Genomic DNA, 55,936 nt, shown 5'->3' with positions numbered 1-55,936 from the left:
TCATGCCCATCATGCCCGACACATGGATCCGCCAGATGGCCCGGGAAAAAGGCATGATCGAACCGTTCGTGGAGGCCCAGAAGCGCGAAGGCGTCATTTCCTACGGCCTGTCGTCCTATGGCTATGATGCGCGCGTGGCAGAGGAATTCAAGATCTTCACCGATGTGGACAGTGCCATCGTCGATCCAAAGAACTTCGCCTCCAACAGCTTCGTGACCCGCACGGGTGACATCACCATTCCGCCCAACAGCTTCGCGCTGGCGCATACGGTCGAATATTTCCGCATCCCGCGTGACACGCTGGTGGTATGCCTCGGCAAGTCCACCTATGCCCGCTGCGGCATCATCGTGAATGTCACGCCGCTGGAGCCGGAATGGGAAGGGCAGGTAACGATCGAGATCAGCAATACCACGCCGCTGCCCGCGCGAATCTATGCGAACGAGGGCATCTGCCAGTTCCTGTTTTTCCAGGGTGCCAGCCCCTGTGAGGTCAGCTATGCCGACCGTGCTGGAAAATACATGCGCCAATCCGGCGTCACCACGCCCCGCCTCTAAAGCCCAGCTCTCAAGGCCTGTTTCTCAAGGATCGCACCATGGACCGTTTCATCATTCGCGGTGGCCGCCGCCTGACAGGCGAAATCGAGATCGGGGGGGCCAAGAACTCCGGCCTCAAGCTCATGGTCGCGGGTCTGCTGACATCCGAGCGGCTGGTGCTGTCCAACGTGCCGGCCATCGCTGATATCAAGACGATGCGTGACCTGCTGGTAGGGCTGGGCATCACGGTTGAGGACGTCGGGCCGCGCACGCTGTCCATCGGCGGCGAGATCGGTTCCGTCGAGGCGCCGTATGACATCGTCTCCAAGATGCGCGCCTCCATTCTGGTGCTCGGGCCGCTTCTGGCCCGCGCGCGTGAGGCGAAGGTCTCGCTGCCCGGTGGCTGCGCCATTGGCACGCGCCCGGTCGACATGCATCTCAAGGGGCTTGAGACGCTGGGTGCCGTAATCCGTCTGGAAAACGGTTATATCAACGCAACCGCGCCGGACGGGCTGAAGGGCGACCGGATCATCCTGCCCTTCGCCAGCGTGGGCGCCACCGAAAACCTGCTGATGGCCGCGACGCTGGCGAAGGGGCGCACCCATATCGTCAACGCCGCGCGTGAGCCAGAAATCAGCGATCTGGTGCATTGCCTCAACGCGATGGGTGCGCAGATCACGGGCGAAGGCTCGGGCACGCTGGTCATTGACGGTGTGGAGAAGCTGCACGGCGCGCATTACGCCGTCATGCCGGACCGCATCGAGTGCGGCACCTATGCCTGCGCCGCTGGCATTACGGGCGGCGATCTGTTGCTCGTTGGGGGACAGGCCGATGATCTGGGGGCGGTGATCCGCACGCTTGAGGAAACGGGCGTCGAGGTTGTGGAAGAGGCGCGCGGCCTGCGGGTCCGTCGCAGCGGGACGCTTCAGGGCGTGGACATTATGACCGAACCGTATCCCGGCTTCCCGACGGACATGCAGGCGCAGTTCATGGCGATGCTGTCCGTGGCCGAGGGCGCATCCATGATCACCGAGACGATCTTCGAGAACCGCTTCATGCATGTTCCGGAACTCAACCGGATGGGCGCGCGCGTGAACGTGCATGGCCGCTCGGCCATTATCCGTGGCGTGTCGAAGCTGTCGGGTGCGCCGGTCATGGCGACCGATCTGCGGGCGTCCTTCTCGCTGATCCTCGCGGGTCTGGCAGCAGAAGGCGAGACGCAGCTCAGCCGCATCTATCATCTGGACCGGGGCTATGAAGGCGTGGACCGCAAGCTTGCCGCCTGCGGTGCCGATATCGCCCGCGTCTCGGACTGACAGATCTGAAAGTTTTTGGGTTCCGCCTTTTTTCAAAAAGGCGGAGGTCTTTGAAGCTTTTTGAAAAAAGCTTCACCAAAAACTTTTATCCGTTTGCGACCAGATCCTTCAGGACGGCTGCGGTGCCGTGTGTTTTCAGGTCTTCGCGTGTCTGGATGAAGCGCGTGAGGAACTCGGCGGACTCTCCAAGGCCCCATCCGGCGAATACGGTCATGTCCAGCGCTCTGGCCGGGTTCGGATCCAGCGCAAGTGCGCGGTCTTCGGCGCTCAGGCGGGGTTCGGTGACGGCGAAACTGGCCTGCACGTCGTCGCGGCCCACCAGATAGGCACAATAGCAGGCGAGAACGAAGGCGATCCGGCGCGGGTCCTGCCCTTTTTTCAGAACATCTTCCGCCGTGGCGCGCAAAAAGACCGGCAGCTTGGATGTGCTGTCGGACGTGATACGCAGGAGCTGGTCGCTGACGGCATGGTTGCGGAACCGCTCCAGAAGGAGCGCGGCATAATCCGGAAGGCTGATCCCCGGAGGGGCCGTCAGTTGCGGTGAGACGTCGTGGCGCAGGAACTGCTCCAGCAGGGCAGCGAGATGTTCGTCGCCCATGGCTTCATCGACCAGTCGGTATCCCATCATCACGCCCGGCAGCGCCAGCATGGAATGAGACGCGTTCAGCATCCGCAGCTTGACCTGTTCGTAAGGTTCGACATCGTCCGTGAACAGAACGCCAGCCTGTTCCCAGGCAGGACGTCCGGCGGGGAAACTGTCTTCCACAACCCACTGGATGAAATCCTCGCAGAACACGGGGACGCGATCCTCAATGCCGCTTTCCGCGTCCAGCCGTGCCACGTCGGCGGGATGGACCGCCGGAGTGATGCGATCGACCATGCAGGACGGGAAGGCCACTTCGGCCTCAATCCACGCCGCCAGTTCCGCATCCCGCAGGCGCGCGAAGGACAGCACGGCATTGCGGGCGACGTCGCCATTCGCAGGGACGTTGTCACAGGACAGAATGGTGAAGGGGGAGACTCCCGCATCCCGGCGTTGACGCAGGGCCTCGGTCATCATGCCGAACGCCGTGTGGGGGATCGCGCGGTGCAGGTCCTCGGCGATGGTGGGATGTTCTGTCATGAAGCGACCTGCTTCGTCCATGTAGTAACCGCCTTCGGTGACGGTCATGCTGACGATGCGGATCGCGGGGTCCGTCAGGCGCTTCAGCGCGACTTCGCGGTCGGCGGGGGCATGGATGTATTCGACCAGCGATTTGATGACCCGGACCGTATCGGGCCGGTTCGGCGGACATTCACGCAGGGTGTAGAGGCTGTCCTGCGCCTGCAGGGCTTCAGCTTTCGCGATTTCCGCCGGATGGTCCATCAGACCCATGCCGACAATGCCCCATCCGGACTGTCCCGGCAGTGCGAGAGCGCGATCCGTGTAGACCGCCTGATGGGCGCGATGGAAATTGCCGACACTGAGATGGACGATACCGGCCGTCACACTCTCCCGATCATAGGGAGAGGTCAGGACGGACTCTGGGATCTGAGGCAGGGTCTGGGAAGTCAGGATCATGGAAAGGATCTTTCAGACGAAAGGACCGGCTTCTTTTAGAACCCTCCCTCCTTGAGGAAACTGTTTTTGTATTTTGTGAATTATTTCTAATAATTCTCGCAGGGGCGAGAGCATTACGGGAAACGAATAGTTTTCATACACGTCACGGTCTTTCCCGTCTTTTGCGGTCTGTCCTAGGATGGGGATCTGTTTTCCCGTTTCCTGTCAGGACTGATTTTCATGAGCGCCCCCCTTCACCGTCTGAACGTGGACGAGCTTGTCCCGATGGTCCGCTCCGTCGTGTCGAACGAGACGGACATGATTGCCAATATGGCCAATATCGCGGCCCTGCTGTTCGAGGCTCTGCCGCAGATCAACTGGGCCGGGTTCTATTTGTGGAAAGAAGCGGACGGGCAGCTCGTGCTGGGACCGTTTCAGGGGCGTCTGGCCTGCACGCGGATTCCGCTGGGGCGTGGCGTCTGTGGCACGGTCGCGCAGAACCGGGAGGCACTGGTGGTCCCGGACGTACATGCGTTTCCGGGACATATCGCCTGCGATGCGGCTTCGCAATCGGAGATCGTGCTGCCGGTCGTGGTCAGAGGCGCGCTCATGGGCGTGCTGGACATCGACAGCCCGGTGAAGGACCGGTTTTCGGATGCTGATCGCGTGCGTCTGGAAGAGGTCGTCGCTCTGCTGGTGGCGACGCTGGAGGGCTGAGCGGGGATACGCCCCGCTCCAGGGATCAGGCCGGGACGTTGATGGAGAGGTGTTCCATCAGTTCCGGTACGTCCTGCACAACCGTGAACAGACGGCGCGCGGATGGGTCCGCAAACCCTTGCTCGACCGCATCGTTCAGCGTGCTGACGAGTGATGTGGCCCAGCCGCCGATATTGACGATATAGATCGGTTCCCGATGCAGCCCGAGCTGCTTCCAGGTCATGATTTCCATCAGTTCGTCGAACGTGCCGAGTCCGCCGGGGATGATGGCGTAGGCGTCGGAGAGTTCGAACATGCGGGCCTTGCGGGTGTGCATGTCGGGTGTGACTTCAAGCTGCGTGACGCCCTTGTGCATGACTTCCCGGGCATGAAGGAACTCGGGGATGACGCCGATGACCTTGCCGCCTGCCTGAAGCGCTGCGTCCGCCACGGTGCCCATCAGCCCGACATGCCCTCCGCCATAGACCAGTGTGATTCCGTGTTGCGCCAGAGCCGTTCCTATCTCTTTTGCCCCTTCGGCGTAGATGGGAGCATTGCCGAAGCGGGAGCCACAGAAGACGGCGCAGGAACGAATGGTCATGTCGGGTCCGTGTTAGTTGAAGCGAGGATCTGTCACGCGGTCCGGCGGCCCAGCGAACGGCTGATCAGCACCCCCACCAGACAGCAGATGGCGGTGGTGGCGAACATCGTCCTGTAACCGGCGAACTCAATGACCTGTCCAAGAAACAGCCCCGAGCACGCAATGGCAAGGTCAATGAAGATGGAATAGGCCCCAAGAGCCGCGCCGCGGTTCTCCGGCCCCGCACTGTTGACGGCCAGAACGCCCAGTGCAGGGAACAGAAGCGAGAATCCAGCCCCCGTCAGTGCAGCGCCCACAAGGGCCGCCGATGGTGTCTGGAATACGCTGAGCGTGGCGAGCCCGAGCGCTTCCACCAGCAGTGAGATGATCGCCACGAATACGCCGCCGCGCTTTGCGATCTGCGAGGCAAAGAGAAACCGGATGACCACGAAGGTGAACCCGAAAACCGCCAGCGCCGTCGCCGCGCCTTCCCAGTGCAGGACCGCATAATACAGCGCCAGGAATGACGAGATGGCCCCGAATCCGATGGATCCCGCCGCCAGCGCCGAGCCGTGAGGAAGCACGAGTCTGAGCGCCTGTGCGAAGGGAATGGGCTGGCTGGTCGAAGGAAGGGGTTTGACGGCAGGGTAGAAGCCGATCAGCGCCAGGCCGAACAGCGGCAGTGCCACGGAAAGGATCCCAACCGAAACCAGCCCGCCATAGGGTGCGGCCAGCATGGACAGCTTGGCTCCGATCGGCGCGCCAAGGGCGATTCCGCCATAGGAGCAGATGCCGTTCCAGGAAATGGCGATGGCGGTGTTTTCCGCCCCGGCCCGACGGATGTTCCAGACGATCACCCCGGTTGCGGCCCAGCTTTCCGCCCAGCCCAGTAGCAGGCGACTGAGCAGCAGTACGTCCAGCGACAACCGTGGCATGGTCCCCAGAAGCCCTGACCCGGTTAGCAGAAGACCGGACAGCAGACAGGTGACGAGGCCGCCGATGACTACGGGTTTGGGGCCGATCCGGTCCACCAGGCGTCCGGCGGAGGGCCGGGCCGCGAAGGTCGCGAAATACTGGAGCGAGAACGTGATGCCGGCCACGCTCGTGCTGTAACCCAGCCCCTGATGGACGAAAATCGTCAGGACGGCATTGGGCAGGCCGATGACGATATAGACGAGAAGATTGAACAGGACGACAGCAAGAACACGTTTCGTCGGTGAGGCCGCCGGCGTATCTTGCGCGGTCATGGTTCTGCTCTCCTGAGGTTCGGCTGTAACAAAGATCCTCTCTGGCATAGGCCAGATGAGGGAGGTCGTCACGGGGGCGTGTCTTTCCGGACTTCACAATAACGAGTGAAATCGTCCGGAATCAGAGGCTAAGCGGGCTGACGCAGACGGGACGCGACGGACGTGCAGACGATCTGGCGCAGCGGCGTGGGCATGGATGGCAGGGCATACTGCTCGCGTTGTCCTGTCCTCAGGCTGAGAGCCTGAAGAATGCCCTGTTTCCCAGTGACATAGGCCCTGTCGTTTCGAACCAGGACGGCGGCCACAGTGTCGCTTCCCGTCAGTATGCTGCTCTGCCGGCAGTAATGCAGCGTCCCCACCAGATTGGCCGGGGTGGCCGAGGACAGGTCAGGCTCCCCCAGAAACGCCACCGAATTGCGGGCCGTGGAGAAGGGGTGTCCGTGCTGGTTGCGGGCAAGGGCATTCTCTAAATCTGGTGACAGAGCAGCCCTGGAGGTACAGCCTCCCATCATCAGGAGCGGGGTCAGCAGGATGGTAGCCGGGAGTGTGGTGCGGGGCATGTGTTGGTCCATGCGGTGGAAAAGGGCCCGTTCAGAACAGGCTGATCCCCAACGCATCAGACGCTGGAAAGAATGCAATTCTGTCCGGCCAGCGCCGGGTGTCCTTAGAAAAGCAGTTCCATCTGGTCGCGGGGCGCGCTCTCCGCCGCATGAAAGCCCGACAGTGTCAGCCCCAGCAGCCGCACGCCCGGCACGAACGGAAACAGCGGTGCCATAAGGTTTTGGCCCGTTTCCAGCAGGATCTCTTCGGAGGGAACAGGCGCGGAGAGGGTGCGGGCACGGGTGATCTGGCGGAAATCGGCGTATTTGACCTTCAGGGTCACCGTCCGTGCCTGAAGCTGGCGGCGCTGGGCGCTCCCCCACAGCTTGGCCGCGATCTGTGTCAGTGCCTGATGCGCGTCGGCTTCGGATGTCAGGTCCCGAAGATAGGTCTGCTCGGTCCCGAGCGATTTGCGCTCCCGGTTCACGACGACAGGCCGGTGATCGATCCCGCGCGAAATACCGTAATAGAATGTCGCCGCCTTGCCGAAATGCCGGGTCAGCGTCTCGATGTCCCGCTCCCGCAGATTGGCTCCCGTCTCAATGCCGAGAGCACGCATTTTCCGCGCCGTGGCTGGCCCGATACCGTGAAACGCATCGACGGGCAGACTGGACACGAAATCCGGACCCATTGCAGGCGTGATGACGAACAGCCCGTCTGGCTTGCGGTAATCCGAGGCCAGTTTGGCCAGAAACCGGTTGTAGGACACACCGGCCGAGGCGGTCAGTCCTGTCTCGGCGTGGATATCCGCGCGGATGCGGTCCGCGACCAGCGTGGCGGAGCCATAGGCACCCAGATGGTCCGTCAGGTCCAGATAGGCTTCGTCCAGCGACAGAGGCTGGATCAGGGGCGTATAGCGCGAGAAGATGTCGTGGATCTGGGCCGAGATGCTGCGATAGACGTCAAAGCGCGCCGGCACGAACACAAGCTCCGGACACAGACGCTTTGCGGTGACCGACGGCATGGCCGAGCGGACCCCGAAGCGTCGGGCCTCATAGCTTGCGGCGGCCACAACGCCCCGTGCTTCGCCCCGCCCGACTGCGAGCGGTCGGCCGCGCAGGGAAGGGTCGTCTCGCTGTTCGACAGACGCGTAAAATGCGTCCATGTCGATATGCACGATCCGGCGTTGCTCCATGATGCGAGTTTCGCCGATTCGGAAGAACGAAACAAGATCAGGATCCGTCCATGAGCTCCGACACGACCCTTGAAGACGCCCGCAGGGACGCCGGTTTCCAGACGATTTCGACCCGACTGGCCTATAGCAATCCCTGGACTGCCCTGCGCGAGGACATCATCGTCCATCCCAACGGAAAGCAGGGGCTTTATGGTATTGTCGAGCGGAGCGAGTTCGTCGTGATCCTGCCGCTGCATGCCGACGGTAAGGTCACGCTGATCCAGCAGTTCCGCTATCCGGTGGGCGAGCGGCTGTGGGAGCTTCCGATGGGTATGTGGGAGACGAAAGAGAACGTCGATCCGGTCGAGCTTGCGCTGGGTGAATTGCGGGAGGAAACCGGGCTGCGCGCCGGTGAGATGACCCATGTCGGCACGATGTATCAGGGCGCTGGATATTCGAACCAGAAAGGACATGTCTTCCTGGCGCGCAATCTTACACGCGGTGAGACGGCGCTGGAGGCGACGGAAGAGGACATCACCTGTCACGACATGACGCTGGAGGCGTTCGAAGCCCTGATCCGAGACGGCGAACTGAAATGCATGGTTTCGCTGGCCGCCTTCGCCTTGATCCGGACGAAAGGGTTGATCTGAAGGGGTTTTTTCCCACCTTGCGGAACCGGATATGTGTCCGGGGGCAGCTGTTCTCCAGCACATCCTGAAGGTCCCGATGGTCGGAACCGCATCGCTGTCCTGTGTTTATCAGACTTCGTTCTGTCTCTATCTGAAATAAAGATCAGCTCATGGAGTCATGAAAGACAACTCACGATCCATACGGGGTCTTCCTTCAGGAAGGTCTGAATGATTTTCCAAGAGAGCGGATTATTTTTTCGGAAAACTCTGCTGGAGTGAGGTGCGCGCCCTGTGGGAAATCAAAGTCGGCCGGCGAATGATATGTTTTTATAACGAATGGCGTGGATTTACTGTGCCCTGGTGAATTGTAGCCTGGGATGGAGGGGCGATGATCGCCGAAAAATGCCAGTACGGCTTTCTTCCCCAATCCTGAAAGCTTCTGATCAAGCATATCAAGTAGAAGATCGCTGTTTCGGAGGTGGAAATCGTAGATCTCGAGTGGATCTTTATACTCGATTCCATCGACCTGCTTCCAGGGACCATGGTTTTCCATTGTCACGGCATAGATCATCTGGGTTTTTTGAGATGATTTTTCAATAATTTCACTGATTTTCTTTCCGAGCACGAGATCTCCCACGTAAGATCCGCAAAGATCGTCTTCAGAAAATGCTTCCGTAGAAATGAGTTTCGTAAATCCCATCTGGGGCATGAGCTGGGTTCTGTTATAAAAACGTAGATCGTGAGGATGTAAGAAAATTCTTTCTTCGAAAAAAGAAGAGAGGCGATTGGGTAATGCATAAGACATGTTGCGATGGGCTGTCAGGAACGGGTCAAAATATCTGAACCCAAGACTTTTCTCATCCTGTCCGAAGAGCACGGCATATTCTGTGCGCATTGTGTAAGCGCCAAATCCGCTGACGTCGAGTTGTCCACTTCTTGTATTTCCGCCCTCCTCCTGAAGACGGGTGAGGGTAGGTAACGGGGGAAGGGGGTGTTGAGGACTGAGGGAAACCGGATCGGCAAAAGACTCACACTGGATAATAATGAGCAGTTCTATATCCGGCGTGACACTGAAAGAAGAGTTTTCGAGAGGAGCGGGGGCGGCTTCACGGCGCCAGCGCAGGAAGTAAAAGAAAAGTGTCGCGATCAGTCCGTAATTTCTGACATCAGAAAAAAGATCCGGGTGAGTCATGAATGTTGCGGACCAACTTTTCTTCCATAAAAAGGCTAATATCGAACCAGATACAGTCATTATGGCTATCCCGACCCAGCGAGAGTGGGGCGGGAAATCAGATTTTATTACAAAATATACAATTACAGGCACGAAAATTAGTGCAGATATTATAATTATTCTAAGAAATTTAGGGACGGCATCCATATAAAAGCGTGGATAACGCAGAAAGGACGCTGCGACAGCGAGGTCGCTGAAAATCAGGGGTTCTCCCAGAACCTGGTATTTCAAAGTGGATGCCATGGTGAGAAGGGATGTGAGCAAAGTGGTGATCGTGAAGGCAAGCCAAGGGCTGCCCGTCAAGAAAAGAAAAAATCCGAATTCGGAAAATATGATAATATTTCTTGGGAATGACTGTGGAAAATTCAAAAATATCCGTGAATTAACAGTATCAATAATTGAATTAAATAAAAACAAACTTATTATTATGATGAAATATTCTGACACGTATTATTTTTTTCATTTAGGGTGACAAAATTGGGATGCGGTCATCTTAGTGATGACAATCCTTGTTCCACAAGGCGGATTGAGGATTTTTCTTTTTTTGAAGATATATTATTGAATGGTTTCTCTATCATTCCTTGCCCTGATCTTTGGAAGTCGGCCGCTTTTTAATGACCTTTCTGAGAATTCCCCCGCCCTTGACATTGGATGTTCCGGTATCTGGGCGTCCGATCCGGGACTGGCGCTCGTTTTCTGGAAAAACAACGACTGAAGCCATCCTTCTCCAGAGGTTGCGGGCAGAAAGGCTGGGTGGCGCTTTCTGGTTGCCGGCCCGTTCTGAAAAAGGACACTTCGATCATCTTGTTTCGGGCGGTGGTGACTGGGAGCAGACGCGGAAAATCATTCAGACCATTCTGACGCAACATTCAGGACAGACCATCTGTGTTACTATGCCGGCGGGTGAAGGTTTGCCAGCATTTCCGCGAACATTCAGGCATGAAAATGTGGTTTTTTTTCAGCCTTCCGAACCCCATGCGCTTTTGCAACGCTGTACAGCGGTCTGGGGGAGTAAGCCAGACGATCTGACGCTGCTGGGGGCGGTATATGGTCGGCCTGTAAAGCTCCTGAACCCGCACGACACGTTCGAAAGCTTCTCTACAGGCCAGGCGATGGGCTGGCTGACGGAGGGGGTCGAATGGAGCAGTCCGTTCACGGGGCGGCGGGTTGATTTTGCAGCGATGGTGGAGATTGTCTCTGACGTCAAAAGAGCGTGGCTGCAGAAGCGTAACCTCGGTGTCTGCGTGGGAATGGCCTGGTGGAAGCGCCGTCGGATCAGGCAGTTTTTCGAGGGATCTGGCGTCCCGGTTGTTTTCCGCTCCCGGAGTTTTGCGGCGGTGCGGTCCGCAGAAAGCCGGGGCAGGGGCATCGCTGTCTGGGTCAGTCGCGTGCCTCGGGGGCTGTTCAGGCTTTCCGCTGCGGCAAATATTCCTGTCGCCAGAGTGGAAGACGGTTTCCTTCGCTCCATCGGCCTGGGCAGTGATCTGCTTCCGCCCTCTTCCATTGTTCTGGATCAGCGGGGGATCTATTTTGATCCCTCATGTCGCAGCGATCTCGAATGCCTTTTGAGCAGCACAGAGTTCACGGAGGCCCTGCGTGTCCGCGCGGCAGCCCTGATGAAGGTACTGGTCGAGCGGAACATCTCGAAATACGGTGCATCGCCCCCCACCGGATTTTATCGGGATATCCCGGCAGGAAAGAGAATACTTCTTGTTCCCGGGCAGGTGGGGGATGACCTTTCGATCCGGCTGGGCTGTTCGGAAATTGCGGACAATCTTTCCCTTCTGAAAGTCGTGCGGCAGCGTAATCCCGGGGCGTATATTATTTTTCGTCCTCATCCGGACGTGGATGCGGGTCATCGCAAAGGCCATGTGCCTGACGACGTTGTGCTTCTCTATGCGGACGAAATACAGCGCGGTGGTTCCATGACGGCCCTGATCGCCTGTGTGGACGAGGTACACACCATGACGTCGCTTGCGGGTTTTGAAGCTCTGCTGAGGAAGCGGTCCGTTGTGACCTACGGACAGCCTTTCTATGCGGGATGGGGGCTGACAGAGGACATGGCTCCCCCCATTGCCAGACGTGGGCGCCAGCTTTCGCTCGAAGACCTCGTGGCAGCTACGTTGATATTATATCCGTGCTACCTTGACCCGGTCACGCTTTTGCCATGTGGACCTGAGATTCTGATCGAGCGTCTTTCACAGCCGGAGTTGTGGAAACCCGGTCTTGTAACTCGACTTAGAAGGGTGCAGGGAAGACTGTACAAGCATGTGGCCCATCTGGTGTCCTCGTCTGCAAGAAAGAGTAAATGACTTTAGATTCAAATATTTCGATGGATGCCACTCCGGAACCCAAACTGGAAACACGACGTTTTCTGTTGCTTCAGGGTTTGATGGGCCCTTTCTTTGAAAGGGTAGGCAGGGGACTTCTGAAGGAAGGCTACGGCGTTCACAAAATCCATTTCAATGGCGGCGACCGGCTGTTCTGGAGATTGCCGAACGCTACGGATTACTGCCACTCCCTGGAAGAATGGCCGGCTTATCTGCGGGATTTTATTGCCCGCAACGGGATTACGGATGTCCTTCTTTTTGGTGACTGCCGCCCCCATCATGCCGCGGCACTCGAACTGTGCCGCGAACTGCATGTGCCCGTTCATGTATTTGAAGAAGGTTATCTGCGGCCGGACTGGGTAACTCTGGAACTGGGGGGCGTTAACGGCCATTCCAAACTGCCACAGGATCCGGAATATTACCTGAAGGAAGCCGCACATCTTCCAGAGCCTGAGCCCCACTATCCGGTGCCATCTTCGTTTCGCCGACGGGCCATGGAAGGCATTGCTTATAACACTGCGGATATTCTGTCCCGATGGCATTATCCTCACTGGACCAATCATCGCCCCTGGCATCCGCTGACCGAGGGGATGGGTTGGCTCAGAAGGCTTTCTGACCGTAAGGCTGCAATCCAGCGCAGTGAAGAGGTGCTTCGCCGACTGTCGGCAAGCAAGGCGCCTTATATGCTGTTTCCACTGCAGTTGAATGCGGATGCGCAGGTGCGTCTCCATTCCGGCTTTAGTGGCATTGAGGATGCGATCGAACAGGTTATCGCTTCCTTTGCGGCATCTGCTCCCCTGGACATGCGCCTGATCATCAAGGAGCATCCGCTGGATAACGGTATTTATGACTGGCGCCGTATCGTCGGTCGGATCGCCAGAAAATATGGTGTTATCCAACGGGTGGGTTATATCGAGCGTGGTGATATTGCGGTGATGGTAAAAGCTGCCAGGGGAGTGGTCACTATCAACAGTACCACAGGAACTTTAGCGGTTGCCGAAAATATTCCAGTGATTACGCTTGGACAGGCGGTTTATAATATTCCAGGAATTACTCATCAGGATGGTCTGGATAAGTTCTGGAAGTCCCCCAAAGGTCCCGATCCTGAGATATTCATGGCTTTTCGGCGTGTGTTGATAGAATATTGTCTGGTTCCGGGGGGCTTCTTTTCTGAAGAAGGGTTGGAAACGCTCGTTAATGGAGTGATCAGCCGTCTTCAGAGACACTGTCCCATCAAATTTCGTGAAGCCTGTAGAACCAATGGGCCGGACGTAGCCGCATGGGATTGCATGAGGCGCCCTATCCTGTCTCTGTCAGCCAGGCTGGCGGATATTGTGGAAGGCTTTTGAACTGACGTGACAGCGGTTTCGTATCTTCTGGATATTTCCCGCCTGCTGGCGCGTGCGGAGTATGCTGTTCCTACTGGGATAGACCGGGTTGAACTGTCTTATGCCCAGTATCTTCTGACTCACAAACGGGAACAGAGTTATTTCTGTGCCATGCATCCGATAGGAATTGCGGGCGGTATTCCAACGCCGTTGGCGGAGGAAATGATCGAGGCCCTGGCTGAAAAATGGGGATCATCTACCGCCTCCACAACGGCAGTACGCTTGAAGAGAAAGATCAGGAGAAAAATCCTTTATTCTTCTCTTCCGAAAAAACCTCGCATGGTTCACATCTTGGTATCCCATCATCATTTAACCCGCCCAAGGGTGATCGGAAGCATTCTCAAGCGTACAGGCGCGAAATTTGTGCCTATTCTGCATGATCTTATTCCTTTGGAATATCCTGAATATGCGCGCCCTGGTGAGCCGGCGAGGCACGCCGTCAGGGTACAGACAATTCTCGATTATGCGGCTGGCATCATTTTTCCATCACAGGCCGTGCGTGATGCCTTCATGCCTTACATGGAAAAACATTCCCGCCAGCTTCCCGTCGGTCTGGTTCCTCTGGGTGTTAATGTAAAAAGAGAAGAGGACCTGCTACCGCCGACACTGGCATGTCCTTCACGTCCCTATTTTGTCTGTCTGAGTACGATCGAACCCCGGAAAAATCACCTGCTCCTGTTGCAGATCTGGCGCCGTCTGGCGGAACAGATGGGTGATAGGGCGCCAGTTCTGGTTATCATTGGCAAGCGAGGGTGGGAAAACGAAAATATCGTTGATCTTTTGGACCGGTGTCCCGCTCTGAAAGAACATGTTCTGGAGTATAATGAACTTCCGGATCAGGACGTCATCCATCTTCTGAAAAACTGTCGGGCTTTGCTATTCCCCACGTTTTCTGAAGGATTCGGATTACCGCTTGCCGAAGCTTTTTCCTTTGGTGTGCCGGTATTGTGCTCCGACATCCCCGTGCTGAGGGAGGTGGGAGCAGGCATCGCAGATTATCTGGATCCTTTGGATGGTCCCGCCTGGATAGAAGCCATCATGGACTATACGACTGATAGTCAGCGTAGGCGCGATCAAATCGACCGTATTCAGTCTTGGAAACCATTTGGGTGGGATGACAGTATATTCTGCACTCTTAAAAGTATGCATGATTTTTTATAGATGGGGGACCGAAAGGTTGTGCATTGAAGACGTTTCTGCCTGATTTTCGCGCTGCGCCCGTCGCGGAGCGGAAGGTCTTGTCTCTGGATTGCTACGCGGCGACGTTCATCCTCTTCAGGAAGAGGACGCGACGCATATCATAGACGATATTGGCAGCCCGATCCTCATGATGGCTCGTGCAATGCCCGCGGTTTCGACATAACGGATGTCCGGGGGCATAGGCTTGAGAGGGGGCTTTTTGCTGGAAAAATCTTTCTGTATGGAAGCGTTCTCAGAAAATTTTCACAGTAGAAATTCAATTCTTTATAAAACCTCTGTAAAAATTTCCGATTTTCCGAGCATAAGATGGAAATTGGAAAGCCTCAGCCCGCAAAAGCCCAGCCTGAACTAAAGACTGGTACAGAAGGTTATTTGTGCCAATTGTGTGTATGGCTTCACTGATTTCCTTCACATCCACGGGAGAGACCAGAAGCGCGGCCTGTTGGGCAATTTCTTCTGTGGCATGTCCGACGCTGGTGATGACCGGGGTGCCCAGCATCATGGCCTCGATAATCGGCAACCCGAAACCTTCTGCGAGGGAGGGGTAAACAACTGCACGGGCTTCCTGAATCGCTCTGATAAGGGCGCTTCGGGAGCACCATGGGATCAGATGGACCAGGTCAGGTCTCGGGTGAGTGTGAAGAGCCGCGAGTTCAGCCTTAGCCCCGAAGCCTTGATTACCAATAAGCGTTAAAGGACGACTGGTTCTGGATAGCCCATGAGCAGTAATGATTCGCCCAATGTTTTTGCGTTTCTCGATGGAGCCAAAATATAAGAAACCGTTACTTGGGCACGGAGAGGGGGTATCATTGGCTTCCTGAAGTTCTTCGTCCGAGAAGCTGACCGCTTGAGGTAGAAGAGTGATCTTGTCTTCTGCAATGCCTAATTCAGAGACCAGATCTGTCTGGACGGCTTTGGATACGGTTACGATGCCATCTGCCTGTTCACAGCACTGAAGGAGAAGACGATTCATTTCCGTTTTGGAAAAACTGCCGTATTCAGGGTGAAGAATGGGAATGATGTCGTGGATGGTGACAATATTCTTGGTGTTTTTCCACATTAACGGAAGTGGATAGGTCCAGTGCATGAGAGACGGAGGGGGCTGACTCTCCAGATACGTCATTTTATGCCAGGTTCTGCTTCGTACAGTGGCGGTACGATAGAGATCATGAACCTGATAGTTCATTCCGTCCATTTGAACAGTTCGCTCTGAGGAACCAGCTCGGAGGAAGCGCCGTATCTGACGCGGAAAAGAATGGGGGTTGAAGTCCGGACTGTTCTGCAGCATGTCCAGAAGCCGTGAATGTCCAAGCCCTTCAGTTTCACAGGCTTTTTCCAGCATCCGGGCATAGGTTGCTACGCCCGTTCCGCCTGAACGTCCCGTACTGCGGGTATCAAAGCAGATCCGTATCATTTGGATTGGCGGCGTTTTTCACTTTTGGTGCCACAGATGCGGTCCCAGAAAATGGCTGTTACTGCGAAATTACGATCCGGGTTCGCATAGTGGTGCAGCATGTGGTGCCGGTGCAGAAGGCGGAAAAACGGCCATTTTTTCATAGGAAACTGGTGGCAGGCATAGTGGATGAAGTCATAACCGACATAACCCAGCAGAAATCCCAGAAAGATCGCCTTTCCATTCTGATGAAACAGCGAAACGGCTCCAAACCACAGAACTGCCGCAATTGGAACCGTCACGTTCAGGGGCAGCATGTTACGCAGGGGATCTGATGGCAGGTCGTGATGATTGCCATGGATGACAAAAATCAGATGCTGTCCAAAAGCAGACTTCAGGTCCAGATGGAAAAGAAAGCGATGTCCCAGATATTCTATAATGCTCCAGACCAGAAAACCCAGAAAAACCATTTCCAGAAATTTTCCAGCAGGCATAGGCAAAGTATTGTAAATAACCAGCGTTAATATAAAGGTCCAGAACGGTAGGAATATCTTCATCGGCATGAACGTCATAAGTTCCAGCCAACGGTTTTGAAAAAGTCTTACGGACATCTTGATATCTGATCCCTTCTGCAATATGTCCGCAATCGCCTACTGCGCCTTAGATGAAAATCAATCTTCTTAACTCTAACGACAGATCGTGCGTAAGTAAAATTGGGATAGAGCCCCGATGTCCTGATAAAAATGTTTTATCTCTCACTTCGTTGCAGAAAAAAATCAGGCCAGAAATCAGTCACCAGATCGTGAGTTCCGACTCCGGATTCAAAAATCCCTGAAGATCCTAGGATTTTTCCAGAAGCGCCTTGCAACGCATCCAGGACATGCGGTCGCGGAAGATGAGCAGGACATAGTAATCCAGTTCACGGCTGCGGGTTTTCGTGGTGCGGCTGTAGAAGGGGTAGACGTCGAACGGCCCCTGAAGTCCGGCAGGAGCGGGTTCGGACGGCAGGAGGCACGTTACCCGGAACAGCGGCATGTAGACCGCATCATCGCCGGGGTTGCGCCGCACATGCCACAGGTTGCGCCGGAACTTTCTCAGCCGCTCGGGGAGCAGGAAGACCATCGACTTCTCGATGAAGCCTTCCTCGAAATGTTCGGGACGGTAATACCGCATGTCCTCGGGCATGTTGCAGAAATGGGGATGGTCCTGAACGATCATGGACCATCCCTTACGGCATTGCGGCGGCTGACGGGAGGGGCCCCGTCCTCGGTTCCGCTTTTAGTCCCGGTCCTGTTCGGCTGAAGGCGGTGCGGCGATCTCCGCTGCGGCCCGGCGCAGGATCGCCACGATGCGCCGCAGTTCGTCCGCATCGGCGCCCCGCCGGGATTTCAGGGCGACCTTCAGCGCAAAGCGCGCGTCATGAAACTCCTGTCCCAGGGAAGGGTCGAGGTCGTTGATGCCGGTAAAAGCTTCCCGGACATCTGCCATGCGGGCACCGATTCGACTCAGGATATCGAGGATGCGGGCTGCTTCCTCGCTGTGGGCCTCGAGATGGGCACGCCCGTCGTCCGTCAGGCTGTAGAGCTTGCGGTTGCCCTCCTGTACCACGGCGGCAAGACCGGCTTCCTCAAGATAGGTCAGGGACGGGTAGATCACACCGGGGCTGGGTTTGTAGAAGCCGCCCGAACGCTCTTCGAGGCGCCGGATCAGTTCGTAGCCATGGGCAGGCGCTTCCGCGAGCAGGGCCAGAATGACGAGCTGAAGCTCGTCGGCGGTCAGCTTGCGACCGCGCGAGAAACCTTCGCCTCCCATGTCGCCACCAAAGCCCCTGCCGAAGCGCCCGCCAAAGCGTCCGCCGCCCATGCCATCCCCACGGCCCCCCCCACGGCCGCCATGCCGCGGTCCGAAGCCGCCTTCCATGCCCCGGTGTCGACCGTCCCGTCTTTCACCGCGTCGTTCGCCCCGGTTTTCATTCCGGCTTTCACCATTGCGCCCGTTTTCCCGATCATCGCCTTCCGCGACGGGGCGGCTCCTGCCGAAGAAGCTTTTGCGATGATTGCGGCCATGACGGTCCATGCTGAAAAGATCTGCTTTACGTCTGAACATGATGTTCTCCTATTCGATATATCGAACGATATAATATCTTAAGATATATCTTCAAGATGAAAATTGAGCCTGATGATTTTTCTTCAGACAGGTTTCCGGGAGCGGAAAGGCGAGCATGAACGCGTGTTTACGGTCCGACCCATAGCCGCGGGGGGCAGTGGCTGGTATCGGGCAGGGATGGGTAGTCCGATCTCTCTTCCCCCTGACCCGGATCTGCGTCGCACGCTGCGGCAGATCGTGCCGTGGCGCGCCGCATTGACGATCGGTGCGATGCTGGTGCTGGTGGCCGCCCTCCAGCGGTTGCCATTCATCCATCATCTGCTTGAAAACGCCCCGCACTGGCATGAGACGCCAGGCGCGCCGTTCTGGTTCCTGCTGCTGGCCGTCCCCTACAGCGCATGCGGTCTGCCCCGTCAGGCTCTGTGCGTGGCGGCGGGGCTGGCCTTTGGATTGTGGGGCGGACTTGTCCTGTGTTCGCTTGCCTATATGCTAGGGGCCGTTCTGGCATATGGCTGGGCGAGGCTGCTGGCTCCCGCGGCCTTCCGGGCACAGCTGCATGACAGGCTTCAGGCAGATTATGCCGCTCTGGCGCGCACACTCCATGCAAAGCCTTTCCGGGCGGTCCTGACGCTGCGACTGATGCCGGTGGGGTCCGCCCTGCTGGTTTCAACGGCCGCGGGACTGTTTGAACTGCCTCTTCTGCCGTTCTCGGTCGCGACCTTTCTGGGCGGTCTGCCACAGACGCTGATCTTCGTTCTGGTCGGGTCCGGAACGCGGATCGGACATGTCCTCCAGTTGGGGCTTGCGGGAATCCTGTTCGTCGTGTCGGGTGTGCTGGGCGCTGTTCTGCTGCGCCAGCATGGGCGGACCGAGACCTCCTGAAAACGTCCCCCTAACACCAGGCACCCGACAGACACTTTTTACTCCGTACTCTGAACACAGCAGGCAGACGCGCATGACAGATCAGGACATGACATTCAGACGGGGCGATCCTCTGCCCGCATGGCTGCCGGTTCTGCTGGGAATCTTTACGGCGGTCGGGCCCGTCTCGACGGATGTCTATCTCCCGGCCCTGCCTGAGATGGAGCGCCAGCTCCATACCGCGGCAGGTTCGGGGAGCGCGACCATGGCGGCCTGGGTAATCGGGCTGGCCATCGGGCAGATCAGCATCGGCCCGATCTCGGACCGCTTCGGACGGCGCTGGCCGCTCCTGATCGGCATGCTGGGTTATACGCTCGGCGAAATCGGCTGTGCGATGGCGCCCAGCATGACGTTCCTGTGCCTGTGCCGTGTCTTTTCCGCCATCATGGCCTCAGCCGGCCTCGTGGTGCCCAATGCCTGCATCCGGGATCTGACGGAGGGCGATGAATCGTCGAAAATGATGTCACGCCTGATCGTCATTCAGGGCACCGTGCCGATCCTTGCCCCCATGCTGGGCGGTTTTGCGCTGAAATTCGTGGACTGGCGCATGATTTTCTGGGCCACGGCCGTCTATGGCGGGCTCTGCACCCTCCTGCTGATGACGGTCTTTCCCGAAACACTGGACCCGCAGGACCGCCGGGATCTGCGCCCGATTTCCATCATCGAACGCTACACCTATATCCTTCGGACCCGCAGCTTCATCACGAATGGTCTGGTCTGGAGTTTTCTGGGATTCGTGACCTTTACCTACCTCACGGCGGCGCCCATGCTGTTCGAGGACGTGTTCGGAATGTCGCCGTTCCATTACGGCATGCTGTTCGGGCTGTTCGCGATCTGCATGATCGGGGCGTCCGCCATCAACGGGCAGCTCGTGGGGCGCGTCAGTACGGGCCGGATGCTGTTTTCCGCGCTGGGGGTCAGTCTGGCCGGGTGTGCGGTTCTGCTTCTGCTGGCGCTGGTGTCGAACTATGATCTCGACCCGCAGGGGCATATCAAGGCGATGTTCCTGTGGCCGCTCATCGTGGCCCTCGTCATCACCATGGCGCCCACGGGCGTCATCGGGCCGAACGCCATGGTCGGCGCGCTGTCCGAGCAGTCCGACCGTGCCGGTTCGGCCTCGGCGCTGGCGGGCACGATGCAGTATCTTTTCGGCGCCGTGGCGAGCGCACTGTTCGGGCTGATGCCGTCCGGGACGGCCGTTCCGATGGCGATCTTCATGACGTTTGCCTTCGTTGCCGCCATGGGATTTGCCCTGCTGCGGCCCCGCCTGCCGGTCATTGCGGAACCTCCGCGCCATTCCTGAGGAAACATCCGTCATGAAAGCTCTGCTTGTCGAAGATGACGCCGCCATCGCGCTGGTGGTTGAGACGGTTCTCCAGCGGGAAGGCTGGACGGTCCGGCATGTTCTGGACGGTCTGGCGGCTCTGGAAGGGGACGGGGCGCCCGATCTTCTGGTGACGGACCTCAACCTGCCCGGCGCCAGAAACGGACTGGAAATCGCGCATCTGCTGCGGGAGCGTCGCCCGCAGATGGCCGTCGTGCTCATGTCCGGCGATTATGAAGACCGCGACACGGCCCCGCACGGCATGGCCGTGCTGCCCAAACCGTTCCGCAGGGCCGGGCTCCTCGCGGCCATCGAACAGGCGACAGGCGCGATCCGGACTTGAGCCCAGGACTTGAGTTAGGGGGGAGACTCCCCTACATGCCGCGCTGTTTGCCATGACCAGATGAAAGCCGTGCCACCATGTCGTTCCAGGATCCCCAGCCGCTCGATCTCAAGAGTTACATCCGCGAAATTCCGGATTTTCCGAAGCCGGGCATCCTGTTCTATGACATCTCGACGCTGATCCGCTCGCCCGACGCCTGGCAGGTCGCCACCGCACGTCTGGCCCGTGCGATCGCCGCGTGGCAGCCGGACATGCTGGCCGGAATCGAGAGTCGCGGCTTTCTCACGGCGGCTCCGCTGGCCCTGCGTCTGGGCTGTGGCTTCACGATGCTGCGCAAGCCCGGCAAGCTGCCGGGCAAGACCATTTCCCTGAAATACGGCCTCGAATATGGCGAGGACGAGCTGCACATCCAGGCAGACGCCATCAAGCCGGGCCAGCGCGTCGTGGTGCTGGACGATCTTCTGGCGACGGGTGGCACGCTGGCAGCGTCCGTTGATCTTCTGCGCAAGGTGGGCGCCGAGGTCGTAGGTGCGTCCGTGCTGATCGAGCTTGCGGATCTGAAGGGCCGTGACAAACTGGACGTTCCGCTGAACGCTCTGATGACGTACGACGAGTAAGGCGACGAATAAGGGAACACGATATGTCGGGCACCTCTTCCGAAAGGATTTCCGCACTGTGGCAGACACGGTACCGCAGGCCGGCGCCGGAAACCCTGCCGGATAATGCGGTGCTCGACCTGCTGCTGTCGCATCATTCGGTCCGGGCCTATCTGCCTGACGCCTTGCCCGAAGGCACGCTGGAGGCCGGAATTGCGGCGGCGTCCTCGGCTGCGACCTCCAGCAATCTTCAGGTCTGGTCCGTCGTGGCTGTCGAGACCCCGGAGACGCGGGCCAGACTTGCCGAACTGTGCGGCGGCCAGAAGCATATCGAAGTCGCGCCGCTGTTCCTCGCATGGATCGTGGATCTGTCCCGGCTGGAGCGGATCGCCAATCGGGCAGGGACGGGGCACGAGGCGCTCGACTATGAGGAAATCTTCCTCATGGCGACGCTCGATACCGGCATTGCGGCCCAGAACGCCGTCACGGCCTTCGAGTCCCTCGGGCTGGGCACGGTCTATATCGGCGGCCTGCGCAACCATCCCGAAGAGGTGGCACGCCTCCTGTCCCTGCCGCCGCGTTCGGTGGCGGTGGTGGGGCTCTGTGTGGGTCAGCCCGATCCCGCAGCCCAGAACGGCCACAAACCACGTCTGGGGCAGGACGTGGTTCTGCACCGCGAGCGCTACAGCACGGAGACCGAGGCTGAAGGCATCGCGGCCTATGACCGGGTGGCGGACGACTACCAGAAGGAACAGGGCCTGTCGTCGCGCGCCTGGTCGGAAACGGTGGCCAGTCGTGTGGACAGCTTCAAGGGCCTGAGCGGCCGTCACGTCATGCGCACGGTGCTGCATAAACTCGGTTTTCCGTTGCGGTAAAAACTACAGAGAGAAGTTTTTGGGTTCCGCCTTTTTCGAAAATGCGGAGAGCGTCGAAGCTTTTTGAAAAAAGCTTCACCAAAAACTTTTAAACTGCTGGCTGTTGTTGCCGGTGCGGGGGCTGCGTTCTGACCTTTATTCTTCCTCCCGAACTTCCTGTTACGGCGATTCTGCCGGAGCTTCTGGCGACGTTGCAGACGCAGCCCAACGCCGTTCTCGTCGCCCCTCCGGGTGCGGGCAAGACGACGCTGACGCCGCTCGCGCTTCTGGACGCGCCGTGGCTCGGGACGCAGCGCCTGATTCTCGTGGAGCCGCGTCGCGTGGCGGTTCGTGGGGCGGCCTCGCGCATGGCGTCGTCACTGGGTGAGAAGCCGGGCGGCATTGTGGGGTTCCGCACGCGCACCGATTCCGCAATGTCCGCCAGAACGCGCATCGAAGTCGTGACCGAAGGGCTGCTCCTGCGTCGCCTGCTGACCGATCCGTTGCTGGATGGCGTGGGCGCGGTGCTGTTCGATGAAGTGCATGAACGCTCGCTGGATCTGGACGCGGCGCTGGCGTTCTGTCTGGACATGCAGCGTGAAATGCGGCCTGATCTGCGGATTCTGGCCATGTCCGCCACACCGGATGGCCGTGCGTTCACGACGCTGATGAACGCCCCGCTGATCGAAAGCGAAGGCCGCCAGTTCCCGATCGACATCCGCCATACCCGCGACATTCCCCATCTGCGGGATCTGCCGGAAGCCTGCGCCCGCGCGATCCGTCAGGCGCTGGCGGAAGAAGACGGCGATATCCTCGCTTTCCTGCCCGGCGTCGGCGAAATCCGCCGCACGCAGGCGTTGCTGGATGGCACGGTTCCGGTCTTCCCGCTGCATGGCGAACAGACGACCGAGGATCAGGACCGCGCCATCGCGCCGTCCGACACGCGCCGCGTCGTGCTGGCGACATCCATTGCCGAGACGTCCGTCACGGTTTCGGGCGTGCGGATTGTCGTGGATGGTGGTCTGCGCCGTGCGCCGCGGCTTGACCCGAATACGGGCCTGTCGCGGCTGGAAACGCTGAAGATTTCCCGCGCCACCGCCACCCAGCGCGCGGGTCGTGCGGGGCGGCAGTCTCAGGGCATTGCCATCCGCCTGTGGTCGGAGATGACGCAGCGCAGCCTGCGCCCGCAGGACGCGCCGGAAATTCTCGTGGCCGATCTGACGGATTTCGCGCTCGTCACCGCCGCCTGGCAGGAAGTGATGGGCACGGCTCCGGACAGTCTGCCGCTGCTGGACACGCCGCCTTCCGGCGTTCTGACGGGCGGGCGCGAACTGCTGCGGGAACTTGGCGCACTGGATGACGCCAACCGCATTACGGCGCTTGGCAAACGCATGGCGTCCCTCGGCACGCATCCGCGTCTGGCCGCGATGCTGTGCGCGGCCCGGACCCTGCCGGAGCGCGTGACGGCGGCCTGTCTGGCAGCGCTTCTGGAAGAGCGTGATCCGCTCCGTCCGCGTCCGAACCGCCCTTCCGGCCCCGCGTCAGGAGCCGATATCCGCGTTCGCTTCGCCCTGTTCGAGCGCGACGACCCGCGCGCGGACCGGGCCAGCCTGTTCCATATGCGTCAGTCCGCCAAACGCTTCCTGCGCCGGATGGGAGAGCGGGACGTGCCGCTCATCCCGCTGCCGGATCATGCGGGCGCGCTGCTGGCCGCCGGTTTTCCGGATCGGGTGGCGCAGGCGGCGGGTGAGTTCGGGCGTTTCCGTCTGGCAGGCGGGGGAAGTGCCCGCGTTTCGGCCAATGATCCACTGGCCCGCGAGAAACTGCTGGCGGGGGCGGCGTTTCACACCCGCACCTCAACGGAAATCACGCTCGCAGCCCCGCTGGATGCCGAAAACCTGCCCCGAACCCTTCTGGACCGGACCCGTGAGCAGGTCGAGACGACGCTGGACGGGACATCCGGCCGCATCATCGCCCGTCGCAGGCTCCGTCTGGGCGCGCTGGTCCTGCGTGACCGCAATGGCGAGATCAGTCCCGAGGAGGCTCAGGATCTTCTCTTGCAGCAGATCGCCGCGACTCCGGCACAGGCCCTGACATGGACGGAGGCCGGACGTCAGTTTCAGGCCCGCGTGGCCCATGCCCGCGCGACCTATGCGCCGCATCTGCCGGACCTGTCCGATGACGGGCTGGCCGCGTCTCTGGAATGGCTGGAACCTTATCTTGCGGGATGTGACCGGCTCTCGCAGGTGCGGGCGCTGGACCTGCTGTCCATTCTCCGTGCCCGTCTGGACTATGCCGATCTGGCCGCACTGGACCGTAAACTCCCGCCGCGCCTCACGCTGAAGGCCAGCACGCACGATATCGACTATACCGGCGCGGTTCCTACGGTTTCCGCCCGCGCGCAGGCCTTTTACGGCACGGCCCGGACGCCCGAACTCGCGGATGGACAGTTGGCCCTGCAATGCGCGCTTCTGTCTCCCGCCGGGCGTCCGCAGGCGATCACGGCGGATCTGGAAGGGTTCTGGAAGGGGAGCTGGGCCGATATGCGCCGGGACATGCGGGGCCGCTATCCCCGCCATGACTGGCCCGAGGACCCCGCAACGGCAGAGCCGCCGAAAGCGCGCTCGAAACACGGTCCCAAACCGTGAATCGTCAGGATCTTGGGATGTGGAACAATTCTGTGTTAGCAGTTTTGATATGACGATGTTCCTGTCCTGTTTCCCATGAACCGCACCCTGCAGGCTGCTGCGATCGGTGCCGGAACGGCCACTGTCGTGACGGTGGGGCTGATGCTGGCCCTGCGCGGCCATGGCAACAGTCCGCAGGGCGTTGTACATCCGGTGGAACAGCGGCAGAAACCGGCGGTCGTGCGGGCTCTCGCGCCGAAAATACTCCCGACCATCATCCCCGACCGCACGGTCGCGGGGGAGAACACGGACGCGCATGGCATTCCGACACAGCCTGCTGTGGTGCCGGCACCCGCTCCCGCTCTGCCGCCACTTCTGGTCAAATACGGCCCGCTGAGCTTCGCCCCGCTGGTGCGGCAGGTGATCCCGGCCGTCGTCAACATCGCCATCACCCAGAACAGCCCGGACGGCCACGACCATATCCCGCCCCAGATCCGCGGCACCCCGCTCGAAAAGCGTTACCGGGACCGCATGAAGCGCCAGCAGGAAGAAATGGTCGGCGCCGGATCAGGCTTCATCGTCGATCCCTCCGGGATCATCGTCACGAACCGCCATGTCGTGGGTGGCGCGGACAAGGTCGTGGTCTCGCTCTCCAACGGGCATGAAATGCCGGCGCGGCTTTTGGGGGCCGATCCGCTGACGGATATCGCCGTCATCAAGGTCGATAGTCCCGAGCCACTTCCGCATGTTACGTGGGGCGACAGCCAGCAGACCGATATCGGGGACTGGATTCTCGTCGCGGGCAATCCGTTCGGGTTCGGATCGTCCGTTACGGCTGGCATCGTCTCGGCGGTCGGGCGCGATCTGGGAATTGGTTCGCTCGACGACTTCATCCAGCTCGACGCCCCGATCAATCCGGGAAATTCGGGCGGACCGGCTTTCAACATGCGCGGGCAGGTCGTGGCCGTGAATGCCGCCATCGTGACGCCTGCGGGCGGGTCTGTGGGGATCGGGTTCGGGATTCCGTCCGAAATCGTGGCCCCGATCGTCGCGGAAATCGAGGCGACCGGCCATGCCGAACATGGCTGGCTCGGCATCACACTTGATGACAGCGATACCGATATCGGTATCGCCGGCGTCGATAACGGTGGCCCGGGACAGAAGGGTGGTCTGCGACGCGGAGACATCGTAACGCAGGTGGACAATGTGCCCGTTACCAGTGCGCGGATGCTCCTGCGCAGTATCGCGGCGGCCCGTCCGGGCGTGGTTCTGAGTTTCCGGATCCAGCGCGGCAAAAAAACCCTGATGTTGCCCATCCATATCGGCCCGCGTCCGCAGGATGCGGATGACTGAGCTGCTTCCCGGCGCAATGATCCGCCTTGGCCTGTGTGGTGTTCTTCTGCTGGGCACTTTGGCCGGATGCAGTCCTGCGCGGCCCTCACAGGGCCAGAGCGGCTATCGCGACGGCCTTTCGGAGGCCTCCCCGTTCTCATGGGGCCCGATCAGCGCGTCATCCCTGCGTGATGCGCAGCAGGACGCGTTTGACAACGCAATTCCCCGCTAGGCGGCCCGTTCTGTAACAACGGCGTTTGACGGCGCCCTTCAAGCCGGTATTCTTTCGCACAAGAACGGCGAGACTGCGTTCGGAAGGGAAAGAGACAACGATGCGTATCCTGCTGGTCGAGGACGATCCGACTGTCCGTGCTTTCGTGCTCAAGGGCCTCCGAGAAGCCGGGCACGTCGTCGATGAGGCGGATAACGGCAAGGACGGCCTGTTTCTGGCCGTCAGCGAGAATTATGACGTCGTGATCCTGGACCGGATGCTGCCGGGCGGCATCGACGGGTTGCGGATTCTGGAAACCCTGCGCGGGCAGAAGAATGCAACGCCCGTCCTGCTGCTCTCGGCGCTGGCGGATGTGGACGAGCGCGTCGCGGGCCTCAAGGCCGGCGGTGACGATTACATGACCAAGCCCTTCGCTTTTTCCGAACTTCTTGCGCGTGTGGAGGCACTGGGCCGTCGGGGCCGTCCCGAAAGTGCGCCGCAGACGCGGCTTGTGGTTGGCGATCTGGAGATGGATCTCTTGTCTCGCACCGTCAAACGCGGCGGCGAAAAGATCGACCTTCAGCCGCGCGAGTTCCGTCTGCTGGAGTTCCTGATCCGCCATGCCGGACAGGTCGTGACCCGCACCATGCTGCTCGAGCGGGTGTGGGACTATCATTTCGACCCGCAGACCAACGTGATCGATGTGCATGTCTCGCGCCTGCGCCAGAAGGTGGACAAGCCGTTCGACAAGCCCATGATCCACACGATCCGCAATGCCGGTTATATCCTGCGGGCGGACTGAAACCTGATGTTCCGGCGTAAGGTCCGCCGTCTCGGACTGTTCCTGAAACGGCGCCTGCGCTGGCCCATCCGCTCGGCCGGGCTGAACTTCGCCCTGGCTTACGGCCTCGTCTTCGTGATTTCGGCCGGGGCGTTCCTGTCCTTCATCTGGTGGAACACAACCGGCCAGCTCGACAGTCAGGTCGAGATCGCGGTGCAGGTCGATGCCGCCGACCTCTCCCATCGCTGGGCGCAGGGCGGCCCTTCCGCGCTCAGTCTCGCCATTCAGGACCGGCTGGATCAGAACGTCGATGACGACGAACTGTATCTTCTGGTTGGTCCGGACGGTCGCAAATTCGCCGGAAACCTGCCGGGCTGGCCCGTCGTCATCACCCGGCTGGACACGTTTTACGAACTGGCCATCAAGCGCGACGGTTTCCGCACCAACGCCAAGATGCACGCTTATCCCCTGACGCAGGGTTTCCGGATGATCGTCGGGCGTGACGTCCGCGGGCGACAGCTCGTCCGGCACGTCCTGACCGATACGCTGATCTGGGCATGGATCATGGTGTCGATGCTGGCGGCAGGCGGCGCGCTGGCGATCCGCAGGATTTTCCGGCAGGTCGTCCGTTCCATCGCCCGTACCACGGCGGCGGTGGCGCAGGGCGATCTGAGCCAGCGCATCCCGCTGACTGGCAACGAGACGGATCTGGTAGGCCAGACCGTCAACACCATGCTCGAGCGAATCAACCGCCTGATGGATGGCGTCAAGCAGGTCTCCAACGCCATCGCCCACGACCTGCGCACCCCGATCGCCCGCGCCCGTGCCCGTCTTGAAGACGCCAACCGCACCGCCACGTCTGCCGAGGAGCTTCACGCCGCCATCGATCGCGCGGTCATGGATCTCGACCGGGTGACGTCGATTTTCGAGGCTCTCCTGCGAATCGCGCAGCTCGAAGCCGGGGCCAGACGGGCCGCCTTCACGATTCTGGACCTGCGTCCCCTGCTGGAAGGGGTGAGCGAGCTCTACGAGGCTTCCGTCGAGGATGCGGGACTGCGACTGGACTTCAGGGCGGGAACGGTGCAGCCGGTGAATGGCGATCCGCATCTGCTGCAACAGGCCGTTGCGAATCTGCTGGACAACGCCATCAAGTTCGCTCTCCCCGGAACCACCATCACTCTTTCAGTGGCAATGGAGGGTGAGCGTCTGGCTATCACGGTCGCGGATCAAGGGCCCGGCATGAGCGAGGAGGACCTGAGCCGCGCTTCCGAACGGTTCTTCCGTGCGGAAACGGCACGCAACACACCAGGAGCCGGACTGGGTCTGTCGCTGGTCCAGGCGGTCATGAGCCTGCATGGCGGTTCGCTGCTACTGAAAGCCGGGCAACCTGGCCTGACCGCGACCCTCCTGCTTCCGGTCGTTCCCGCCGTATCAAAAAAGGGATGACGGAAGTTTCATCCACGCCCCACCCTGCGCTTAGCTGGAATGGGCTATACAATCCATGATGCGCTTCTCCCTGCCTTCACTGACCGTTCTTCCGGCCTTCTGTCTGCTCGGCTGTCTGGCCGCATCACCCGCTTTGCGGCCCGTGCAGCACCAGCCGCCGGGATATTCGGACGATGCCATCCCGGTGACGTCCGAAAACGCGGAATACTGCGGTCGACTGCGCAAAAACGTGGACACCCGGCTGGCCGCTCCTCCCGCAGCCATTCCTCTGGGGATCATGGAAGACGCCCGCCATCTGCGCGCGCAGGGAGATCTTCTGTGCACGCAGGGCCATGTCCGCGCGGGGATCGAACGCCTGCGCCGGGCGTTAGTCCTGCTGAAACACGCTCCGGAACCGCGCTGACGGCATTTCGGACGTTCCCGACCCCTGTCACCAGGAAGATCCGATGATCCGTTTTTCCCTGACCCGGCCTGTTCCACTTCTGGTGGCTGCTCTGGCCTTTTCTCCCCTCGTCCTGTCCGGAACAGGCGTATTTTCCACCGCACAGGCAGCCGACATGCAGCAGAATACGACCCAGCTCGATTTCAGCGTCATGGGGCAGGCCCATGCGATCCCAACGGAGCTGACGGTCCGCCTTTCCGTCCGCTCCGACAGCCCGTCCGCCGCTGCGGCCCAGAAGGACGTGAACACCCGGATGGCTGCCGCGATGAAGCTGGCGGGCGGTCAGGATGGAATCGTGGCGAAGGCGGGGGGGTACTCCATCTATGAAAACACGCCTGAACATGGCCCCAAAAGCTGGACGGCCCGGCAGGAGCTTGAACTCAGCGGACAGGATTCCGTGCGGCTTCTCGGTCTGGCCGGGCAGCTTCAGTCACAGTCCCTGATGCTGGAAGGTCTTGACTGGTCGCTCGACGATGCCACCCGCGACCGCCTGCTTCATGAAGCCCGCACGGAAGCCCTCAAAAAGGTCCGCCCACAGGCCGAACAGAGCGCGCAGACCCTGGGCCTGCGCCTTGCACGCCTGAAGGAAGTCCGCATTTCCTATCAGGAACCGGGACCTCGCCCCGTGATGCTCATGGCGGCCCGTATGGCCGATTCCGCGCCGCCCCAGCGCAGTCCGGACGAACAGACCCTGCGCGTTAATGTCTTCGTGCAGGCCGAACTGTCGCCGTGAACCCCTGCTTGCCGGTGATCCGCAAGCTGAGAATTGAAACCATATCGGAACAGGAAAACAGAGGATTTTAAGGGTTTCTTAGGAGGCGGCCGCTAAGATGGAAAAAAAAGGAGCCTTCATGCCCAATTCGTTCCGTTTGCTGGCGCAGGATATTCTCGCTCTTGGTGATGCGGGTGATATCCCGTCTGCGCTCGAAAAGCTGCATGAAGGTACCCAGACCCTGCCTCAGGATCCGCATTCCACGTTTCTGGCGGGCTGTCTTTATGAACGTTTCCGGGACTGGCCACAGGCGCGATGCTTCTATCTCCAGAGTCTGCATCTGAATGTGCATGCCCCGAGGATCTGGCACCGTCTGGGCATCGTCTGTCTGGAAGCCGGTGATCTGGATGGCGCGGAAAGGGCACTGAAGGTGGCGATCCAGCAAAAGCCTTCGGAAGCCCCCTATTACGTCGATCTCAGTCTGGTCCAGGCCCGCGGAGGGCTGTTTGACGACGCTCTTGAGAATGCCGCGGCTGGTAATGCCCTTTTCCCCGACCATGTCCCGGCCATCAACAATATTGCCCATGCCCTCCAGTGCCTGGGCCGAAGCGAGGAGTCCCTGCCATATTATGACAGGGCCATCGCGCTGGCGCCCGAAAACGGTGTCTGTCGTTTCGGACGCGCTGTCAGCCTCCTGAAAACCGGAAATTTCGACGCCGGATGGCGGGAATATGAATGGCGCTGGCGCTGCTGCCAGACCCCGCGCACAGACCTCTCTGTCCCGCAGTGGGAAGGGGAAGACCTGAGCGGCAAGACCATTCTGGTTCATCACGAACAGGGTTACGGCGATACACTCCAGTTCATCCGCTTCGCGCCCCTCCTCAAGGAGCGCGGGGCCACGGTCGTGGTTCAGGCCCCCATCCCGCTGGTCAGGCTTCTGGAACGGGTGGAGGGGATCGATCAGATCGTCTCGGTGCTCGATCCCTCGCTGCGTCTGGACCTGCACTGCCCGATGGTCGGCCTGCCATTCCGCCTGAAGATGACGCCGTCCACAGCGCCCGGCTGTCCGTACCTGTCCGTTCCCGCCGAAGAGCAGATCAGGGAAGGGGGGGCGCTTCGCCAGAGCCTGACGGAAAACATGGCGCAGCCCGATCTGATTGTCGGCCTTGTCTGGAACGGCGACCCCCGGACGCATGATCCTGTTGCCACACAGGTCGATCGCCGGCGGAGCGTGCCTCTGGAGAAACTCGCGCCCCTGATGAAAGTGGACGGCATCCGTTTCGTCAGTTTCCAGCTCGGCATGCCCAAAAACCAGATTGCCGAAACGGGCCTGCCTGTGATCGACATAACGGACGGGATCGCGGATTTTGCTGATACGGCCGCCCGGCTTTACGGCGTGGACCTGCTTATCAGTGTCGATACGTCCATTGTCCATCTGGCTGGCGGACTCGGTCTGCCGGTCTGGATGATCTCACGCAGCGATGCCTGCTGGCGCTGGGGCGAAACCGCTACGACGACGCCCTGGTATCCGAGCATGCGGATCTTCCGCCAGCCCCGTTCGGGGGACTGGAAAACCCCGGTCGCCGAGATCGCGGACATGCTGCGGCAGTTCGTCGCGCTCTATCGGACGAATCTCGAAGCCGAGGCTGCCTGAAGGCCAAGCCATAAAAAAACCGGCCGATCCCCAAAAGGGCGGCCGGTTTTTATTTGCGGGCTGAAAGCGCCTCTTAGCGGGGTGCGATCACCATCAGCATCTGGCGGTTTTCAAGACGGGGCATCTGCTCCACCTTCGCCTTTTCCTCGACTTCCTGCCGGATACGCTCAAGCATCTTGATGCCAAGCTCCTGATGGGCCATTTCGCGGCCCTTGAAGCGCAGGGAAATCTTGACCTTGTCGCCTTCGTCAAGAAAGCTGTGAATGGCCTTGAGCTTGGTCTGGAAGTCATGCTCGCCCGTACCCGGACGGACCTTCACTTCCTTGATCTCAATGACCTTCTGCTTCTTGCGGGCTTCGTTCTTCTTCTTCTGCTGCTCATACTTGAACTTGCCGTAGTCGAGAATCTTCACGACAGGAGGAACAGCGGTCGGGCTGATTTCCAGAAGGTCGAGACCCACCGAAAAAGCGCGCATCAGGGCATCCCGGGTCGTCATTACGCCCTGCATTTCGCCTTCTTCGTCAATCAGACGAACCTGCGGAACACGGATTTCCTCGTTGACGCGCGGTCCTTCACGGGTGGGCGCGGCCTGCATCGGCGGTCTAGCTATGGTCAGCTCCTGTCATCAGTTTCGTTCGGGTCCGGTAGCCAGCATCCGCCTTCACGAAGAAAGGCGGGATACGGCCATTCCCGATCCCGTTCCTTCAGCACATAGTCCTGCCTTACGCCCGGTGCAAGGGGATTACGTTCAATCCTTTGCAAAGCGCGCGATGTCAGGGGCCTGAGCCTCTTTCTTAAGGGCCGCAACGGCGTCGTCGAGGGACAGGATCTCCTGCGCCGCGCCGCCCAGACGCCGCATGGCGACCTTGCGCTCCTCGGCTTCGCGACGACCCACCACAAGGATGACCGGAACGCGCGCTAGGCTGTGTTCGCGGATCTTGGCGTTGATCTTGTCGCTGCGGGTGTCGGTCTCCACCTGGAGTCCCGCAGCCTTGAGCGTCGCCGCCACTTCGTTGGCATAATCGCCGGCATCGGAGACGATGGACGCCACGACAACCTGCGTCGGCGCCAGCCAGAGCGGGAACTTGCCGGCATACTGCTCGATCAGGATGCCGATGAAGCGCTCGAAACTGCCGAGAATCGCGCGATGCAGCATGACCGGGCGATGACGGTTGCTGTCCTCGCCGATATAGGACGCATCCAGACGCTCCGGCAGAACGTAATCCACCTGAAGCGTGCCGCACTGCCAGTCACGGCCGATGGCATCGGTCAGCACGAATTCGAGCTTCGGACCGTAGAACGCGCCTTCGCCCGGATTGTACTCGTACTCAACGCCCGCGATCTCGCAGGCCTTCTTGAGCGAGCCTTCCGCCCGGTCCCAGACTTCGTCCGAGCCTGCCCGCGTTTCCGGACGGTCCGAGAATTTCACGCGGAAGCTCTCGAATCCGAGATCCGTATAAACTTCGGCCAGCATCTTCACGAACTTCGCGGTCTCGTCCGCGATCTGGTCATCCGTGCAGAAAATATGGGCGTCGTCCTGCGTGAAGCCGCGCACACGCATGATGCCGTGCAGCGCGCCCGACGGCTCGTAACGGTGACATGCGCCGAACTCCGCCATCCGCAGCGGCAGTTCACGATAGGAGCGCAGGCCATGACGGAAGATCTGCACATGGCACGGGCAGTTCATGGGCTTGAGTGCGAGGGTCTTGTCTTCGTCCTCGACGGTCGCGATGAACATGTTCTCGCGATACTTGTCCCAGTGGCCCGAAGCTTCCCAGAGCGCACGGTCCACGAGCTGCGGGGTGCGGACTTCCTCGTAGCCATTCCGCTCCTGCGCGCGGCGCATGTAGTCCTGAAGGACCGTGTAGAGGCGCCAGCCCTTGCGGTGCCAGAAGATCTGCCCGACGGCTTCTTCCTGAATGTGGAAGAGATCCATCTCGCGCCCGATGCGGCGATGATCGCGCTTCTCGGCTTCTTCAAGACGCAGGAGATGGGCGTCCAGCTCCTTCTTGTCACGCCAGGCAGTACCGTAGATGCGGGTCAGCATGGGGTTGCGATGGTCGCCACGCCAGTAGGCCCCGGCCACGCGCATCAGCTTGAACGCCGTGCCGACATCGCCGGTGGTGCGCAGATGCGGGCCGCGGCACAGATCGAGCCACTCGCCCTGACGGTAGATCGAGATCTGCTCGTCTTCCGGCAGGTCCTGAATGAGCTGTGCCTTGAAGTCCTCGCCCTTTTCTTCAAAGAAGCGGATGGCCTCGTCACGGTCCCAGACCTCACGGACGAACGGCGTATTGGCCGCCACGATCTCGCGCATTTTCTCTTCGATGGCCGGGAAATCTTCCGGGGTGAACGGCTTCTCGCGGGAGAAATCGTAATAGAACCCGTCCTTGATGCTCGGCCCGATCGTGACCTGCGTTTCAGGCCACAGGGACTGCACGGCCTCGGCCAGAACATGCGCCGCGTCATGGCGGATCATTTCCAGCGCGTCCTCATCCTTGCGGGTGATGAACTTCACGGACGCATCGCTGCTGATTTCGGTGCCGATATCGACGGGCCTGCCGTCCACTTCCATCGCCATGGCGGCCTTGGCGAGACCCGGTCCGATGGAAGCGGCGATCGTCGTGCCCGTCACCGTCCCGTCGAATGTGCGGACGCTTCCGTCGGGGAGTGTGATGGCGGGCATGGAGATCGCTCCTGTGCGAGTGGGGACGGCAGATCGCTCTGCCGAAAAATGAACGGGTAAATGGCCTCAATCCCCGCCGCGCTGCAACCCCCAGACAGGCAGACAGTCCGTTTTCAGGTCGCTTTGTCCATCTGAAACACAAGCGGCGGGACATTGCCGGGATCGGACTGCCGGCCTTCATCCCATCCACAGGTCAGATAATGGACGAGCGGCCAGATCCCGTAATAGGTATCCTGCGCCACGTCCGGGTTGTTCCGGGCGTAGAAAACCGGATCGAACAGCCGGTATTCGTGCTGCTGCCCGTCCTCCCGTGCCCGATGCGCGAGAAAGCCGGAGGGAATGTTGAGGGGTGGATGCGGAATGGTATCGCCGGTTCCAAGCAGGATATCCGGATCAATCCCCAACTCCCGCAGGCGCTGTGCGATCACGGGAGCATAGATGTTCGGAACGGGCCGATATCCGGCGGCAAAATCCTCGGAGCCGGTTTCGAAATAGAAGCGAAGATGCGTCCCGTCCTGGGGATGCTCCAGCATCTCGCCGGTTTCCGAAGCATCCAGCTTCTGCCGGGCAAAACGACGGATTTCTTCATAGTCCGGGCGATTGTGCAGATGGAGATGCGCGAACGGCGTGCGGACGTGGCGCTCGGGATAGATGCTCCGCGGGTTGTGAAATCCGCGATCCAGACTGACGATCGTCTGCGCCCGGAACAGCCCGCGCCGCACGATCTGGGGCAGATAGTAATCCGGAGCCTCCGGCACGTTCAGCAGAAGCCGGTCCGTGATGAACGTGGCGTTTTCCTGCACCAGATAATCGAACTGCCGCCGGATGACCTCCGGATCGAGCGAAAGCTGGTCCAGAAAGACCGTCAGGAACTCGTCGCAATCCAGTGGTACGGCAAAATCGCAGGCATCGTCCGCATCCCACTGCCGGATGATCCCGGCAATGACGTCACCCTTGTGCAGGAAATCGCCGGGGGACGCATGATCCCGGACGATGTGGACCCCTTTGCCTTCATACCGCGTCTGGATGTCCAGAACCACAGGATCGGTCGAGCCGTTATCGATGACGGTCAGGTTTGAAAAACCGAAGATCGCCGCGTGCCACAGAATCCAGGGCTCCAGCAGCGTCGCCTCGTTCTTCTGCATCATGACGCAGCGGACCCGGGTCATCGGGAGAGCATTGCCTCCATGCAGGTCAGAATCCGGGATGTGGGCAGCATCGCCAGATCAGGCACCACGATCAGATCCGCCCGGCCTGCCGTGGGGGTGAGGGGAGCCGTCAGGCGCGGGTCGCTGTCATGGCCGAACAGCGTGATGCAGGGCGTGTCCATCGCGGCGGCCAGATGCATCGGGCCGGTGTCGTTCCCGATCACGATCTGCGCCCGGTCCAGTACGCCGGCCAGTTCCAGAAGCGTGGTCCGGCCCGTCAGGTCGAGGGCGGTGGGGCAGAGGCGCAGAATGTCCTGAGCCAGCGGAGCCTCGGCCTGCGTTCCCACGATGACCGGACGGATGCCTTTGGCCACGAGGGTATTGGCGATCTCGGCGAAGCGCGACGTAGGCCAGCGTTTCTGCGGGCGGTGGAATGCCGCACCCGGCACCAGAACGGCGTAGGGCGCGGTGATTTCAGGCCCATGCCCCTCAAGCCAGCGCGGAACACTGCGGGGCAGGGGCGTGACGCCGGCGTCATGAAGCTGGTCATCCAGTCGGGCCAGTGTGTGCATGTCGTTGCGCGACGGATTGCCGTGCGGATGGCAGCATCCGTCGGAAATGCCGGACCAGTTTGCGGGCTGTCCGGCGAGGCGGAAATAGGTTTTTGAACGCCCCGAGGTCTGAAGATCGAAGACCCGGTCGTAGCCGCGGAGTTTTCTGGAAAGGCGCCACAGCCCCGGCAGGTTGCCCATCGACGGACGGTCATCCGTCAGGATTTCGTCGAACCACGGCGCAGCACGGGCCAGATCCACGAAGGGCGCAGTGGTCAGGAGGGTCAGTGTGGCGTGGGGAAAAGCGGCCCGGATGGACGCGAAAGCTCCGAAGGCCTGAACGAAATCGCCCAGGGCGCCGAGCTTTATGACAAGAATGCGACTCATGGGCCGACTTTAGCAGGGTGTTGCGGAACGCCAACCATTCACGGTTGCCGTTCCGCAAAGAAATCCCGGACGTGGGATTTCGGTCCTTCGCCCCTCTGCTTGGGGGGAAAGGATCAGACCGTCTTGTCGACGCCCTGCGAAGCAGCCTGCGCCCCACCCTTGGCCACAACGACCATGGCGGGCTTCAGCAGACGGCCCTTGAGCAGCCATGCCGGCGTCCAGGACTGCATGACATGGCCCGACGGATGCTGGTCGGACGGCTGTTCTGCCATGGCCTGGTGCAGGTTGGCGTCGAACGGCTTGCCGGTCGGGTCTTCGCAGGTGATGCCGTGGCGTTCGAGAATGTTGATGAAGGACCGCTCGGTGCCTTCGATTCCCTCACGCAGCTTGGTGATGAGGACGTCCTCGCCTTCGGTCTTCGGCGGCAGGGACGCCAGGCCGCGCTGAAGGTTCTCGGCAGCCTCGACCACGTCACGGGCGAATTTCTGGATGGCGTACTGGCGCGCATCCTCGATGTCGCGCTTGGCGCGGGCGCGGATGTTCTGGCTTTCGGCCTCGGAACGGACCCAGCGGTCCTTGAGTTCCGCAACCTGTGCTTCAAGAGTCTCGATCCGGGCTTCGGGAGTCGTCTCTTCCAGCGTTTCACCGCCGGTTTCGTTCATGCCCGGTGTTTCGTGGCCCGGAGTATTGGTGCCGGAGGTCTCGACGCCCTGTTCAGGCACGTCGTGGGCCGTTTCCGGCGAGGCATTGTGGTCTGTCATGTCACGACCTTCTTTAGTGGGACGGGCCATCATGCGGCCCCGTTCTTCTTCAGGAGATAACGCTGATTGTCTCAAAGACAAGGGTTGCGCTGTCGCATAGCGACGCATCATGTCACTGAAAAGCCTATTTTCCGCCATCATGGATCATGGGTTATAGGTAAAAAGTCGCAACAGTTCTCAGCAGACGGACCCCTCATGGAGACGCCCCGAACCCCCTACGCGCCGCCCGCGCCTGCCTCGCAGCCGCTGTCCGGAGCCTCCGCAGCGCCAATCATCGCGCTGGTGGACGATGATCGGAACATTCTCGCGTCGGTCCAGATGACGCTCGAAGCCGAAGGATTCACCGTCCACACCTATACCGATGGCGAAAGCGCGCTCCAGGGCATCACCTCGCGCCCCGTCAGCCTCGCGGTTCTGGATGTGAAGATGCCGCGCATGGACGGTATGGAACTGCTCCAGCGCCTGCGTGCGCGCTCGAACCTGCCGGTGATTTTCCTGACGTCCAAGGACGAGGAACTGGACCAGCTCATGGGCCTGCGCCTGGGGGCTGATGACTACATCACCAAGCCGTTCTCCCAGCGCCTGCTGATCGAGCGCATCCGTGCCCTGCTGCGCCGTCAGGATGCCAGCCGGGCCGAGGCCACGGGCGTTGCCGCCGTCGGGTCCGCCATCGTACGCGGCCAGCTCTCGCTGGACGAGACGCGCCACCAGTGCCTGTGGGGCGGACAGGATATCGCGCTGACGGTCACGGAGTTCCTGCTGGTCAAGGCGCTCGCTTTGCGTCCGGGCATGGTGAAGTCCCGCGATCAGCTCATCGACGCCGCCTATGGCGACAACATCTATGTCGATGACCGCACGATCGACAGCCATATCAAGCGCGTCCGCAAGAAGTTCCGTCAGGTGGACGATGAGTTCAACCAGATCGAGACGCTCTACGGCATCGGCTATCGTTACCGGGACGAGTAAGCGCGCGTGGATGATGACTCCGCCTCCTTCCCGACAGGTCACGCGCTCGACGTCGACCGGCTCGAACAGGGCCGCGACCGGCGCCGTGCCGAATCGGCCCGCGCGGGGCCGGGCGAGGTCCTGCGAAGGGGCGGCGCAAAAATCCTGAAACGTCTGCGCCCCCGCCGGGCGTCGGAAATCTCCCTGTCGCGGCGACGTCTGGCCTCGCCGCTTCTGGTGCGGATCCTGCTCCTCAACGCACTGCCGCTGGCTCTTCTCGCGGTGACGCTGCTGTTTCTGGACCAGTTCCAGAACGGCCTGCTGGAAACCGACGTCAACGCCCTGCGCGAGCAGGCCCATATCTATGCCGGAGCTTTGGGGCAGTCCGCCGTCCGGGTCAGCGCCCATGCGCCCGGCCATCCGGCGCCCGGCGGCAACCTGGAGCTGGACGTCGCGCAGGCCCGCCCCCTGCTGGCCCGCCTGACCGAGCCGAGCCCCAACGCCCATGCCCTGCTGTTCGATCCGGACGGCAAGCTTGTCGTGGACAGTCGCACGGCCCCGCGTGGCAAACAGGATCATGCCGCCCCCGATCCGGCCGATGGGGGATCATGGCAGCCGCCCCGGAACAATATTCTTGAAAGTTTTTACGACTGGCTGCTGTCGCTCCTGCCGCTGACCTCCAGCGAGGAAGTGACGCTCGACACCAACGACACTGCCATGGATGGCCCGCGGGATGCCCAGCCATTCCATTCCCAGGCCGAACTGCCGCCCTTCATCCGGCGGACCAAGGATCATCAACTCGTCGTGACGGTGGTGGAGCCGGTCGTGCGCGATGGCGTGACGGTCGGCGAAATTCAGCTCACCCGCCATGCGCCGGAAGTGGACCGCACGCTGTTTGCCGTCCGCTCCTCGATCCTGTCGCTGGTTCTGGCGGCACTGGTCGTGACGGTGCTGCTGTCCTGGTATCTGTCGCTCACGATCGCCCGCCCTCTGCTGACGCTGGCGCGTGCGTCCAACGACATGCGCGAGACGGATGGCCGCAAGGACCTTGTGCCGGAGCGGCTTCTGGCCCGGCGTGACGAAATCGGCGTTCTGGCCCGTTCGCTCCGGGGCAGTGCGCTCGCGCTCTGGGCACGGATGGATGACATCGAACGATTCGCCGCCGATGTCAGCCACGAGATCAAGAACCCGCTCTCCTCCATCCGCTCGGCCATCGAGACGCTTCCGCGCATCCAGATCGCGGATCGGCGCGAGCGGCTCCTTGGCATCATCAACAGCGATGTCAAACGGCTCGACCGTCTGATCACGGACATTTCCGACGCCAGCCGTATCGACGCGGAACTTTCCCGCGTGCGCCCCGAACCTGTCTCGGTCGTGGCCCTTCTGTCCATCCTTGCGGAAATGCATCAGACAACGCGCCGGGACGATGATCCCGTGCTCCGGCTGGATGTCCGCGATCAGGACCCGCCGCTGAAGGCGCTGGCCGTGGAAGATCGTCTGGTGCAGGTCCTGCGCAATCTGATCGGCAACGCGGTGTCGTTCTCGCCGCCAAAGGGCGTCATCGCCCTGCATGCCAGCGCGCGCGATATTGCCGGGGAAGGACCCGGGACCGGCAGCGTGGTTGAAATTACCATCACCGATCAGGGCCCCGGCATTCCGCCCGGAAAGCTCGACAGCATTTTCGACCGTTTCTATTCAGAGCGGCCCCAGACCGAGAACTTCGGCCAGCATTCCGGACTCGGCCTCGCGATCAGCCGGCAGATCATTCACGCCCTGCGCGGCAGTCTGTTCGCCGAGAACCGGATGGATGCGTCCGGGGCGATCCGCGGTGCCTGTTTCGTGGTGCGGCTGCCCCGCGCGTCCTGAGGCTGACAGCCGGGCCGGGTCCTGAACGGTGATGGCCGGCCCTGAGGACAGCCCGTCGATCACGCCCGGCACGAGCGTTGCCGCAAAAGGCAGCGCCAGGACCAGCAGCTGGAGAAGATGTCGGGCCATGGCCGTTACTTCCTGGCGGACAGGGCGAGGAAGACATGTCCGTTCCGGCGGCTGGCCCGCTGCCGGTCGCGCAGGTCATACAGACTGGTCCGGGCATCGGAGAGAGCGTCCTGTTCGCAGTCGTTCACGTCGGTTGCGAGCAGCCAGTCCTCTTCCTGAAGCTGATGGCAGACGGCGTGGGAGGCTTTGGTGACCTGCTGCGTCGCCGTTTCCCAGTCCTTCCGGGACGTGAGATCCAGCGAAGAGAGATCGACTGTCATGCTGACCCTGCCAGTGTTGGCAGGTGTGGTGCTGGCAGGCATGGTGCTGGCTGAAGGGGTCCCGGCCTGTGTCGGGATAGCCCGAGCGGCCTGAAGTGGCAGGACAATGCTGGCAGACAGGGCGCAGATCAGAAGGGAAGAAAAGCGGATCATGGCATGAAGCTCCTGAAGAGGAATCCGACGCTCGTGGCGTCTGGAAATCTTCAATGCATGAAGCGTGCCAGTTTCTGTTTTCCGTGCCTTAAATCCGTTCGGAAACGCTTCCTGAAGCCCTAAAACCGTAAAAACGGTCCGTTACGCCACAAAGTGGCGTATTTTGCTGTTATTTATTCGGGGTGGCGGTCAGGCTGAGGGCGATGCGCTGCTCGGGCAGGGGAAAGCCCTGCACGATCCGCAGGGTCAGCGCGGGTTTTGCCGCGGCCAGGGCCTCGTTCAGGGCGGCCTGACACTGGGCGAAGGTCTGGCCTTCGCGAATCATGGCGGCGACGTGCCGGGTATGGCCCAGGGTCAGGCCATGATCGGCCAGAGCTTCGGAAATGGCGGAAACTGCGGCCTGACATTCATCCGACAGCCGGCCGGGACGGTCTCCGTCCGGACCGAAGCCACTGAAATCGGTGCAGGTGACTTCGTCTCCATATACGGTGACGGTCTGGTGAGGGAAGGATGCGCCCATGGGTTCGTGGTCCTGCTCCATGTCAGGGATCCGTCATGCCCCTGTCAGACCCAAGGTCTTAGTCCGCTCCCGTGGAGGTCGCAATCCATCATGTCCGTCCTGTCGTTTCTGCCTGAAGGATCGGTCCATGCCTGCTGTGTGGCGTGGAACGGGGAAGGCGTGCTGATTTCCGGTCCCCCCGGTTCGGGGAAATCCGAACTGGCCCTGCGGCTGATGGATGCGGGTTTCGATCTCGTGGCGGATGACCGGGTCCTGCTGGACGGCGCCGTGGCGTCCGCCCCCGAACGCCTTGCGGGGCTGATCGAGGTTCGGGGGGTTGGAGTCCTTAGGACATCTTTTGTCACAAATGCGAGGGTGCGGCTGCGGGTCTGTCTGGGCGAGGGACAGCCCCGTCTGCCGGAGCCTTGCCGGGACCCGTGGACGGGAGCGGTCATGCTGCGTCTGGAGCCCGGTTTTCCGGGAACGGTGGCGCGGATCAGGGCGGCCCTGATGGCCTGCTGCGGCACCTATGAATGGGTTGCCGGGGCGGGCGAAAATGTTGCGGAAACGTGAAGGTGCGAAATAGTTCCGCACAAAGGGAAAAACGGCTAGAGTGTGGCGCATGGCATCGGCGAACCATCCCGAGTCTGGCTCCATATCCGGATATGATCATGGTTCCCGCCGGATCCTGATCGTGACGGGTCTGTCCGGAGCGGGAAAATCATCCATATTGCGGGTTCTGGAAGATCTGGGTCATGAGGTCGTGGACAACCCACCCCTGAACCTGATCCAGGCGCTCGCCTCACGGGCCGGGCAGAATCTGGCCATCGGGATCGACGTCCGCAGTCGCGGGTTCGAGGCATCCCGCGTGCTGGAAGAACTCGAACGCCTCCGACTGCTGCCGGACTGCTCGGTCCAGCTCCTTTACGCCACGGCCGAGCCCGAAATCCTTCTGCGTCGCTTCACCGCCACGCGCCGCCGCCATCCGCTGGTGTCCAGCGGCACCATTCTTCCCGGAATCGAACAGGAAACCGCCCTTCTGGCCCCGCTGCGGGCCAATGCGGATCTCGTCATCGACACGTCCGACCTGCCATCGCCGGAACTGCGGCAACTGATCGAGACGCGCTTTGGCAGTACGGGCGGGGAAGGGCTGACGGTTGCGTTGATGTCCTTTGCCTATCCATCCGGTCTGCCCCGCGAGGCGGACATGGTTTTTGATGCACGCTTTTTGCGCAACCCCCATTATGATCCCGCGCTTCAGCCCATGACCGGGCTGGACGAGGCGGTGGTGCAGTATGTGAAGTCGGACCCGGCCTATCCCGCATTTTTCGGCCATATCCAGAGTCTGCTGGAGCTTGTGCTCCCCCGTTTCGTCGCGGAAGGCAAGAAATACGCCACCATTGCCGTCGGGTGCAGTGGCGGTCGTCATCGTTCGGTGACGATCGTTGAAGAACTCGCCCGTATTCTCCCGAAAACCGTACCGGTCGGACCGATGATGGTCCTGCACCGCGAACTCGCCCGCAAGGGTCTGGCGTCCTGGCGCTGGGCCGTTCCACCCCAGGATCCCTCACAGGACACAACGGTATGATCGGACTGATGCTGGTAACGCACGGGCGCCTCGGGGACGTCCTTCTGGAAACGCTGGTGCATGTCGTGGGGCCCCAGACACAGGTTGGCGTGGTGGGCGTGGCGGATGATGATGATCCGGCGATGCTCCGTCCCGCTGCCGAGCGTCTTCTTCAGAAGCTCGACACCGGGGACGGCGTGCTGGTGCTGACGGATATTTTCGGAAGTTCGCCGTCCAATCTGGCGCTCTCCCTGCGGGAGCCGGGTCATGTCGAGGTCGTGTCGGGCGTGAATGTGCCCATGCTGGTCAAGCTGGCGAAAACGCGGCGGGATCTGGACCTTGCAGGCTGCGTGGAAAAGGCCACAATGGCCGGGCGGAAGTATATCGCCGTGGCGTCACAGCTTCCCGCCCCCTGTCTCCATGGCGGGCCTCGTGCCTGTACGCTGCCGGTTCATTGAATTGAGTTCACTGAATGAGCGACACGACCCTTTCTTCCGGTACAGTTGCCCCCCGCACCGTCACCATCGTCAATCATCTGGGCCTTCATGCCCGTCCCGCCGCCAAGATCGTCACCACGGCCGAGCGTTTTGACGCCGAGACCACGATCGCCCATGGCACCAATGTCGTCTCCGCCCTGTCGATCATGGGGCTGATGATGCTGGGCGCGGGAGAAGGGCAGGACGTCACGCTGCGCGCCCATGGCCCGCAGGCCGCTGAAGCGCTCGATGCGCTGGCGGCCCTGATCGCGGACGGGTTTGGCGAGCGTGACTGAAGCCTCAGGGCGACCGATCCGCAGCCGTTCCGTCCGCTCTTCCCGCCGCGGCCTGCGCTCCGGGGTTTTCCTTCAGGGCAAGGCGATCACGCCGGGCATGGCGCTTGGCCCCGCCGGGCGTGTCGAGGAACTCCCCCTTCCCGATATCACCGAGCGCTACAGCGCGATCGGGCCGGAAGCCGAGGGCGTCCGGCTGGATGAGGCGATCGCGCGCGCATTCCACCAGATCGAAAAGATGCGGGACCGGCTGGTTGGGCTGCCGGAAGAGGGCCGCGAGGAAATCGCCTCCCTTCTGATGGTCTATGAGCGGATGCTCGGCCCGTCACGACTGGTACGTCAGGTACGGGAACGGATCGCTGATGAGGGGCTGTGCGCCGAGGCCGCCGTTTCGGAAGTCACGCGGGAACTGGCGTTGCAGGTCTCGCGCATGGCCGAGGCCGTGGCGCGCGAGAACAACACGCAGGAAGCCGATGCCAATCTGCGTCTGGCGGGTGAGTTCGAGGAGATCGGCCGCCGCCTCGTGCGGAACCTGACCGGCATTTCCTATCGTGCGTTTTCCAGCCTGCCGCCCGGCTCCGTTCTGGTGGCCGAGCAGCTCCGTCCGGCGGATGTCGCCATGATCGACCCGGCCCGGATCGCGGCGGTGGTGACGCAGGGCGGTGGTGGGGCCGATCACACGGCCATTCTGCTGCGCGCGCTCGACATTCCCGCCATCCTTGCCGTGCCGAACCTCATGGCGCAGGTGCAGGAAGGCGAGATGGTGGTCGTGGACGGGCATCTGGGCACCGTCACGCTTTCCCCCAACGAGACCGAACTGCGTCTGGCGGCGGAATCCGCGCAGCGCGAAGTCAGGGAAAAGCGGGCTTTCGGGCGCCTCAAGCGCCTGCCGGCCCAGCTTCAGAGCGGCGAGGACATCGAGCTTTCCGCCAATCTGGAACTGCCGGCGGAACTGCCGATGCTGATGCGCAATGGCGCCAAGGGCATCGGCCTGCTGCGCAGCGAGTTCCTGTTCGGCGAACGCGAGGACCTGCCCGACGAAGACGGCCAGACCGACGCCTATCGCGCCATCGTCCAGGCCATGGACGGGCGTCCCGTGACAATCCGTGTGCTGGACTGGGGCGGTGAGAAGGGTCGTGCCTGCATGCGCAGGCTGGGTCTGGCGGAGCAGGTGGCGGATGGCGACAATCCCGCGCTGGGTCTGCGGGGCGTGCGTTTGCTGCTCCGGGTGCCGGAGGTGCTGGAGACGCAGTTCGCGGCCATTCTGCGGGCCGCCGAGCCTGAAGCGGGCACGGCCATCGGGCCGGTGCGGATCCTGCTGCCGATGGTCACGTCGTCGGACGAAATCGTGGATGCGCGCGAGATTTATGACCGCGTCGTGCGCCGCCTCAAGCGCAAGGGACACACGCTCCCCGATCCGCTGCCCCCGCTTGGGATCATGGTCGAGACGCCAGCCGCGGCCCTCACGGTGGATACGCTGGCCCGACACGCCGATTTCATGGCGCTCGGCACCAATGACCTGACGATGTACACGCTCGCCGTGGACCGTGCGGATTCCATGGTGGCGGACCGCTACAGCCCGCTCCATCCCGGTGTGCTGCGGCTGATTGAGGCGGCTGCGGATTCGGCGCTGCGGGCGCGTCGTCCGATCTCGGTCTGCGGAGAGATGGCGTCCGATCCACGTGTCGTGGCGCTGCTGATCGGCCTGGGTCTGCGGTCCTTTTCCATGAACTCCGCGTCTCTGCCGCGCGTGAAACGCCTGATCCGCACTCTCACGCTCGAAGAGTGCGACCAGCTCCGGCGGCAGGTCATGCTGGAAACCGACCCGGTCGTGATCTGTGACCTGGTGCGGCAGTTCGCAACCTGACGCTGTTTGCGCACGGGTCTCTCGGCAAAGGGCGACGGGGATGCCATATTAAGACCTATGCCGGATTCTTCTGCCCCTGCTGATGTGCTGACTTTTTCGCCCGAGGTCACTCAACGCCTCGACCATACGGCTGACTGGTGCCAGCGTCACGGACAGCGTCTGACGGAAACCCGCCGTCTGGTGCTGGGTCTGATCCTGTCGAGCGAAAAGCCCTCCGGCGCCTATGACCTTCTGGCCAGACTGCGCCCCGCCCATCCGAAAGCCGCGCCGCCCACGGTTTACCGCGCGCTGGAGTTTCTGCTGGAGAACAGCCTGATCCATCGTCTGGAGCGGCTGAGTGCCTTTGTCGGCTGTTCGCATGCCGTGGAATGTCCGCATGGTTGCGACCATCATGACGCATCCGGGATGCACCGCGCGCAGTTCCTGATCTGTCGCGGCTGCGATCGCGCCTGGGAACTGGAGCAGGAAGCGATTGCCCCGGTTCTGACCCGCGCGGCGCAGAGCATGGGGTTTCGCGCCGAGGCCGCGACCGTTGAAATCGAAGGCCTGTGCGCGGCCTGCCAGAAGGCCGGTGTCACGCCGGTGCGGCGTCCGAAAACCACAGCGGGCTGAGACATCATGGGCCGCCGTTCCCCGTTGCCGGCGTTCCTGTTTGAAAAACTGCCGAAGTATCGCCGTCACCGACCGGCCAGCGTTCAGCCCCGTGGTGCCGCGCCGGTGGTGGAACAGCCGGATCTTCTGGGCTGGATCCCGCCGCTCACCCATCTGGCTGCGACGGAGGTCGAAGCCTGTTTTCTGAATCCCGCCGGGTTCTGTCCCCCTGCGGGAGAGGCGTTCCTGTATCATCTGACGGATGCCGGAACCGCCCGAAGTCTCGTGGAAACCGCCCTGCCACTGGCGGACAGTCTCATGTTCCGCACGGCCAAGCATCTGGCGGAAGACCTCGCGGATGTTTCGGCAGTCGGGGAAATGGGCATCGTGCGCGTCCGGCGTCGTCTGATCCAGCCCTGGCTGACGGCGGATCGTCAGGATGGCCGTCCGTGCTATGTGCTCGGTCCGGAAATATCATGAGAGGCAGGGAGCGTAATTCTATGGTAGCACAATCGGGCCTTCTGGCCGAGGTCACGCGCGGTGGACGTGTGGAATCCCATCATCTGGGCCGGGCCGTGGTCGTGGATGCCGATGGTGGGGTGGTCTGGTCCTGCGGGGATGTGGACGCTGCCGTCTTCCCGCGTTCGACCGTCAAATCCCTGCTGGCGATCGAACTGGTGGAGAGTGGCGCTGCCGACCGTCTCGGCTTGACCCCGGATGCGCTGGCACTCGCCTGCGCCTCGCACGGTGGTGAGAAGGCCCATGCCGAAATGGCCTCCACGATGCTCGCCGCTGTTGGTCGCGATGCGACGGCGCTGGAATGCGGGACGCACTGGCCCACCTATGAACCGGCCGGTCGCGCTCTGGCCGCCGCGCATCAGGATGCCTGCCCGCTGCACAACAACTGCTCGGGCAAGCACGCGGGCATGGTGTGCCTGTCCTGCGATCAGGGCGTCGATCCGACCGGCTATATCGACCCATCCCACGAGATCCAGCGCCGCGTGACGGATGTGCTGGCCGCCATGATGGACACGCCGCATGACGACGCCAATCGGGGTATGGATGGCTGTTCGATGCCGACCTATGCGGTTCCGCTGAAGGCCCTTGCGAAAGGTTTTGCAAGATTTGGCGCGGGAACCGGACTGTCCGAAGGGCGTTTCCGTGCGGCCACACGTCTTCGTGAGGCCGTGGCGGCCAATCCGTTCATGATCGCGGGGACAGGGCGCTATGACACGAAAATCATGGACCGGTTCGGTACGCGGGCCTTCGTGAAGATGGGCGCGGAAGGCGTGATGATCGCGTCCCTGCCGGAACTGGGTCTTGGACTGGCGATCAAGACTGATGACGGCGCCAACCGCGCCGCGGAAGTCGCCATGTCTGTCCTGATGCGTCGCTTCGGTGGCGAGACCCTGTGCCGGAACGACGCGGACCGCGACATTCTCGATGCAACCGCCGTGCAGACCATGCGGAACTGGAACGGGTTCACGATCGGCGAAATTCGCAGCGCCCTGCCGCTGTAAACGGTTTTGTGTTATAGGTTACGGATATGACATCCGTATGAAAGATTGATGTCATTTGATGACTGCATGGAAGGAACACACTGCCCTATGACCGATCAGGCCGGAACGACAGGGATCATTTCGCCGCAGGAGGACAGCAGTTCTTCCATTTTCGACGCAACGCGCTTCAAAATCATCGCCATCGGCGTGATCGCTGCGCTGGCGGGTCTCATGTCCGGTCTTGATATTGGTGTGGTGGCAGGGGCGCTGGACCTGTTCGGCAAGGAGTATCACGCTTCCACCATCGCGCTGGAATGGGTCGTCAGCTCCATGATGGCCGGTGCGGCGGCCGGTGCGCTGAGCGCGGGCTGGATGTCGAAGACGCTTGGGCGCAAACACTCCCTGATTCTGGGTGGTGCGATCTTCGTGATCGGAACGATTGGCTGCGCGATGAGCTGGTCGGTCGCGTCCATGATTTCCTTCCGGGTGGTCATGGGGATCGCGGTTGGGATTTCCGCCTTCACGGCCCCGCTTTACCTGTCTGAAATCGCCAGCGAGGACGCGCGCGGGGCGATGGTGTCGATCTATCAGCTCATGGTGACGGTCGGCATTTTCATCGCGTTCCTGTCCGACACGTATTTCTCCTATAGCGGCAACTGGCGCTGGATGTTCGGCGTGGCGGGTATTCCGGCCATTCTGTTCCTGATCGGCGTGCTGTTCCTGCCCTATAGCCCGCGCTGGCTGATGGCGCAGGGACGTCACAAGGAAGCGCGGCAGATCCTGCTGGATCTTCGAAATGATCCACTGGAAGCCGCCAAGGAAATCCGTGCCATCCGCGAGCAGCTTGAGACGAAGCAGGAAGGGTTCAGACTCTTTCGCACAAACTCCAACTTCCGTCGCTCCGTCGCGCTTGGGGTGATGCTCCAGATGATGCAGCAGCTCGCTGGCATCAATATCGTCATGTATTACGCGCCCAACATTCTCGCGGCGGCGCATTTCGATGCGCAGTCGCAGATGTGGTGCACGGCCATCATCGGTCTGGTGAACATGCTGGCGACCTTCGTGGCGCTGGGCCTGGTCGATCGCTGGGGGCGCAAGCCGATCCTCTATGCGGGTTTCACGATCATGGCGCTTGGCATGGGTGTTCTGGCCATGCTGCTCCAGACCGGCATGACCACGCAGTCCTCGCAGATCGCGGCCGTCTTCCTGCTGATGATTTTCTGCGCCGGTTTTGCCATGTCGGCGGGTCCGCTGACATGGGTCCTGTGTTCCGAAATCCAGCCGCTGGCCGGACGTGATTTCGGGATTGCCATCTCGACCTTCACCAACTGGATGACAAATCTTCTGGTGGGTGTCAGCTTCCTGACGCTCATGCAGACCTTTGGGACGGCGGGCACGTTCTGGCTCTTCGCCGGGCTGAACGCGCTGTTCCTGCTGCTGACGATCCTCTTCGTCCCCGAGACCCGGGGCATGTCTCTTGCGGTGATTGAAAAACGGCTCATGCAGGGTGTGAAACTCCGCAAACTGGGCCGCTAGAGTTTTCCGGGCATCACCATCGAGTGACCATGCGCCCGGCCCCTCTGGCCGGGCGTTTTCATGTAAACCTTCACAAAGGAAACGCGCTTGAGCGAATTCTCCAGATCCTCCCGTGACTTCAGCCGCAATGTGGGCAGGGGCGGCGTCCTGCTTGTCTATGCGCTTTATATCGCCCGCTTCTTTACGGGGATCAGTCTTCTGGTGGGTGTGATCCTTGCCTATATTCTGCGCGGATCGACCGTCGGAGTGGAGCGGGTGCATCTGAACTGGCTGGTGCGCCTGTTCTGGTACGACGTGGCGTTCATCATCGGCACGGCCGCCCTGTTCCTGGCCTGCTTCGTGACGGAACCGCCGGGAAGTTCAGGTCCGGGTCAGCTTCTTTTCCTGCTGCCGATCGGCATTTTCGTTGTGTGGAATATCGTCCTGCTGGTCGCGCTCATTGTGGGGCTGCGGGGCTTTCTGGCCGGACGTGGTCCGTTGCCGGAACGCTTCCGCGCGCTGGCCGAGTAGGTTTCGTCGTCGAACTGGCGTAATTCGCCAGTTTCCCGGCTTTCGGAGTGGCTACTCTTGCCTGAACGTCGGTAAATCCGGTTCTGGCACGGTTCATGCATCAGGGTTGCTGTCGAGTTTTCCCAGAGGAGCTTCCCTCATGTACGCATCCTACGCCCCGTATGAACCCGCAAACCGCTACGGCCGCGGAGACGACGCCGAAACCGGGCGCGATCTGGTCCTGCTGGTTTATGCCCTGTACATCGCCGGCTTCTTCACGGGCGTGACCGCCCTGATCGGGGTGATGATTGCGCATTCAGGCCGCCGCTCCGCGACGGGTCTGAAGCGCGCGCAGCTGAACTGGCAGATCCGGATGTTCTGGTACGGCGTTCTGGCCCTGACGGTCATCGGGATGATCCATCTCATGGTCGCGGGTCTGGGCGCCATCACGGGCGGCCTCGGACTGGTGTTCATGGTGGTGCCATGGGGGCTGACGCTCGCCTGGGGAATCCTTACGGCCTGGGCGATCGCGCGCGGCGTTCATGCCGCTCTGCTCAACCGCCCCGTTGCCGCTGTACAGTTCTGAAGCCGGAAAGATCCCATCCCATGACCCGTTTCACGTTCTCTCTTCCTATCCTCGCCCTCGGGACCGCACTGGCCTTTCCGGTCTGTGCCGCGCCGTTGAGCCAGTCCTCCATTTCGGACGATATTTCCCAGTCCACCCTGCCCGAAGGCGGAAAATTCTCCACCGTCAGCGGAGGTGTCACCATCGGGACATCGGACGGCACCCTGTCCGTCCGGACCGTCAGCGGTGACATTCATGTCACGCAGTCCCGCGGCCCGCTCGATGTCCATACGGTCAGCGGTACGCTGGATGTGGAGCACGCCGCCGGAGCCGTCGAAGTCCGCAGCGCGAGTGGAAACGTCACGCTGGATCACACGGGCGGCGCCGTCTCCATCCGCACCATGAGCGGCGAGAGCACTCTCGATCACGCCGGCCGGGATATCATGATCCGCAGTATCAGCGGAGACATGACCCTGATGCTCGACGCTGCATCCCAGATGCGCACGATCGATATCGGCACGATCAGCGGCGATATGACGATCCATCTGCCGCATGGCTTTGGCGGAACATTCGACATCCGCCTGAAACAGCGCCGTTCAGAGACGACGCTCCCTCTTCAGCAGTCCCTCGGCCTCACGGTGCGGATGGGGAACTGGGAGAAGGACTCCGGCAATTCGGAAGAGGTCCGGACGATTACGGCCACCGGCAAGGTCGGTGATGGCCGCGATCACATTATCGTCCGCGGCGTGGCCGGGTCCCTGAAGCTCGTTCAGGACTGAGCATCGCTTTCAAAGCCCATCGCCCGTAGCGTCTCCGCCATGAACTCCGGCGGAGGCGCCTGCGCGCTGAGCGTATCGGATGGCAGGCCCAGTTCCAGACTGCGGGCCAGAAGATGCAGCCCCGGCGGGGCTGAGCCGTCCGGAGCAGGGGCCCCATAAACCGGATCACCAAGGATGGGTGTGCCCAGCTCCGCGCAATGGATGCGCGCCTGATGCGTCCGCCCCGTAAGCAGTTCCAGTTCCACCCAGCACCGACCCTCGCCACGCCCCAGAACCCGCCAGCGTGTGCGGGCTTCGTCGCCCTTTGCATCAACGACCATCCGCCAGCCCGAGGCGTCAGACTGACGCAGAAGCGGCGCGTCGATCTCGCCGCTGTCCTGCGGAAGATCACCCACCACGACGGCCCAGTACAGCTTGCGGACCCGCCGTTCCTGAAACGCTTTCTGTGCTTCGATCAGCGCCGTCTTGCGCCGTGCGATGAGCAGACAGCCGGAGGTGTCCGCGTCCAGCCGATGCGCCAGCCATGGGCCTCCGCGTGGATGGGGCAGCAGTCGCGTTTCAACGGAATCCTGCGTGGAGGGGCCGGGATGAACGGCCAGACCCGCCGGCTTGTCGAAGACCAGGAAGCGGGGGGTTTCCAGCAGGACGGGAAGCGCCATCCCATCATGAAAAGGCGTATGGGGACCGGCATCAGTGGATCGGGCCTGTTCGCTCAGGCGGGGCTGTCTGTGCGACCTGCGTGACGCTTTCGCGCGCCGGATCCGCTCCTTGCGGTCAGTCTTCATACTCCTCCTTGCGGCGTACAAGGATTTCGCGCTTGCCCACATGGTTGGCGGCGCCGATGATGCCTTCCTTCTCCATCTGGTCGATCAGCTTGGCGGCGCGGTTATAGCCGATCGAGAGATGACGCTGGATGAAGCTCGTGGAGGCGCGGCCTTCGCGCATGACGATGTCCACCGCCTGATCGAACAGGCTGGCCTCCCCGTCGCCGCCCGAGCCGGACCCTGCCGTCAGGCCGCCCGCGCTGTCGTCATCCTGTCCGGAGACCACGTCGTCGTTATAGATCGGGTCGCCCTTGGAGCGCAGATCAGCAACGACGGCTTCGACTTCATCGTCGGCCACGAACGGGCCGTGGACGCGGGTGATGCGTCCGCCACCCTGCATGAACAGCATGTCACCCTGGCCCAGAAGTTGTTCGGCGCCCTGTTCCTGAAGGATCGTGCGGCTGTCGAACTTGCTGATGACCTGAAAGGAAATCCGGGTTGGGAAGTTCGCCTTGATGGTGCCGGTGATGACGTCAACGGACGGCCGCTGCGTCGCCATGATGACGTGAATGCCGGCCGCACGGGCCTTCTGCGCCAGACGCTGCACCGCTGTTTCGATCTCCTTGCCCGCAACCATCATGAGATCGGCCATCTCATCGATGACGACGACGATATAGGGCAGGTTTTCCGTCGCGACCTGCTGCTCGTCGAATACCGGACGTCCCGTCTCGGGATCGAAGCCGGTCTGGACGCGCTTGGTGACCATCTCGCCCGTGGCGCGGAGCTGGTTCACGCGCTCGTTGTAGCCGTTGATGTTGCGGACCTGAAGCTGCGCCATCAGGCGATAGCGGCGGTCCATTTCCTGCACGGTCCATTTCAGCGCGCTGACGGCCTTGGTCGGCTCCGTCACCACCGGTGTCAGGAGATGTGGAATGCCGTCATAGATCGACAGTTCGAGGATCTTGGGATCGATCATGATGAGGCGGCACTCTTCCGGGCTGAGCCGGTAGAGCAGCGAGAGGATCATGGCATTCACGCCGACCGACTTACCCGAACCCGTCGTCCCCGCGACAAGCAGATGCGGCATTTTCGCGAGGTCGGTATAGACCGGAACGCCTGCGATATCCTTGCCGAGCGAGATCTGGAGACGGCCGCTTCCGTTCGTCCATTCGGGGGTGCGGAGCAGTTCGGAGAAGTAGACCGTCTCGCGCTTGGCGTTGGGTACCTCGATGCCGATGACGTTGCGTCCCGGTACGGTCGCGATGCGCACGCTCAGAACCGAAAGCGAGCGCGCGATGTCGTCGGCAAGGCCGATCACTCGGGATGAGCGGATGCCGGGCGCAGGTTCAAGTTCATAGAGTGTGACGACCGGTCCCGCATGGATGTCACCGATCGTGCCCTGTACGCCGTAATCGGCCAGAACGCTTTCCAGCAGTCGCGCGTTGGACTGCAACGTCTCCTGCGAAGGCCCTGTGACGGCATGCGGCGGCGGCGGGTTCAGCAGGGACAGCGACGGCAGTTCCCAGCCGGTCGTCAGGGCATCGCGCGGGGCCGCGGGGCGCACGGGAGCCTGTTCGGCAGGCCGTTCCGGACGACGCATGCCGAACAGGCCGCGCTTCTGCGGTTCAGGTTCCGGAATGGCCTCGATGCTGCTCTGGGGCAGATCCTCGTCCATTTCATCGTCCATCTGACGACGCACGGGCGGGAGGGGCGTGTCGCGCTGGCGGGCGATCTGGGCCAGACGCTCGGCATAGGGGTTGGACGGGACGTCCTCTTCTTCGGGTGCGGCGGTCTGGCGGGCACGGACGGCCGCGGCTTCCGTTCGGCTGAGCGGGCGGGTTTCGGTGGCGGGCTGGCTGTAGGGATCGTCCTGCGTGTCCATTGGCGGCTGCATCCAGCCGGTATTCTGTGGCACGAACGGCGCGGGGCGCGAGCGCGGATCGCTCTTGCCGAAGCTGCGGCGCAGGAAGGACAGGGGGGCTGCGTCGGCTGCGGGAACGCCTCCGGCGGGACTGGGTTGGAACTCGTACATCCGCGGATCGGGTGCGGGCCGATCGGAAGTCTGTGGACCGTTCATGCGTTTGGCCATTGCGAAAGGCTGGCGTCCCAGAAGCATGAACGCCTGGCCGAGCACGCGCCATTCGCGGGCTTCAAGCCCCATGGCGAGGGGTAGCAGAAGACCCATTAACAGCAGGACCAGAACGACCGCGATGGCATTGCCTGCCGCTCCGGCTTCCGCATGGGCCGCGTCCAGAAGGCGGTGCGCGCAGGAGACGCCCATCTCGCCGCCCAGCCCGCTGGCTGTCGGCCAGCCAACCTGAAGACCCGGAATGAGAAGCTGGAGCGTGCCGATGAAGGTTGCACCGGCGGGCAGGAGCGCAAGCGCCGCGACGATGCGCATGATGGGCAGGCTCATGCCGTGATGCCGGACCATGCGCCAGGCCCAGGCCAGCAGGACGATGATTGGCACGCCGCTGCCAAGACCCAGCCACTGGATCAGACCATCGGAAATGGTGGCGCCCGTACGGCCCAGAAGGTTCGTCGGCTGCGTTCCGGTCGAGGTATTGAAGGACGGATCGTGCGGATTGAAGCTCCACAGGGCGATCCCGATCGCCACAGCGAGGATCAGCAGAACCAGCCCGAGCAATTCCATGCAACGGGCGCGCAGGGCACTGCGCAGTCTGGGTGTCATGTGCCGGTCATGGGCATCACGGACGATGTTGCGCACTGTACTGGTCGATCGGCTGAACGCGGCCAAGTCTCGTCACCCCGTCGGTTTTCTGGATTGCGGCTTGTAAAACTCGTTCTGAACTATAGCCGACAGGGTACTGAATACAGAGGGAAAATTAAGGAAAAGTGGAGGAATGCTTCCAGATCGTCACCTTTGCCGCGCCAAAACGGCGCTCGCAGAGAATTTCTGGCGTCAATGTGGGCATAAAGTGTTCGGAAGGTGGCATGATGGGCGTAAATTCTTCCGTGGCGCCCGTCTCGGCCACGATCAGCGCGCCCTGCGCCAGCCAGCCGTTGCGCGCCAGGGCCCGCAGGCCCGATTCGATCAGACCTTTGCCATAGGGCGGGTCGAGGAAAACCAGCGTGTAGGGTTCCTGCGCCCTGGGCGGATGCGTGACGCTGCAACTCAGGACGCGGGAGCGGTCCCGCGCCTTGCAGATGTCCAGATTGATCCGCAATGCCGCCAGCGCGCTACGGTCGCGTTCGATGAACGCGGCTTTTTCCGCTCCGCGTGACAGGGCTTCGAGCCCCAGCGCGCCGGTTCCGGCATAGCAGTCCAGCACGAGGGCCTTTTCCAGCTCGTCCCGCCCGTACCAGGGGGCGTGGGCGAGCATGTCGAAAATCGCCTGTCGCGTGCGGTCCGATGTGGGGCGCGTGCTGGTTCCGGACGGCGCGGTCAGGGCGCGGCCCTTGTTGTCTCCTCCAACAATCCGCATGGATCAGCGCGTCCGGTGACGCTTCGGGGCCGGGAGATCCGGCACCTGCTCGCGCAGCGTCTTGCCCGGCACTTCCTCCAGTTCGCGCGCCTTGAGCGATCCAAGCTGGAACGGGCCGTAGGACAGGCGGATCAGGCGGCTGACATGCAGGTTCAGACCTTCCATGACGCGCCGGATTTCACGGTTCTTGCCTTCGCGCAGGCTGACCGTCAGCCAGGAATTGTCGCCCTTCGTGGAGTCCAGAGCCGCCTCGATGGAGCCGTAGCGCACGCCTTCATATTCGAAGCCGTCGATCAGCGAGGCCAGACGCTTTTCGTCCACGACACCAAAGACGCGCACGCGGTAACGGCGGACCCAGGAATTGCCCGGTAGCTCAAGGCGACGGGCCAGTTCACCGTCATTGGTCAGCAGCAGCAGACCTTCGGAATTGATGTCCAGGCGCCCGACGCTGATGACGCGCGGCATGCCCTCGGGCAGCGTGTCGAAGACGGTCTGGCGGCCCTGCGGGTCCTTGTGCGTTGTCATCAGGCCGTCGGGCTTGTGATACCGCCACAGGCGCGTGCGCTCGGGGGAGTCCACGGGCTTGCCATCCACCAGCACGATGTCGCCCGGCTGCACGAAGGTCGCCGGATGCGTGACAATCTGTCCGCCCAGCCTGATGCGGCCATCCTCGATCATGCGTTCGATATCGCGGCGGCTCGCCACGCCTGCGCGGGCCAGCGCCTTGGCGATGCGCTCGCCTTTCGGGCCGGAGGCTTCCATGTCGGGGGCGGTGTTTTCAGTGTTGTCGTCGGTCATCGTGCGGTCTCCACAAGCGCCGCATACAGGCGACGGTCGCCGGGGTCGAGGGAGAATTCGGGATGCCACTGCACACCGATGGCAAAACCGGGCCCTTCAAGCTCGATGGCCTCAATCGTTCCATCCGGCGCGCGGGCGCAGATTCTGGCCGCTCCGGGGTCACGTACAGCCTGATGATGCGAGGAGTTCACCGCCATGCGACCCGCTCCCACGATCCGCGCAAGTTTCGTGCCGGGAACGATCTCGACGTCATGTCCGGGTTCGTGGCGCGGGTTGGGCTGTTCGTGTTGCAGGTCCCCCGGTTGATCTTCAGGCAGATGCTGGATCAGCGTGCCGCCAGCTTCCACGGCCAGAAGCTGCATGCCACCGCAGATGCCCAGAACCGGCTTGCCCTGTGCCAGGGCCGCACGGAGCAGAGCAAGTTCGGCGGCTGTCCGGGCCGGGCGGGGGCTGCTCATCGGGTGTGCCGGCGCGCCATAAAGAGCCGGATCGACGTCGAATGCGCCGCCCGTAACGATCAGCCCGTCCAGCCGCGCCATCAGGGCTTCGGCATTGCAGTCATAACCCAGACAGACCGGCATCCCGCCCGCATCGCTCACCGCTGTCAGGTAGTTTTCCCGCAGCGCATGGAACGGATAGCGCGAGAACTGCCCCGGCCCGCCGGGTTCATGATCCAGCGTCAGGCCGATCAGGGGGGCGCGGCGCGAAGGGGATGGACGGGGAAGGGTCATGCGC

Annotated in this window: 57 protein-coding genes (1 of these 57 only partly in view); 34 read left to right on the top strand and 23 right to left on the bottom strand. The window is 61.5% G+C overall.

What is annotated here, in order from left to right:
• Positions 1–2 precede the first annotated feature (2 nt).
• Together dcd and murA are read left to right on the top strand one after the other, a co-directional pair.
• On the top strand, positions 3–554 hold the full coding sequence (dcd, locus tag GFJ39_RS02730; protein WP_011252421.1) for a dCTP deaminase: 552 nt from the start codon (positions 3–5) through the stop codon (positions 552–554).
• A gap of 38 nt (positions 555–592) precedes the next feature.
• Positions 593–1,849: a UDP-N-acetylglucosamine 1-carboxyvinyltransferase gene (gene murA / locus GFJ39_RS02725; RefSeq protein ID WP_153429562.1), complete on the top strand. Its 1,257-nt coding sequence runs from the start codon at positions 593–595 to the stop codon at positions 1,847–1,849.
• A gap of 85 nt (positions 1,850–1,934) precedes the next feature.
• Here the strand turns inward: murA and GFJ39_RS02720 are convergent, their stop codons facing one another.
• The gene (locus GFJ39_RS02720) at positions 1,935–3,410 is read right to left on the bottom strand and encodes a mannitol dehydrogenase family protein (RefSeq protein ID WP_153429560.1); all 1,476 of its coding nucleotides are present in this window, start codon (positions 3,408–3,410) and stop codon (positions 1,935–1,937) included.
• A 219-nt stretch (positions 3,411–3,629) separates the two neighbouring features.
• On the opposite strand from GFJ39_RS02720, the gene GFJ39_RS02715 reads away from it, so the two are divergent.
• Positions 3,630–4,106, top strand: coding sequence for a GAF domain-containing protein (locus GFJ39_RS02715; protein ID WP_153429558.1), 477 nt, complete (start codon positions 3,630–3,632; stop codon positions 4,104–4,106).
• A gap of 25 nt (positions 4,107–4,131) precedes the next feature.
• Here GFJ39_RS02715 and GFJ39_RS02710 read toward each other — a convergent pair whose 3' ends face one another.
• From GFJ39_RS02710 to dinB, 4 genes are all read right to left on the bottom strand, one after another.
• A complete protein-coding gene (locus GFJ39_RS02710; protein ID WP_153429556.1) occupies positions 4,132–4,686 on the bottom strand; it encodes an LOG family protein in 555 nt (184 codons plus the stop codon).
• A gap of 32 nt (positions 4,687–4,718) precedes the next feature.
• On the bottom strand, positions 4,719–5,912 hold the full coding sequence (locus tag GFJ39_RS02705) for an MFS transporter (protein WP_153429554.1): 1,194 nt from the start codon (positions 5,910–5,912) through the stop codon (positions 4,719–4,721).
• A 128-nt stretch (positions 5,913–6,040) separates the two neighbouring features.
• A complete protein-coding gene (locus tag GFJ39_RS02700) occupies positions 6,041–6,472 on the bottom strand; it encodes a hypothetical protein (protein ID WP_153429552.1) in 432 nt (143 codons plus the stop codon).
• A gap of 104 nt (positions 6,473–6,576) precedes the next feature.
• Entirely contained in the window at positions 6,577–7,647 is a 1,071-nt protein-coding gene (gene dinB, locus GFJ39_RS02695; protein WP_153429550.1) for a DNA polymerase IV, read from the bottom strand.
• A gap of 50 nt (positions 7,648–7,697) precedes the next feature.
• Here dinB and GFJ39_RS02690 point away from each other — a divergent pair, with 50 nt between their 5' ends.
• Positions 7,698–8,276: an NUDIX domain-containing protein gene (locus tag GFJ39_RS02690; RefSeq protein WP_153429548.1), complete on the top strand. Its 579-nt coding sequence runs from the start codon at positions 7,698–7,700 to the stop codon at positions 8,274–8,276.
• A 193-nt stretch (positions 8,277–8,469) separates the two neighbouring features.
• Here the strand turns inward: GFJ39_RS02690 and GFJ39_RS02685 are convergent, their stop codons facing one another.
• Positions 8,470–9,933: an LTA synthase family protein gene (locus GFJ39_RS02685; protein ID WP_153429547.1), complete on the bottom strand. Its 1,464-nt coding sequence runs from the start codon at positions 9,931–9,933 to the stop codon at positions 8,470–8,472.
• Between the two features lie 127 nt (positions 9,934–10,060).
• Positions 10,061–10,207 (bottom strand): hypothetical protein, encoded by a 147-nt coding sequence (locus tag GFJ39_RS14015; protein ID WP_194285266.1) that lies wholly within the window; start codon positions 10,205–10,207, stop codon positions 10,061–10,063.
• A gap of 262 nt (positions 10,208–10,469) precedes the next feature.
• Here GFJ39_RS14015 and GFJ39_RS02680 point away from each other — a divergent pair, with 262 nt between their 5' ends.
• The 3 genes from GFJ39_RS02680 to GFJ39_RS02670 are packed head-to-tail and all read left to right on the top strand — an operon-like array spanning position 10,470 to position 14,365.
• The gene (locus GFJ39_RS02680; protein ID WP_194285265.1) at positions 10,470–11,798 is read left to right on the top strand and encodes a capsular polysaccharide export protein, LipB/KpsS family; all 1,329 of its coding nucleotides are present in this window, start codon (positions 10,470–10,472) and stop codon (positions 11,796–11,798) included.
• On the top strand, positions 11,795–13,165 hold the full coding sequence (locus GFJ39_RS02675; RefSeq protein ID WP_228391753.1) for a capsule biosynthesis protein: 1,371 nt from the start codon (positions 11,795–11,797) through the stop codon (positions 13,163–13,165). Before GFJ39_RS02680 ends, GFJ39_RS02675 begins: the two co-directional genes overlap by 4 nt.
• Positions 13,166–13,171: 6 nt before the next feature.
• Entirely contained in the window at positions 13,172–14,365 is a 1,194-nt protein-coding gene (locus GFJ39_RS02670; protein WP_325062799.1) for a glycosyltransferase family 4 protein, read from the top strand.
• A 295-nt stretch (positions 14,366–14,660) separates the two neighbouring features.
• Here GFJ39_RS02670 and GFJ39_RS02665 read toward each other — a convergent pair whose 3' ends face one another.
• The 4 genes from GFJ39_RS02665 to GFJ39_RS02650 all read right to left on the bottom strand — a co-directional run bounded on the left by GFJ39_RS02665 (position 14,661) and on the right by GFJ39_RS02650 (position 17,903).
• The gene (locus GFJ39_RS02665; protein ID WP_194285264.1) at positions 14,661–15,746 is read right to left on the bottom strand and encodes a glycosyltransferase family 4 protein; all 1,086 of its coding nucleotides are present in this window, start codon (positions 15,744–15,746) and stop codon (positions 14,661–14,663) included.
• Positions 15,747–15,814: 68 nt separating this feature from the next.
• On the bottom strand, positions 15,815–16,408 hold the full coding sequence (locus GFJ39_RS02660) for a sterol desaturase family protein (RefSeq protein WP_153429541.1): 594 nt from the start codon (positions 16,406–16,408) through the stop codon (positions 15,815–15,817).
• Positions 16,409–16,637: 229 nt separating this feature from the next.
• Entirely contained in the window at positions 16,638–17,015 is a 378-nt protein-coding gene (locus GFJ39_RS02655; RefSeq protein ID WP_153429539.1) for a hypothetical protein, read from the bottom strand.
• Between the two features lie 60 nt (positions 17,016–17,075).
• Positions 17,076–17,903, bottom strand: coding sequence for a PadR family transcriptional regulator (locus GFJ39_RS02650; protein ID WP_228391752.1), 828 nt, complete (start codon positions 17,901–17,903; stop codon positions 17,076–17,078).
• Between the two features lie 72 nt (positions 17,904–17,975).
• Here GFJ39_RS02650 and GFJ39_RS02645 point away from each other — a divergent pair, with 72 nt between their 5' ends.
• From GFJ39_RS02645 to GFJ39_RS02585, 13 genes are all read left to right on the top strand, one after another.
• Positions 17,976–18,785: a TVP38/TMEM64 family protein gene (locus GFJ39_RS02645; protein WP_228391751.1), complete on the top strand. Its 810-nt coding sequence runs from the start codon at positions 17,976–17,978 to the stop codon at positions 18,783–18,785.
• 73 nt (positions 18,786–18,858) lie between these two features.
• On the top strand, positions 18,859–20,127 hold the full coding sequence (locus GFJ39_RS02640) for a multidrug effflux MFS transporter (protein WP_153429537.1): 1,269 nt from the start codon (positions 18,859–18,861) through the stop codon (positions 20,125–20,127).
• A 13-nt stretch (positions 20,128–20,140) separates the two neighbouring features.
• Positions 20,141–20,491 carry a response regulator gene (locus tag GFJ39_RS02635; RefSeq protein WP_153429535.1) on the top strand — a complete coding sequence of 117 codons (351 nt, stop codon included), beginning with the start codon at positions 20,141–20,143 and terminating at the stop codon, positions 20,489–20,491.
• A gap of 77 nt (positions 20,492–20,568) precedes the next feature.
• On the top strand, positions 20,569–21,108 hold the full coding sequence (locus GFJ39_RS02630; protein WP_062031179.1) for an adenine phosphoribosyltransferase: 540 nt from the start codon (positions 20,569–20,571) through the stop codon (positions 21,106–21,108).
• Between the two features lie 23 nt (positions 21,109–21,131).
• A complete protein-coding gene (locus GFJ39_RS02625) occupies positions 21,132–21,962 on the top strand; it encodes an NADPH-dependent oxidoreductase (protein ID WP_153429534.1) in 831 nt (276 codons plus the stop codon).
• Positions 21,963–22,090: 128 nt separating this feature from the next.
• The gene (gene hrpB, locus GFJ39_RS02620) at positions 22,091–24,589 is read left to right on the top strand and encodes an ATP-dependent helicase HrpB (protein ID WP_153429531.1); all 2,499 of its coding nucleotides are present in this window, start codon (positions 22,091–22,093) and stop codon (positions 24,587–24,589) included.
• Positions 24,590–24,664: 75 nt separating this feature from the next.
• On the top strand, positions 24,665–25,921 hold the full coding sequence (locus GFJ39_RS02615; RefSeq protein ID WP_153429529.1) for a S1C family serine protease: 1,257 nt from the start codon (positions 24,665–24,667) through the stop codon (positions 25,919–25,921).
• Positions 25,914–26,132 carry a hypothetical protein gene (locus tag GFJ39_RS02610; protein WP_153429527.1) on the top strand — a complete coding sequence of 73 codons (219 nt, stop codon included), beginning with the start codon at positions 25,914–25,916 and terminating at the stop codon, positions 26,130–26,132. Before GFJ39_RS02615 ends, GFJ39_RS02610 begins: the two co-directional genes overlap by 8 nt.
• A 100-nt stretch (positions 26,133–26,232) precedes the next feature.
• Positions 26,233–26,913 (top strand): winged helix-turn-helix domain-containing protein, encoded by a 681-nt coding sequence (locus GFJ39_RS02605; RefSeq protein ID WP_011252400.1) that lies wholly within the window; start codon positions 26,233–26,235, stop codon positions 26,911–26,913.
• A gap of 6 nt (positions 26,914–26,919) precedes the next feature.
• Entirely contained in the window at positions 26,920–28,338 is a 1,419-nt protein-coding gene (locus GFJ39_RS02600) for a sensor histidine kinase (protein ID WP_153429525.1), read from the top strand.
• Between the two features lie 55 nt (positions 28,339–28,393).
• The gene (locus GFJ39_RS02595; RefSeq protein WP_228391749.1) at positions 28,394–28,741 is read left to right on the top strand and encodes a hypothetical protein; all 348 of its coding nucleotides are present in this window, start codon (positions 28,394–28,396) and stop codon (positions 28,739–28,741) included.
• 43 nt (positions 28,742–28,784) lie between these two features.
• The gene (locus GFJ39_RS02590; protein WP_153429523.1) at positions 28,785–29,513 is read left to right on the top strand and encodes an SIMPL domain-containing protein; all 729 of its coding nucleotides are present in this window, start codon (positions 28,785–28,787) and stop codon (positions 29,511–29,513) included.
• Between the two features lie 118 nt (positions 29,514–29,631).
• Entirely contained in the window at positions 29,632–31,146 is a 1,515-nt protein-coding gene (locus GFJ39_RS02585; protein WP_153429520.1) for a tetratricopeptide repeat protein, read from the top strand.
• 73 nt (positions 31,147–31,219) lie between these two features.
• Here GFJ39_RS02585 and infC read toward each other — a convergent pair whose 3' ends face one another.
• From infC to GFJ39_RS02560, 5 genes are all read right to left on the bottom strand, one after another.
• Positions 31,220–31,741, bottom strand: a complete 522-nt coding sequence (gene infC, locus GFJ39_RS02580; protein ID WP_011252394.1) for a translation initiation factor IF-3 — start codon at positions 31,739–31,741, stop codon at positions 31,220–31,222.
• Between the two features lie 153 nt (positions 31,742–31,894).
• Positions 31,895–33,832: a threonine--tRNA ligase gene (gene thrS, locus GFJ39_RS02575; protein WP_153429519.1), complete on the bottom strand. Its 1,938-nt coding sequence runs from the start codon at positions 33,830–33,832 to the stop codon at positions 31,895–31,897.
• 113 nt (positions 33,833–33,945) lie between these two features.
• On the bottom strand, positions 33,946–35,001 hold the full coding sequence (locus GFJ39_RS02570; RefSeq protein WP_153429517.1) for a glycosyltransferase family 2 protein: 1,056 nt from the start codon (positions 34,999–35,001) through the stop codon (positions 33,946–33,948).
• Positions 34,998–35,918 carry a glycosyltransferase family 9 protein gene (locus GFJ39_RS02565; protein WP_153429515.1) on the bottom strand — a complete coding sequence of 307 codons (921 nt, stop codon included), beginning with the start codon at positions 35,916–35,918 and terminating at the stop codon, positions 34,998–35,000. The genes GFJ39_RS02570 and GFJ39_RS02565 overlap by 4 nt, the downstream gene beginning before the upstream one ends.
• Before the next feature lie 113 nt (positions 35,919–36,031).
• Positions 36,032–36,712: a nucleotide exchange factor GrpE gene (locus tag GFJ39_RS02560; RefSeq protein WP_194285263.1), complete on the bottom strand. Its 681-nt coding sequence runs from the start codon at positions 36,710–36,712 to the stop codon at positions 36,032–36,034.
• A 162-nt stretch (positions 36,713–36,874) separates the two neighbouring features.
• On the opposite strand from GFJ39_RS02560, the gene GFJ39_RS02555 reads away from it, so the two are divergent.
• Together GFJ39_RS02555 and GFJ39_RS02550 are read left to right on the top strand one after the other, a co-directional pair.
• Complete coding sequence (locus GFJ39_RS02555) at positions 36,875–37,645, top strand: response regulator transcription factor (RefSeq protein ID WP_153429511.1); 771 nt, start codon at positions 36,875–36,877, stop codon at positions 37,643–37,645.
• A gap of 6 nt (positions 37,646–37,651) precedes the next feature.
• Complete coding sequence (locus GFJ39_RS02550; RefSeq protein WP_325062798.1) at positions 37,652–39,490, top strand: stimulus-sensing domain-containing protein; 1,839 nt, start codon at positions 37,652–37,654, stop codon at positions 39,488–39,490.
• Between the two features lie 134 nt (positions 39,491–39,624).
• Here GFJ39_RS02550 and GFJ39_RS02545 read toward each other — a convergent pair whose 3' ends face one another.
• Both GFJ39_RS02545 and GFJ39_RS02540 read right to left on the bottom strand, forming a co-directional pair.
• Positions 39,625–40,032, bottom strand: coding sequence for a UrcA family protein (locus tag GFJ39_RS02545; protein WP_153429509.1), 408 nt, complete (start codon positions 40,030–40,032; stop codon positions 39,625–39,627).
• Positions 40,033–40,201: 169 nt separating this feature from the next.
• A complete protein-coding gene (locus GFJ39_RS02540; protein WP_228391748.1) occupies positions 40,202–40,573 on the bottom strand; it encodes an endoribonuclease L-PSP in 372 nt (123 codons plus the stop codon).
• Between the two features lie 69 nt (positions 40,574–40,642).
• Between GFJ39_RS02540 and GFJ39_RS02535 the strand changes: the two genes are divergently transcribed.
• From GFJ39_RS02535 to GFJ39_RS02480, 12 genes are all read left to right on the top strand, one after another.
• The gene (locus GFJ39_RS02535) at positions 40,643–41,104 is read left to right on the top strand and encodes an HPr kinase/phosphorylase (RefSeq protein WP_153429507.1); all 462 of its coding nucleotides are present in this window, start codon (positions 40,643–40,645) and stop codon (positions 41,102–41,104) included.
• Between the two features lie 49 nt (positions 41,105–41,153).
• Positions 41,154–42,119 carry an RNase adapter RapZ gene (gene rapZ, locus GFJ39_RS02530; protein WP_153429505.1) on the top strand — a complete coding sequence of 322 codons (966 nt, stop codon included), beginning with the start codon at positions 41,154–41,156 and terminating at the stop codon, positions 42,117–42,119.
• Positions 42,116–42,556, top strand: a complete 441-nt coding sequence (locus tag GFJ39_RS02525; RefSeq protein WP_153429503.1) for a PTS sugar transporter subunit IIA — start codon at positions 42,116–42,118, stop codon at positions 42,554–42,556. Before rapZ ends, GFJ39_RS02525 begins: the two co-directional genes overlap by 4 nt.
• Before the next feature lie 14 nt (positions 42,557–42,570).
• The gene (locus tag GFJ39_RS02520) at positions 42,571–42,870 is read left to right on the top strand and encodes an HPr family phosphocarrier protein (RefSeq protein WP_153429501.1); all 300 of its coding nucleotides are present in this window, start codon (positions 42,571–42,573) and stop codon (positions 42,868–42,870) included.
• Entirely contained in the window at positions 42,863–44,734 is a 1,872-nt protein-coding gene (gene ptsP, locus GFJ39_RS02515) for a phosphoenolpyruvate--protein phosphotransferase (protein WP_325062797.1), read from the top strand. The genes GFJ39_RS02520 and ptsP overlap by 8 nt, the downstream gene beginning before the upstream one ends.
• A gap of 57 nt (positions 44,735–44,791) precedes the next feature.
• Complete coding sequence (locus tag GFJ39_RS02510; RefSeq protein ID WP_153429497.1) at positions 44,792–45,346, top strand: Fur family transcriptional regulator; 555 nt, start codon at positions 44,792–44,794, stop codon at positions 45,344–45,346.
• A 6-nt stretch (positions 45,347–45,352) separates the two neighbouring features.
• Positions 45,353–45,805 (top strand): hypothetical protein, encoded by a 453-nt coding sequence (locus tag GFJ39_RS02505; protein ID WP_153429495.1) that lies wholly within the window; start codon positions 45,353–45,355, stop codon positions 45,803–45,805.
• A 20-nt stretch (positions 45,806–45,825) separates the two neighbouring features.
• The gene (locus GFJ39_RS02500) at positions 45,826–46,845 is read left to right on the top strand and encodes an asparaginase (protein WP_153429493.1); all 1,020 of its coding nucleotides are present in this window, start codon (positions 45,826–45,828) and stop codon (positions 46,843–46,845) included.
• Between the two features lie 87 nt (positions 46,846–46,932).
• Positions 46,933–48,360 (top strand): sugar porter family MFS transporter, encoded by a 1,428-nt coding sequence (locus GFJ39_RS02495; protein WP_228391747.1) that lies wholly within the window; start codon positions 46,933–46,935, stop codon positions 48,358–48,360.
• Between the two features lie 87 nt (positions 48,361–48,447).
• A complete protein-coding gene (locus GFJ39_RS02490) occupies positions 48,448–48,870 on the top strand; it encodes a hypothetical protein (protein WP_153429489.1) in 423 nt (140 codons plus the stop codon).
• A 139-nt stretch (positions 48,871–49,009) separates the two neighbouring features.
• On the top strand, positions 49,010–49,435 hold the full coding sequence (locus GFJ39_RS02485) for a hypothetical protein (RefSeq protein WP_153429487.1): 426 nt from the start codon (positions 49,010–49,012) through the stop codon (positions 49,433–49,435).
• Positions 49,436–49,455: 20 nt separating this feature from the next.
• Entirely contained in the window at positions 49,456–50,193 is a 738-nt protein-coding gene (locus tag GFJ39_RS02480) for a DUF4097 family beta strand repeat-containing protein (protein WP_194285262.1), read from the top strand.
• Here the strand turns inward: GFJ39_RS02480 and GFJ39_RS02475 are convergent.
• The 5 genes from GFJ39_RS02475 to GFJ39_RS02455 all read right to left on the bottom strand — a co-directional run.
• Positions 50,184–50,978: an RluA family pseudouridine synthase gene (locus GFJ39_RS02475; RefSeq protein ID WP_153429483.1), complete on the bottom strand. Its 795-nt coding sequence runs from the start codon at positions 50,976–50,978 to the stop codon at positions 50,184–50,186. The genes GFJ39_RS02480 and GFJ39_RS02475 overlap by 10 nt on opposite strands.
• The gene (locus tag GFJ39_RS02470) at positions 50,968–53,649 is read right to left on the bottom strand and encodes an FtsK/SpoIIIE family DNA translocase (protein ID WP_153429481.1); all 2,682 of its coding nucleotides are present in this window, start codon (positions 53,647–53,649) and stop codon (positions 50,968–50,970) included. The genes GFJ39_RS02475 and GFJ39_RS02470 overlap by 11 nt, the downstream gene beginning before the upstream one ends.
• Before the next feature lie 154 nt (positions 53,650–53,803).
• Positions 53,804–54,403, bottom strand: coding sequence for a 16S rRNA (guanine(966)-N(2))-methyltransferase RsmD (gene rsmD / locus GFJ39_RS02465; protein ID WP_153429479.1), 600 nt, complete (start codon positions 54,401–54,403; stop codon positions 53,804–53,806).
• A gap of 3 nt (positions 54,404–54,406) precedes the next feature.
• Positions 54,407–55,201 carry a pseudouridine synthase gene (locus GFJ39_RS02460; protein ID WP_153429477.1) on the bottom strand — a complete coding sequence of 265 codons (795 nt, stop codon included), beginning with the start codon at positions 55,199–55,201 and terminating at the stop codon, positions 54,407–54,409.
• Positions 55,198–55,936: the 3' portion of a gamma-glutamyl-gamma-aminobutyrate hydrolase family protein gene (locus tag GFJ39_RS02455; protein WP_153429475.1), read on the bottom strand. The gene runs 8 nt beyond the window's last position; the window shows 739 of its 747 coding nt (coding positions 9–747); its start codon lies off the right edge, out of view; the stop codon is at positions 55,198–55,200. The genes GFJ39_RS02460 and GFJ39_RS02455 overlap by 4 nt, the downstream gene beginning before the upstream one ends.

This window comes from Gluconobacter aidae, assembly GCF_009547075.1.
Taxonomy (GTDB): Bacteria; Pseudomonadota; Alphaproteobacteria; order Acetobacterales; family Acetobacteraceae; genus Gluconobacter; species Gluconobacter aidae.
This window is presented reverse-complemented; position numbering and strand designations above follow the sequence as displayed.

Bases quoted from the DNA above. Each gene is read 5' to 3' on its own strand.
- GFJ39_RS02510 (WP_153429497.1), top strand. From the start codon at position 44,792: ATGCCGGATTCTTCTGCCCCTGCTGATGTGCTGACTTTTTCGCCCGAG.
- GFJ39_RS02535 (WP_153429507.1), top strand. From the start codon at position 40,643: ATGTCCGTCCTGTCGTTTCTGCCTGAAGGATCGGTCCATGCCTGCTGT.
- dcd (WP_011252421.1), top strand. From the start codon at position 3: ATGCCCATCATGCCCGACACATGGATCCGCCAGATGGCCCGGGAAAAA.
- GFJ39_RS02570 (WP_153429517.1), bottom strand. From the start codon at position 35,001: ATGACCCGGGTCCGCTGCGTCATGATGCAGAAGAACGAGGCGACGCTG.
- rsmD (WP_153429479.1), bottom strand. From the start codon at position 54,403: ATGCGGATTGTTGGAGGAGACAACAAGGGCCGCGCCCTGACCGCGCCG.
- GFJ39_RS02710 (WP_153429556.1), bottom strand. From the start codon at position 4,686: ATGACCATTCGTTCCTGCGCCGTCTTCTGTGGCTCCCGCTTCGGCAAT.
- GFJ39_RS02645 (WP_228391751.1), top strand. From the start codon at position 17,976: ATGATTTTTCTTCAGACAGGTTTCCGGGAGCGGAAAGGCGAGCATGAA.
- GFJ39_RS02545 (WP_153429509.1), bottom strand. From the start codon at position 40,032: ATGATCCGCTTTTCTTCCCTTCTGATCTGCGCCCTGTCTGCCAGCATT.
- GFJ39_RS02665 (WP_194285264.1), bottom strand. From the start codon at position 15,746: ATGCTGGAAAAAGCCTGTGAAACTGAAGGGCTTGGACATTCACGGCTT.
- GFJ39_RS02565 (WP_153429515.1), bottom strand. From the start codon at position 35,918: ATGAGTCGCATTCTTGTCATAAAGCTCGGCGCCCTGGGCGATTTCGTT.
- GFJ39_RS02480 (WP_194285262.1), top strand. From the start codon at position 49,456: ATGACCCGTTTCACGTTCTCTCTTCCTATCCTCGCCCTCGGGACCGCA.
- GFJ39_RS02715 (WP_153429558.1), top strand. From the start codon at position 3,630: ATGAGCGCCCCCCTTCACCGTCTGAACGTGGACGAGCTTGTCCCGATG.
- GFJ39_RS14015 (WP_194285266.1), bottom strand. From the start codon at position 10,207: ATGGCTTCAGTCGTTGTTTTTCCAGAAAACGAGCGCCAGTCCCGGATC.
- GFJ39_RS02660 (WP_153429541.1), bottom strand. From the start codon at position 16,408: ATGTCCGTAAGACTTTTTCAAAACCGTTGGCTGGAACTTATGACGTTC.
- GFJ39_RS02540 (WP_228391748.1), bottom strand. From the start codon at position 40,573: ATGGAGCAGGACCACGAACCCATGGGCGCATCCTTCCCTCACCAGACC.
- GFJ39_RS02560 (WP_194285263.1), bottom strand. From the start codon at position 36,712: ATGATGGCCCGTCCCACTAAAGAAGGTCGTGACATGACAGACCACAAT.
- GFJ39_RS02595 (WP_228391749.1), top strand. From the start codon at position 28,394: ATGATGCGCTTCTCCCTGCCTTCACTGACCGTTCTTCCGGCCTTCTGT.
- GFJ39_RS02610 (WP_153429527.1), top strand. From the start codon at position 25,914: ATGACTGAGCTGCTTCCCGGCGCAATGATCCGCCTTGGCCTGTGTGGT.
- rapZ (WP_153429505.1), top strand. From the start codon at position 41,154: ATGGCATCGGCGAACCATCCCGAGTCTGGCTCCATATCCGGATATGAT.
- GFJ39_RS02705 (WP_153429554.1), bottom strand. From the start codon at position 5,912: ATGACCGCGCAAGATACGCCGGCGGCCTCACCGACGAAACGTGTTCTT.
- GFJ39_RS02525 (WP_153429503.1), top strand. From the start codon at position 42,116: ATGATCGGACTGATGCTGGTAACGCACGGGCGCCTCGGGGACGTCCTT.
- GFJ39_RS02655 (WP_153429539.1), bottom strand. From the start codon at position 17,015: ATGATCGTTCAGGACCATCCCCATTTCTGCAACATGCCCGAGGACATG.
- GFJ39_RS02505 (WP_153429495.1), top strand. From the start codon at position 45,353: ATGGGCCGCCGTTCCCCGTTGCCGGCGTTCCTGTTTGAAAAACTGCCG.
- infC (WP_011252394.1), bottom strand. From the start codon at position 31,741: ATGCAGGCCGCGCCCACCCGTGAAGGACCGCGCGTCAACGAGGAAATC.
- GFJ39_RS02520 (WP_153429501.1), top strand. From the start codon at position 42,571: ATGAGCGACACGACCCTTTCTTCCGGTACAGTTGCCCCCCGCACCGTC.
- GFJ39_RS02650 (WP_228391752.1), bottom strand. From the start codon at position 17,903: ATGTTCAGACGTAAAGCAGATCTTTTCAGCATGGACCGTCATGGCCGC.
- GFJ39_RS02675 (WP_228391753.1), top strand. From the start codon at position 11,795: ATGACTTTAGATTCAAATATTTCGATGGATGCCACTCCGGAACCCAAA.
- GFJ39_RS02615 (WP_153429529.1), top strand. From the start codon at position 24,665: ATGAACCGCACCCTGCAGGCTGCTGCGATCGGTGCCGGAACGGCCACT.
- dinB (WP_153429550.1), bottom strand. From the start codon at position 7,647: ATGGAGCAACGCCGGATCGTGCATATCGACATGGACGCATTTTACGCG.
- GFJ39_RS02495 (WP_228391747.1), top strand. From the start codon at position 46,933: ATGACCGATCAGGCCGGAACGACAGGGATCATTTCGCCGCAGGAGGAC.
- GFJ39_RS02625 (WP_153429534.1), top strand. From the start codon at position 21,132: ATGTCGGGCACCTCTTCCGAAAGGATTTCCGCACTGTGGCAGACACGG.
- murA (WP_153429562.1), top strand. From the start codon at position 593: ATGGACCGTTTCATCATTCGCGGTGGCCGCCGCCTGACAGGCGAAATC.
- GFJ39_RS02475 (WP_153429483.1), bottom strand. From the start codon at position 50,978: ATGAAGACTGACCGCAAGGAGCGGATCCGGCGCGCGAAAGCGTCACGC.
- GFJ39_RS02600 (WP_153429525.1), top strand. From the start codon at position 26,920: ATGTTCCGGCGTAAGGTCCGCCGTCTCGGACTGTTCCTGAAACGGCGC.
- GFJ39_RS02640 (WP_153429537.1), top strand. From the start codon at position 18,859: ATGACAGATCAGGACATGACATTCAGACGGGGCGATCCTCTGCCCGCA.
- GFJ39_RS02500 (WP_153429493.1), top strand. From the start codon at position 45,826: ATGGTAGCACAATCGGGCCTTCTGGCCGAGGTCACGCGCGGTGGACGT.
- GFJ39_RS02630 (WP_062031179.1), top strand. From the start codon at position 20,569: ATGTCGTTCCAGGATCCCCAGCCGCTCGATCTCAAGAGTTACATCCGC.
- GFJ39_RS02690 (WP_153429548.1), top strand. From the start codon at position 7,698: ATGAGCTCCGACACGACCCTTGAAGACGCCCGCAGGGACGCCGGTTTC.
- GFJ39_RS02605 (WP_011252400.1), top strand. From the start codon at position 26,233: ATGCGTATCCTGCTGGTCGAGGACGATCCGACTGTCCGTGCTTTCGTG.
- GFJ39_RS02720 (WP_153429560.1), bottom strand. From the start codon at position 3,410: ATGATCCTGACTTCCCAGACCCTGCCTCAGATCCCAGAGTCCGTCCTG.
- GFJ39_RS02590 (WP_153429523.1), top strand. From the start codon at position 28,785: ATGATCCGTTTTTCCCTGACCCGGCCTGTTCCACTTCTGGTGGCTGCT.
- GFJ39_RS02460 (WP_153429477.1), bottom strand. From the start codon at position 55,201: ATGACCGACGACAACACTGAAAACACCGCCCCCGACATGGAAGCCTCC.
- GFJ39_RS02485 (WP_153429487.1), top strand. From the start codon at position 49,010: ATGTACGCATCCTACGCCCCGTATGAACCCGCAAACCGCTACGGCCGC.
- GFJ39_RS02635 (WP_153429535.1), top strand. From the start codon at position 20,141: ATGAAAGCTCTGCTTGTCGAAGATGACGCCGCCATCGCGCTGGTGGTT.
- GFJ39_RS02585 (WP_153429520.1), top strand. From the start codon at position 29,632: ATGCCCAATTCGTTCCGTTTGCTGGCGCAGGATATTCTCGCTCTTGGT.
- GFJ39_RS02470 (WP_153429481.1), bottom strand. From the start codon at position 53,649: ATGACACCCAGACTGCGCAGTGCCCTGCGCGCCCGTTGCATGGAATTG.
- thrS (WP_153429519.1), bottom strand. From the start codon at position 33,832: ATGCCCGCCATCACACTCCCCGACGGAAGCGTCCGCACATTCGACGGG.
- GFJ39_RS02700 (WP_153429552.1), bottom strand. From the start codon at position 6,472: ATGCCCCGCACCACACTCCCGGCTACCATCCTGCTGACCCCGCTCCTG.
- GFJ39_RS02555 (WP_153429511.1), top strand. From the start codon at position 36,875: ATGGAGACGCCCCGAACCCCCTACGCGCCGCCCGCGCCTGCCTCGCAG.